Origin of the sequence: Flavobacterium ustbae (genome assembly GCF_003946915.1) — a bacterium.
Taxonomy (GTDB): Bacteria; Bacteroidota; Bacteroidia; order Flavobacteriales; family Flavobacteriaceae; genus Flavobacterium; species Flavobacterium ustbae.
The window spans coordinates 57,672-102,458 of the sequence record NZ_RPOC01000017.1 but is presented as its reverse complement, the minus strand read 5'-3'; the positions used below and the strand labels follow the sequence as shown (position 1 = coordinate 102,458).

Sequence of the window (44,787 nt, the reverse complement as noted above, 5' to 3'; positions counted from 1 at the left end):
TATGTTTCTTTGAACTATTTAGACGCGAATGTACTCTCATCCCTTTTCACTTTAATACTGTAAATTTACAAATTGTAAAAACTTATAAAACAACATTACAAACATAGGAGTACGCTAAGTTATACGCAAAGGTTCGCAAAGCTTAAAATAAAACTTTGCGAACCTTTGCGTTTTTTCTTTGCGCTCTTTGCGATTAAATCTTTTTCACTTCGAAATCAAAAGTCAACAAATAAATAGTTTTTGTTAAAAAAGTATTAAGTGAATATGAAAATATCTTATATATTCGTAAAACTGTATTTTTAGATTTCAATTATTAACAAGATCTCAAAGTTGTTTTATGAGCAAAACTTCTACTAAGGGCATTTGGAAAGTAATTTCTGCCTCTTCTATGGGCACCATGATTGAATGGTACGATTTTTATATCTTCGGCAGTCTGGCTGTTGTTATTTCAACTAAATTTTTCCCTAGCGACAATCCTACCGCCGCATTCCTATCTACACTAGCTACTTTTGCAGCCGGATTTGTTGTTCGTCCTTTTGGTGCTTTATTTTTTGGAAGACTTGGCGATATTATTGGTCGTAAATATACTTTTATGGCTACCTTATTATTAATGGGTGGTTCTACTTTTCTAATTGGCTGTATTCCGAGTTATGAAACTATTGGTTTTTTGGCTCCTTTATTGGTCTTAGTTTTGCGTCTCTTGCAAGGACTTGCTCTTGGAGGCGAATATGGCGGGGCTGCTACGTACGTCGCAGAACATGCACCAGCTGGAGAAAAAGGCTATTGGACTTCTTGGATTCAAACAACTGCTACAGTTGGATTATTTATTTCTCTAATGGTTATTCTAGCAACCAAAAGCGTTCTTTCTCCAGAAGCTTTTGACTTGTGGGGATGGCGTGTTCCGTTTTGGGTTTCTATTGCAATGGTTGGGGTTTCTTATTTGATTAGAAAAAATATGGATGAATCTCCGATTTTCGCGAAAGCTAAAAAAGAGGGAACAACAAGTACGAATCCGTTAAAGGAAAGTTTTGGAAATAGATACAATTTAAAGTTTGTTCTTTTGGCTTTGTTTGGAGCTACAATGGGACAAGGTGTCGTTTGGTATACGGGACAGTTCTACGCGATGAGCTTTATGAAAACGGTAATGAATGTTGATTCTTCGCAAGTAGACGAATTATTAGGAATTGCTCTTTTAATTGGTACTCCATTTTTTATTTTTTTTGGATGGTTGAGCGACAAAATTGGACGCAAATATATTATGATGTTCGGAATGCTTCTGGCTATTTTATCTTACAGACCTATTTATAAAGCGATGTACCAAACTACAGACGTTAGCCTGAAGACAGAAATATTGGAAAAGCCTATTGAAACAACCGAAAAGAAGGCTAACGGAAGTTCTGTTACAACCATTCAAAAAAAATATACTGATGGCACAACCGCAATGGAGAAAAAAACGTACATAGATAAAAAAGATGTACAAACAAGTGTCTCAATTCTAATTAATTCGAACGATAAATGGGCTTTAATTTTTCTGGTTTTTATTCAAGTTTTATTTGTAACAATGGTTTACGGCCCAATTGCTGCATTTTTAGTTGAAATGTTTCCTACCAAAATTAGATATACTTCTATGTCATTGCCTTATCACGTCGGGAATGGAATTTTTGGAGGATTACTTCCAGCTATTTCCACTTATTTTGTATCACACGCCAAAACAGCAGGTAAAACCGATTTTTATTTAGACGGATTATGGTATCCTATTATAATTGCCGGAATCTGCTTTATTATTGGAATGATTTATATTGACAACAAAAACAAAATTACTCACCTTTAAAATTTTACAAAAAAATGAATGCGATTAAACAAGTTTTAGGGGCGTTATGGATTGCTTTGGCTGCAGCTGCGGCTTATTTTTGCGTGTTTGAATTTGGTTTGCCCAAACTTCTTTCAGACCAGCAGGATGATTTGGTATTTGGTGTTATTATCCTATTTATACTAACTCCGCTTATCATTATGGGATTAGGAACATTTGGATATTACTCTTTAATCGGAGAATATAATGAACCTAAGAAAAAACAAATAAAATAATTACAGCTAAGTCATGAACAATGTCTAATTATTTAAATACCTCTAGAAGACATTAGAGTATTAAAATAAGACATTTGAATAAAAGCTGTTTAAATAAAAAAAAGGGCTGTCCATTTCTAGACAGCCCCTTTTCATTACTAACCAAACCTAATTTTTAATAAATTTCACAACACGAACTTTATTATTTTCGTCAAACGTTTTTACGAGATACAATCCATTAGCTAAGCCATTTACTGAGAATTGATAATCTGTATTTCCGTTTGTATTAAACGTCTTTACTAGTTGCCCTGTAATGGAATAGATATCTACTTTTGAAGCTTTAAAACCTAAAGTAAAATAATCGGTAACGGGATTTGGATATAAACTAACTTGGCTTCCTCTTTCAAAATCTTCTATTGCCAGATTTGCTTGTTTATTGCCATAAATTTTAAACTCACCAGGAGCTAAACTTATTGGCGAATTTACATTTGCAACATTCATTGTTGTGTTGTCCATTAAATTATACCATGTTCCTGTATATTGAAATCCTGGAATCATATTTTGCGTGACAGTGTCAAAATTAGCCAAAATCACGACGTCTTTAAGTTGAGCCGAAGTCAGACTGCTGTTTGTAATTTTAATATTTACGGTCAGAGTCGCTGCATTGGCCATTGTTGCTGTTCCTAAAAATACGGGTTCTGTTTTTTTAAGCGTAATCATTTTAGCCCAATCGTTGTAAATCTTATTCCGATTAGAATTGCTAAGCCAATTCTCTGTCCATTGTGGCTGTGGTTTTGTGTCTAATTTACAATCGCCAGGAGTTGTTCCTGTTTCATCGTTTACAGTTCCGTTATTACAGCTAAAAATAGAATCGTCCATTCCTAGCTCTCCAAAATGCCAAATCATTTTTGGCCCTGGAATCAAAAGAGAGACTGCGCCTATTGCAGACATTCTAGACAATCCCGTATTTAATGTTTTTACATTATAATTTCCGTTTGAAGCTCCGTACTGCACATTTTTATACATCAACCGTTCTTCGTCATGGCTTTCTGCATAACCCATCAAACGATTTGCTGCGAATCCGCGGTTGGCACTATTCATTCTAAAAATATTACTTTCAGAAGCATATCCCATTGACAATTGATTGTACTCTTTTGTCATTTTTCCCCACATCATTACACCTTTACTTGGCGTTTCTACTACTTTGTAATTCGCCCATTCCTTTTCTTCAGCATCGCTTCCTAAATGTTCGAAAATAGTATAATGAGTTGGATCTATCGCCCAAGAAAAGTCAGCATATTTTTTTAAAATATCAACACGATCTTGCTTGAAAGAATCTGTACAAGAATTGTCTCCAGCTGTACATAATTGTGTAAATCCTTTTGTTAAATCCCAACGAAAACCATCAATTTTATATTCTTCAATCCATTGTTTAATCACCCTATTAACATAATACTGTGTTTTTAGTGATTGATGATTAAAATCTTCTCCCACACTATAGCTATGTTTTGCTACGGTATTAAAATACGGATTTTCTGCCGTCGGAGCGCCAAAACCATCTCCATCAGGATCATTCATCCACATTCTTACCATTGGATTTCTTCCAAAAGCATGATTTAGGGCAACATCAAGAATAACAGCAATTCCGTTTTGGTGGCACAAATCAATAAATTCTTTTAACTTATCTGAAGTTCCATAAAACTTATCTAAAGCCATATGAAATGAGGTATTATACCCCCAACTTTCATTGCCTTCAAATTCCATTACTGGCATTAATTCGATTGCATTTATTTTTAAATTTTTAAAATAATCTATTTTATCAATTAAGCTTTGATAACTTCTAGATGCATCAAAATCACGAACCAAAACTTCATAAACTACTAATTTTTCTTTTTGAGGTTTTACAAAATTGGTCACCTTCCAATTGTAAGGAGTCTCACCTGTTTTTAAAACAGTAACTTCAAAATTTTGTCCCGCTGGATAAACAGGCATATTAGGGTATTTTGAAGAAGGTATATATTGATCATCAAATGGAGACAAAACTAACGTAGAATATGGATCTGCTGTTTTTACCATTGAAGGTGAATTTGCCAAAGGAGTTGCATCTACAACCCAATATTGATACAAATTATTAACCCCTGAAACTAATCCTGTCAATGCGAGCCAAAATTTGCCTGAAACAGGATCTTTTTTCATAGCATAAGCCGTTGTTGGCTGCCAGTTATTAAAACTTCCGGCTACGTATACAAAATCTTTTAGCGGCGCATCGAGTACCAAAGTCGCTTTTGTAAAATCGATAGGATTATAATTAATTCCGTCTACCAATCCTGCTGGCATTGCCTCAGAAACGGTATTTGGATTTACTATCAAAGCAAATTTCTTCGAAACTGTAGTTGCTCCTTGTCTTACAAGCAATTCATAATTTTGATTTCCAGTAATATTGGCGTGTGTATAAGAATAATTCGAAGTACTTGCATTGGTATTTATTGTAACTCCATTTGCTTTCAAAGTATAACTTGCCGCTCCATTTGTATTTGAGGCCTTAATATTAAAACTTGCACCAGAAGCAATAATCGAAGTGCTGTTTTCTGCTGGTGAATTTAGAGAAACTTGAAAAGAGCCAACTTCAACAGCAATATCCTGTGACTTCTTATCTCCTGTACCGTCTTTTGCTTTTACAAGAAAACCTATTTTCCCTATTCCGTTTCTGGAAAAATATACCGATGGTGTTATGGTTTTGGTATAAGTGTCTGTTCCTGCATTATAAGTAAATTTACTAGCTTCGTTTGATGCTGTCCAAGAACCGTTTGACGGACTATCTGCTTGATTTGTATCATTTACATCATAAGACCAAGACCATAGATAAATAGCACGGGTTGCACTTATCCCCCACGCAGTTTCGTCAACGCTATCTCCGTTAATTGTAATCGTAATTGGCGTTGTATCTTCAAAAGTTGGCGGATTTATAGAATATGTTACTGTTTTTATTTGTGCAGAAAGAGAAAATGCTAACAGTAAAAATATAGATAGTAAAGTTTTTTTCATAATCAGTGTGGTTATTTTGATTAGTTAGTCTGATTAAAAAAGGGCTATCTGGAGATAGCCCTTTTTCAGTTATTAACTGAAGTTTTTATTGATTTGGAATCATCAAATAACTTCCGTCTAAATCATTGAAATAAATTACATATGTAGATTTAGCAACTGGTATATTATCTCCTGTGCCTCCACCTGAAAAAGCAGTATTTCCACCCCATGAAACATCCCATGAATTGTTTGCTCTAAATTTCGCCTCTCCCTCACCTAAAGAAGTTGGTCCTTTTGAATAAACATGCTTATTGAAAGATGACTGATCCAATAAAACTGGTGTACTCCAGGTAGGATCAAAAACGCTTCCGATGATATCAACACTTGTATATGTTTTTGCTATCGCAGCAGCATCTTTAAATTCTTCTAATGTATATTTTAAAGATTTAGTATTAAACTCTAAAGTGTAATATCCATCAGCAGGAATTGTAAATTCTCCTGCATTGTCTTTAATTTCAATTGATGAATCGTCGGCTCTACCCAACTGAGAAGCCCAGCTTCCTTTTTCAGAAATTAATTTAAAGTTACCAGCTTTAAAGTATCCAGTAAATTTATATTTAGTTGCGTCTTTTCCATCTCTGAACATTGGCTGATGTGGAGTATCAACATTATTATCCCATCCGCCAGCGACAGCTGCACCAATTAGATACCAATCTGTAAACTCATAATCAACTCGTCCTAAATAAGGCGTAACACTAATAGTTATTAAGCCTGTAGAAACTTGTTTAAATGACCCCGAAACATTTGATACAATTTTAACATCATATTCCGCCGCTACGTCTGGCACTCCGCCAAGATCAATTGCAACCTGATTTAGATCTCTAACTAATACAGAAACTTCTGTTACGCTTGCAGTAGTTGTTTCAAGTGTTTTTGCAGCAGAAAAATCACCTCCTTTTTTATCAATCAACAAAGTATAATTTACTGCTACTACAGTCGAATATTTTGCAGCAGACCATGTGAATTTAGCAGCTACTTCTGCTCCTTTATCAGCTTCCAAAACATACGTTTGTCCTGTTGCCGGTGCCGTAATTTCAGGCGCTGTAACAACGTCTAGAACTGGTCTTTCATCAACAGCGTCTGCATTACACGACACCGTTAATACGCCAATAAATGCGATTAAAACTTTATATATATTTTTCATTTTACAATTTTATTAGGTATTAATATCCCGGATTTTGTTTCAAAGTAGGATTTGCCTGAATTGTTTTAGCAGGAATTGGCATAAGGTCTCTTGTAGATGCAGTAGAAGTACCTGCTTGAACACCACCTTTCCATTGCCAGATTTTATCTCCTCCTGTAAATTTACCAAAACGAATTAAATCAGTTCTTCTTTTACATTCCCAATATAATTCTCTTCCTCTTTCAGCCAAAATAAAATCAAGTGTTAAATCTGCTGCTGTAATTGTTGGAGCATTTCCTCTTGTTCTAATTTGGTTAATATATTGAACAGCTGTAGCTATATTTCCAGATGATGCACCTCTTACAGTTGCTTCAGCATACATCAAGTAAGCATCTGTAACTCTAAACATAGGAAAATCAGTATCAGGAATATCTGCTCTTTGAGCAGCTGAACCATCAGAATTAACATTTGTAAATTTTGTTAATGCATAACCATCTGTAAATGTTGATGTATTAGCAATATCTAAAGCTTGTCCCGGAGTATAAGCATATAAACGTTTGTCTCTCCAAACTTGCTGTTTACCCAAAGATACCGGAGCATTTGTAAAACCAGTTGGAGCCGCAACCGCAACACCGTTTAAAGTAATTGCACCCGTTACAAGGTTAAACAAATAAGTGTTATTAGCGTTATAACCTGTATCTTTTTCATTTTTATCGCTTGAATCGAAAGCCAATCCATCTTTATTAACTAAGATACCTGTGTTGTTTGCCAAGTTTTTGCTTTTTGTCTGATAGAAGTCAAATGAACCTGTAGGAGTACCAAAACTAGCAATAAACTCTTTGCGTGTTCTGATTCCCTGCCATCCACCATCCATACCTTGCTGAGCAGCATCGATACTTCCTCCAATAGAAGCATGTAAAATAAAACTCATTCCACCACCAGTTGCTCTAATTGCATTTCCGTCACTGATGATTGGGAAAATAAATTCTGACTGAGCACCGTTTCTATCATTATTCGCAGAAAACAAGTGACGGTAAGGAACTTCTGCAAATGTATATCCTGAGCTGATAACTTCGGCACACAATGTTGCAGCCTCGTTATTTCTTTCTGTGCCAGTATAAACTTTTGAATTTAAATAAATTTGAGCTAATAAAAATTTAGCCGCCACTTTATCAATTCTTCCGTATTCATTTGATTTTGCAGTTTTCAAACTATTATCTAAATCTTTTAATTCAGACTCTACAAAAGCAAAAACTTCTGCTCTTGTTTTTTGTTCTGGATAGAAAAATCCTACTGGATCTGCTTCTGTAGTAATTGGCACATTACCAAACAAGTCCATTAAATTCACATAAGAAAAAGCTCTTAAAAAACGTGCTTCTGCTCTAAAAGTTGCAATTTCAGCTTTTAAATTAGCATCAACTCCTCTGCTATCTAATTTATCTTCTGTTGTTTGTCTTAAAAACTCATTTGCCAAACTAATATGGTAAGAAGCTCTAGAATAAGTTCCGTATAAAAACTCATTAACAGGAGACCATGTCTGCGCATTTAATGTTGGCAAAGTACCATCTGCCCAAGCAATAATAGCTTCGTCTGTTGTAAATTCCTGAGTTACGAAAAGTAAACGCAGGTAACTACTAAAATCTCCACTTAGACCCGCAATATCAGCTTGTCCATCACCATCATTACCTCCTACATACAATCCAGCATATAATTTTGCTAATACTTGTTTATAAGATTCAGGATCTTGGAAAAAGGTTTCTGATAAAAACTCATCATCATCCTTAGGGGTCACGTTTAAATCGTCTGTACACGAAGTCAACGTCATACTAATTCCTAAAATGAATAGGAAAAAATAAGATATATATTTAAATGATATTTTCATTTTGTATGTTTTAAAATTGTTTTTCAATGTACTTTTAGAAACTTGCATTTACTCCAAACAAGAATGTTCTTGCTCTAGGGTAAACGTTACCATCAATTCCGTTGAATTTCTCCGGATCCAATCCATCATATTTTGTAAGTACAAAAACGTTTTGAACACCAGCTGAGAATCTTAAAGAAGCCGCTTTTAATAAAGATTTGTCTAATGTATATCCTACAGTTATGTTATCTAATTTAATGAAAGAAGCATCTTTAATGTAGTAATTAGATAAATAACGCTGTGTACCATTATCTTCAAATTTGAAACCTGTGTTTAAATAATCTGAACTAAGGTTTGACAAATCATTATCTCTTCTTAGAGCCTGATCTGAGTATCCTAAGTTAGAATTTACGTTATCAAAAATGTAATTTCCTAAACTAGCTCTCCAGTTCATTGTAAAATCAAACTTTTTGTAGTTTAAAGTTGAGAATAAACCAAACGTATAATCTGCTGTTGGTTTTTTATATCTGTAACGATCAGAAGCATCAATTTTACCATCTCCGTTTCTGTCTACATAAGCACCTGCAATTGGTTTTTTATTAGCATCGTACAATTGCTCATACACAAAGAATGAGTTTGGAGCATATCCAACTGTATTAATTAATATTTTATTTCCATTTCCTCCTTGAATGTTATCTCCTACTTCATATCCTTGGAAACCTTCAACAGTTTGACCTAAACTTTCAATTTTTTGATCTAAATAAGTAGCATTAACAGCAACATTCCAAGTTAAATTATCATTTTTAACAACGTCAGATTGTAAACTGAACTCTAGTCCTTTTGTTCTCAAATTACCAATATTGTTAAATCCTTGGTTTCTTAAGTTTGCTCCATCTGGAACTAATACATCAGCTAATAAATCTGTAGATTTTTTATCGAAATAGTTTACAGATCCTGTAATTCTATCATTTAAGAATCCGAAATCAACACCAACGTTCATCTCTGCTAATTCTTCCCATTTAATGTTTTGGTTGTAACCTTCTGGTCTTGCAGTTCTGTAAACAACACCGTTAAATACGTATTGAGTACTAATTGTCCCTAATGTAACTCTTCTTAAATAATCATACTGAGCAGAAATATCCTGCTGACCAGTAGTACCATAACCAACTCTTAATTTTAAACTAGAAAGCGTTTCGTTATCTTTTAAGAAAGACTCCTCAGCAATATTCCATGCAAAAGCACCTCCCATGAAGTTACCCCATCTGTTTTCTTCAGAAAAACGAGAAGTTCCATCTCTTCTATAATTTAATGTCAGCAAATATCTACTATCCCAACCTAGGTTTAAACGACCAAAGAAAGATTGTAAATTAATATCTGGATCAGTGATAACATCTTCATTTCTAGTTTCAACAGGCTGTGTAAGCGCTCCAGATTGGTATTTTTCTTTTTGAAACAACTGATAGTTATATCCAGCCGTAGCATCCAATTTAAGTTTTCCTAAATTTTTGCTATATACAAAATAAGTATTTAAGTTTTTATTTTGAAGATCATCTGTATAAGTATCATAATTCCCTAAATTCACATAACCAGCAGATGTAAAAGGAACAGGTTGAAATCCTAAAATACTTTCTGTGCTTTGTCTGTTGTATCCGCTACTGTCAAATCTATCGATTCCCGCTTCAGCTACAACTCTTAAATCTTCAAAGAAGTGAAATTTATAATCTAGACTAATGTTACCCCACTTTCTTGTGGATTTAGATCTTTTATCTTCTTGGTTTAACCTCGCTACAGGATTTTTAGCAGGTAATAATGCTATGTTTCCGTTTGGCTCCAACCATTCAAAATATCCTCCATAACGAGAACCTGCTTGATAAGGAGATTGTGTAGGATCAAAACTAATTGCGGATCCAATAACTGCATTCTCATCCTGAAATTGATTTTTACTGAAAGATAAGTTTCCGCTAATATCAATTTTTAAGTGATTGTCAAATAAAACAGGGTTTAACGATATCGATGTCGTTGTTCTTTCAAAAGAAGTATTTCTTAAGATTCCAGGATTATCAACATTTCCAACAGATAAACGAACTGGTAATTTATTGAATAAAGAACCACTTACAGAAATATTATTATTTGTTGTCAATGCAGTATGGAAAATTTCATCTTGCCAGTTTGTACTTGCAGTACCCATTGTTGCTTTTTGAGCATCATTCCCTAACGTATTCACTAAATTACGAAATTGTTCTGTACTTAAAACATCAACAGTATTAGCAACTGTATTAATACCAACTTGAGAGCTGAAATTAACTTTTACGCCTCCTTTAGTTCCTTTTTTGGTAGTAATTACAATTACACCATTTGCTGCACGAGAACCGTAAATAGCCGCCGCAGAAGCATCTTTAAGAACTGTAAAAGACTCAATATCATTTGGGTCAATTGTAGATAATATACTTGTAGCACCACTAGGAACCGCATTGCTCAACGGAAGTCCGTCTAAGATAATCAACGGATCGTTTGAAGCACTTAGTGAAGATCCTCCACGAATTCTAATATCTGCTTTTGCACCTGGAGCACCTCCTCCAACAACATTTACACCGGCAATACGCCCGCCAATTAATGACTCTGGAGTAACGTTGATACCTTTATTAAATTCTTTGGCAGAAATTTGAGATACAGATCCTGTCGCATCTTTTTTCTTAACAGTACCATAACCTACTTGTACTACAACTTCTTGAAGTTGATTTGTATCTTCTTCCAAAGAAACATTTAATGGGTTCTGTCCAGTAAAATCAATCGTTTGCGTTTTATATCCAATAAAAGAAATAACGATTTTACTTCCATTTTTAACATTTGATAGTTGGTAATTACCATCAAATCCAGTTGATGCACCGTTTGGAGCACCTTGTACATTTACATTTACCCCAGGTATTGGCTGACCTGTTGCTTTATCAACAACAGTCCCTTTTAAAGTGTTCTGAGCCAACACTGTAAAAGGCAACAATAGGAATAAAAATAACAACTTTTTGTAAATTGTTTTCATACTTTTTGTTTAAATTAGTTTTTGAGTTTTTGAACGTTAGTTAAGTTTTTAATTTTACTTCGAATCCCAAAATTATCAATTTATTAACATGAACAACCAGACACTTTTTTTATTGCGTTACGAAAACGTGGTAGTGTTGAAAACTTTCTACATTTTGTAATCTTTTCAGTCAAAAATTATCAATTCTAAAAATATTAGATACCTTTATTATTAATTAGATTTTTTTCACATAATAATATGAAACGTAAAATAACTCTAAAACAGATTGCAAAAGAACTTGACGTGTCTATCTCAACTGTCTCAAAATCACTTAGAAACAGTCTTGAAATTGGAGAAGAAACACGGCTAAAAGTTCAGGCTTTTGCGAAGTTTTACAACTACAAGCCCAACAATATTGCCCTAAGTTTAAAAAACCGAAAAACCAAGAGTATTGGTATTATTATTCCAGAAATTGTACATTATTTTTTCTCTACCGTCATCAACGGAGTAGAACAGGTAGCAAACGAATACGGCTACAGCGTAGTAATCTGTGTATCAGACGATTCTTTTGACAAGGAAGTTCTAAATATGGAAATGCTGGCCAATGGAAGTATAGATGGTTTTATCATGTCTCTTTCTAAAGAAACGCAATATAAAGGCGATTTTCATCATATCACCGAAGTAATCAATCAGGGAATGCCGGTGGTTATGTTCGACCGTGTTACCAACGATATTTTATGCGATAAAGTAATTATTGACGATAAATCTGCTGCCTATGAGGCAGTTCAGAGTTTAATTGACAATGGACGCAAGAAGATCGCTCTAGTAACTACAGTCGATTATGTAAGTGTTGGAAAACTTAGAACAGATGGTTACGAAAAAGCTTTACTCGACAATGGATTACCGTTTAATGAAGATTTAATTATCAAAATTGAAGATGTAGAAACTTGCGAAATAACGATCAGTCAGCTTTTACACGAAAGAGCTTTCGACGCTGTTTTTGCTGTAAATGAGCTTTTTGCCGTAACAATTATCAAAACAGCCAACAAAATGGGATTAAAAGTCCCTGAAGATTTGGCCGTAATTGCGTTTACTGACGGAATTATTTCAAAATACTCTACTCCAACTATTACAACTGTTAGCCAAAGTGGTGAAAAAATGGGAAATAAAGCAGCCAAAATGCTGATTGAAAGACTCGAGGCCGAAGAAGATGACGATGAAGAACATACCGAAAATTACACTACAGAAGTTATAGAAACACACCTTATAAAAAGAGAATCTACTGACTAATTTTCTTAAAATCAACCTATTCCAAAGCCATAAAAAACATTTATGGCTTTTTTATTAGCATAAATAAAAAAATAATTTATACTTTTACGCCCGTCAAGGCTTTTACTTTTACTTCGAAAAAACAGTAAGTTTTGATAAGCAAAGCGCTTATCGTATAATTTTTCACAATTACGATAATGGAAAAGCGTAAATTAAGTTTCTGGGAAATTTGGAACATGAGTTTCGGTTTCTTAGGAATACAAATGGGGTTTGCTCTTCAGAATGCAAATGCCAGCAGAATTCTTCAAATTTTTGGTGCCGACGTACATGAACTTTCGTGGTTCTGGATTATTGCTCCCCTAATGGGATTAATAGTGCAGCCTATTATTGGTCATTATAGCGATAAAACCTGGGGAAGATTCGGAAGACGAAAGCCTTTCTTTTTGGTGGGTGCTATTTTGGCTTCGGTAGGATTAATTTTAATGCCACAAGCCAATATTTTCATTTCAATTTTACCTGCTTTATGGGTTGGAGCCGGAATGTTAATGATTATGGATGCCTCTTTTAACATCGCCATGGAACCTTTCCGTGCTTTGGTTGGAGATAATTTAAGAACAGATCAGCGTACTGCGGGTTTTAGTATTCAGACTTCTTTAATCGGTTTTGGAGCCGTAATTGGTTCTGCACTTCCTTACATCTTAACTAAGTATTTTGGAGTATCAAACAGTTCAGTTCCTGGAAGTGTACCTTTAAACTTAACTTTATCTTTCATTATTGGTGCAGCCGTTTTAATCGGTTCAATCTTAGTGACTTTATTTTCAACTAAAGAATATTCTCCACAAGAATTAGCCCAATTTGAAGATCCTCAAAACGAGGAAGAAGTCAAAGAAGAAGAAAAATCAAAACTTACAGACATTTTTACTGATTTTGCAAAAATGCCAACTACAATGCGTCAGCTTAGCTGGGTGCAGTTTTTTTCATGGTTTGGTCTGTTCGGAATGTGGGTTTTTACCACTCCAGCAATTGCACATCACATTTACGGTCTGCCACTAAGCGACACTTCAAGTCAGCAATATCAAGATGCCGGCGACTGGGTCGGAATACTATTTGGTGTTTACAATTTAGTTTCGGCAATTATTGCACTGTTCTTTTTGCCGTATATCGCTAAAAAAATCGGACGAAAATCAACACATTCTCTCTCTTTAGTCATTGGAGGAATCGGATTAATTTCAATTTATTTTATGCCTAATGAAGACTGGGTTGTACTTCCGATGGTTTTAATTGGTGTGGCTTGGGCAAGTATTCTGGCAATGCCATACGCAATTCTTGCAGGATCTATTACGCCTAAAAAAATGGGTGTTTACATGGGAATCTTCAATTTCTTTGTCGTTATTCCGCAAATTGTAAACGCACTTATTGGCGGTCCAATTGTAAAATATCTCTACAATGGCGATGCAATTTATGCTTTAATTACCAGCGGTGTCAGCTTTTTAATTGCTGCTGCTTTGGTTTATAAAGTAAAAGACGTAGACGACATCAATATAAAATCATAAATAAGAACCACACTACTTATAATGAAAAAAGCATTCATATTCGATCTTGACGGTGTAATTGTAGACACCGCCAAATATCACTTTTTAGCCTGGCAAAAAATCGCTCAGGAATTAAATATAAATTTTACGCACGAAGACAACGAACTTCTTAAAGGAGTAAGTCGTGTTCGTTCTCTAGATATCATTTTAGGATTAGGAAATGTTCAGGTTTCGCAGGCCGATAAGGACAGAATGCTAATTGAGAAAAATGAAGAGTACTTATCTTATTTAGTTGACATGGATGAAAGTGAGATTCTTCCAGGGGTTTTAAAAATCCTAAAACTATTAAAAGAGAAAAACCAAGGAATTGCATTGGGTTCTGCCAGTAAAAATGCAAGACCAATTTTAGAAAAAACAGGGATTCTGTCTTACTTCGATGTTATTGTTGACGGAAACGACGTTACCAATGCAAAACCAGATCCGGAAGTTTTCTTAAAAGCGGCTCAATTATTAAACATTGATCCAAAAAATTCAATTGTATTTGAAGATTCTGTTGCCGGAATTCAGGCAGCAAACATCGCAGAAATGGTAAGTGTGGGAATTGGTGAGGAAACAATTTTACATGAAGCTGATCATATTTTTAAAGATTTTACCCAAATCGAAACGAGCTTTATTGAGGAACTAATTGGATAATGTGCCAATTTGATAATTAGATAATTCGCTTTGCAGAAATTATCTAATTATCAAATTTTCTCATTGACTAATTAAAAAATGTAAAACAACAGCAATTCATTAGAAATAAAAAGTCAACGAATAATTATCTAATTATCAATTGGCACATTTTCTAATTAACAAATTATCTAATTAAACAAATGAATCAAGATTATATAAAACCAGACAATTGGTCCGTAATAGAAGAAGGATTTGATGCCGAGAGAGTAAAATCGTCTGAAAGTCTTTTCAGCATCGGGAACGGAGCTATGGGACAACGCGCCAATTTTGAAGAAAACTATTCAGGCGAAACTTTTCAAGGAAGTTACATTGCCGGAATTTATTATCCAGACAAAACAAAAGTGGGTTGGTGGAAAAACGGTTATCCGAAATATTTCGCTAAAGTTCTTAATGCGCCAAACTGGATTGGAATTGACGTAAAAATCAACGAAGAAAATTTAGATTTAAATACCTGTACCGAAGTTAGAAATTTCCGCAGAGAGTTGAATATGAAAGAAGGATGGTACAATCGTTCTTTTGAAGCTGTCTTGAAAAACGGAACTGAAGTTTCGGTAAATATTCGTCGTTTCCTTTCAATGGATTTAGACGAAGCTGGAGTAATCAAATACGATATTACTCCTTTAAACAAAGATGCAAAAATCGTTTACAAACCGTATATTGATGCCGGTGTAACCAACGAAGATGCCAATTGGGAAGAAAAATTCTGGGAACCGCTTGAAGTTAAAAAAGGTACAAACGAAGCTTTTGTAACCGCTCAGACTTTCAAAACGCATTTTAAAGTAACCACTTTTATGCACAATACGATTTTGGCAAATGGTGAGGATATTCATGTTTCACCGTCAACAATCGACTCAACAACAGATAAAGTTCAGTATACTTATCAAACTATTATTGCAAAAGGACAAACCTCAACAATCCAAAAAATTGGAGGTTATACGGTTTCTTTAAACCATGAAAATACTTTGGCTGCAGCCGAAAAAGTAATTAAATCTGCTGTTGCATTAGGTTACGAAACTTTACTTCGAAACCAAATTGACGCTTGGGCAAAAATCTGGGAAATGTCAGACATTACTATTGAAGGCGATGTTAAAGCACAACAGGGAATTCGTTTCAATATTTTCCAATTGAACCAGACTTATTCTGGAAAAGATTCTCGCTTGAACATTGGCCCAAAAGGTTTTACCGGAGAAAAATACGGTGGATCTACTTATTGGGATACTGAGGCTTATTGTATTCCGTTTTACATGGCAACTAAAGATCAACAGGTTGCAAGAAATTTACTGACATATCGTTACAATCAATTGGACAAAGCAATTGAAAATGCTAAAGACAATTTAGGTTTTAAAAACGGTGCGGCTTTATACCCGATGGTGACCATGAATGGTGAAGAATGCCATAACGAATGGGAAATCACACACGAAGAAATTCACAGAAACGGAGCGATTGCTTTTGCAATTTACAACTACAACCGTTACACGGGCGATTACTCTTATATTCCGGAAAAAGGATTAGAAGTTTTAATCGGAATTGCGCGTTTCTGGCATCAGAGAGCTTCTTTTTCTAAAGATAAAAATCAATACGTAATCCTTGGGGTTACAGGTCCAAACGAATACGAAAACAACATCAATAATAATTTCTACACCAATTATATTGCTAAATGGTGTATTGATTTTGCTGCTGAACAAATTGAAAAAGTGGCTTCAGAATATCCTACCGATCACAAAAGAATTTTAGATAAAGTAAGTCTTTCATCTGAAGAAATCAAAGAATGGAAAAAAGTGGCTGACGATATGTATTTTCCTTTTTCAAAAGAATTAGGAATTTATTTGCAGCAGGACGGTTTCTTAGATAAAGATTTAGTTCCGGTAAAAGATTTAGACAAATCACAGCGTCCAATTAACCAAAAATGGTCTTGGGATCGTGTTTTACGTTCGCCATATATTAAACAAGCCGATGTTTTACAAGGTTTCTATTTCTTCGAAGATCATTTTTCTAAAGAAGAATTAAAGCGCAATTTTGAGTTTTACGAATCGTTTACGGTTCATGAAAGTTCGCTTTCGCCTTGCGTACACTCGATTCAGGCTGCAGTATTAGATAAAATGGATATGGCATATACATTTTATTTAAGAACTTCTCGTTTGGATTTAGATGATTATAATAAAGAGGTAGAAGAAGGTTGTCATATCACGTCAATGGCCGGTACATGGATGAGTATCGTGGAAGGCTTTGGAGGAATGCGTGTTAAAAACGATCAGCTTCATTTTTCTCCAAAAATTCCAAAAGAATGGGAAGGCTATTCATTCAAAATCAATTTCAGAAATCAGATTATTAAGGTTTCTGTAAATCATAATGAAACTACTTTTTCAATAGACGGAGATCAGGATTTAACAATTATAGTTAATGAAAAACCAATAACTATAAGTAAATTCGCTCAAATAAATTAAATACAATACTCTAAAAATCTAAAAAACATGAAAAACTTATTTTTCGCAAGTTTAATTTTGTTTGCGGTGAGCAATATTGCAAAAGCGCAGCAATTAAAATCACCCGAAGGAAAGTTCGTAATGGAATTTTCGCTTCAAAGCGATGGAACTCCAACTTACAACTTAAAATACAAAAATAAAGAAGTTGTAAAAACCAGTAAATTGGGTCTTGAACTTAAAGATGATAAAAAATCTTTACTGAACGATTTTACAATTACTGATACAAAAACGGCAACTTTTGACGAAACTTGGAAACCAGTTTGGGGCGAAGTAGATCAGATTAGAAATCATTATAACGAATTGGCGGTTACTTTAAACCAAAAAAGCACAGACAGACAAATCGTAATCCGTTTTCGTTTGTTTGATGATGGTTTAGGTTTCCGTTACGAATTTCCAGCGCAAAAGAATCTTACTTACTTTGTGATCAAAGAAGAAAGATCTCAATTTGCTATGGCTGGAGATCATACAGCTTTTTGGATTCCTGGAGATTATGATACTCAGGAATACGATTACACCAAATCGAAATTATCAGAAATTAGAGGTTTATCTCAAAAAGCATATACAGCAAACGTTTCTCAGAAATCTTTTTCACCAACAGGAGTTCAGACTTCGTTAATGATGAAATCTGCAGACGGAATCTATATCAACCTGCACGAAGCAGCTTTGATTGACTATTCTTGTATGCACTTGAATTTAGATGATAAAAACTTAGTTTTCGAATCTTGGTTAACGCCAGATGCAAAAGGAGATAAAGGTCACATGCAAGCTCCAAATCATTCGCCTTGGAGAACGATTATTGTGAGCGATGATGCTAGAGAAATCTTAGCTTCAAAAATGACCTACAACTTAAATGATCCTTCAAAAATCGAAAACACTTCTTGGATCAAACCAGTAAAATATATTGGCGTTTGGTGGGAAATGATTACAGGAAAAAGCTCTTGGGCTTATACAAATGACTATCCAACTGTTCAATTGGGAGTTACAGATTTCTCTAAAGCTAAACCAAACGGAACACACGGAGCAAATAATGCTAACGTAAAAAAATATATTGACTTCGCTGCACAGCATGGTTTCGACGCTGTTTTAGTTGAAGGATGGAATGAAGGCTGGGAAGATTGGTTTGGACATTCTAAAGATTATGTTTTTGATTTCTTAACGCCTTACCCAGATTTTGATGTAAAAGGTCTTCATGAATATGCAAAATCTAAAGGGGTGAAAATTATCATGCACCACGAAACTTCAGGATCTGTTCGTAACTACGAGCGTCACATGGATGCAGCTTACAAATTCATGAATGATAACGGATACAATGCTGTAAAAAGCGGTTACGTAGGTGATATTTTGCCAAGAGGCGAAAACCACTACAGCCAATGGATTGTAAACCATTATCAATACGCAATCGAAAAAGCGGCTGATTACAAAATTATGGTAAACGCTCACGAAGCAGTTCGTCCAACAGGAATCGCGAGAACTTATCCTAACTTAATTGGAAATGAAGCGGCAAGAGGAACAGAATATCAAGCTTTTGGTGGTTCTAAACCAAATCACGTTACGGTTATCCCATTTACAAGATTAATCGGTGGTCCAATGGATTACACGCCTGGAATCTTCGAAATGGATATCAGCAAAATGAATCCTGATAACAAATCGCATGTAAATAGTACAATTGCAAACCAATTGGCTTTATACGTTACCATGTACAGCCCATTACAAATGGCTGCAGATACGCCGGAAAACTACAACCGTTTTCCAGATGCATTCCAATTCATTAAAGATGTAGCAGTTGACTGGTCAGAAAGTAAATATATCGAAGCTGAACCGGGAGATTTCATCACAGTGGCTCGTAAAGCAAAAGGAACAAACAACTGGTTCGTAGGAAACGTAAACGGAGAAACTGCACGTACGTCAAACATCGATTTCAGTTTCCTTGAAAAAGGCAAAAAATACACAGCAACAATTTATGCTGATGCAAAAGATGCGCATTACAAAACAAATCCGCAGGCTTATACTATCAAGAAAATTGCTGTTACAAGCAAATCAAAATTATCACAGCTTTCTGCTCCAGGCGGAGGTTATGCGATAAGTATTATTGAAAATAAATAATTTTAATTAACCATATAAGAAATGTAAGTCCATTTAAATAGAAATCTCCCCAGTTTTGTCTTAAATGTTCTTACATTTCTTATATGGTTTAAATTCTAACCTGCAAGGTTTCTAAAACCTTGTAGGTTTAAAATAGTTTCCAAGATTCCATCAAAAATACCTACAAGGTTTTGGAAACCTTGCAGGAAACTAAAAACTACAAACTATGAGAATTCTAAAAACAAACCATTTCTTATTCAAAATAGCTCTTTTTATTTTACTGTTTTCCGCTTCCGCGAAAGCGCAAATCCAAAAAGTAGAGCCGCCATTCTGGTACGCCGGAATGAAAAATCCAGAACTTCAGATCATGTTCTACGGAAAAAACATTGCACAATACGAAGCTTCGGTTTCTAACAATATTGCGATTAAAAATGTAGAAAAAACAGAAAACCCTAACTACGTTTTCATTACCATCGACACACAAAATCTCAAAGCATCAGAACTTACTTTTTCATTTAAATTGAAAAACAAAGTCGCTTTTACACAAAAATATTCCCTTAAAGAAAGAAGAGCCAATTCTGCTGACAGAAAAAGTTACGACGCATCAGACGTGATGTACTTAATTATGCCAGATCGTTTTGCTAACGGAAATCCGAAAAACGACAGTGACGCTAACTTAACTGAAAAAGGAAACCGCGCAGAACCAGGCGGACGCCACGGCGGAGATATTGAAGGAATCATCAAAAATTTAGATTATATTTCGTCTCTTGGTGCAACGACAATCTGGAGTACGCCGTTATGCGAAGACAACGACAAACAGCATTCGTACCACACTTACGGACAATCGGACGTTTACAAAATTGATCCACGTTACGGAACGAATGAAGATTATGCACGTCTTTCTGCAGAAATGCACAAAAAGAACATGAAATTGGTTATGGATTACGTAACCAATCACTGGGGAATTACGCATTGGATGATGAAAGATATGCCAACCAAAACGTGGTTCAACCAATTCGAAACTTTTACGCAGACGCATCACAGACGTGAAGTAATTACAGATATACATGCGTCAAAAATAGATCAGGAAGTTTGTGTTGACGGCTGGTTTGTGCCTTCAATGCCGGATTTGAATTTAAGAAATCCACTTGTTGCAAAATACTTAACTCAAAATGCTATTTGGTGGATTGAATTTGCAAACTTAGACGGTTTCCGTGTAGACACTTATAATTACTCTGATAAAACGGCAATGGCCAATTGGGCAAAAGCTATTACTACAGAATATCCGAACTTTAATATTGTGGGTGAAATCTGGATGCACAATCAGGCAAATTTAGCTTTTTGGCAGAAAGACAGTAAAATTGGGGCAATTGAAAACTACAATTCAAACCTTCCGTCTGTAATGGATTTTACGCTTCAAAGTCAGGTAACTTCTGCTTTCAACGAAGACGAACCAAACTGGGACAGCGGATTGATCAAATTTTACAACAATTTTGCAATGGATTTTCTATATCCAAACACGAATAATATTTTGGTCTTCGCCGAAAATCACGATACCGATCGTATGAACGATAAGTTTAAATACGATCTTCCGAAATACAAACTGGCGATGACTTTATTGGCTACCGTTCGCGGAATTCCACAGATTTACTACGGTTCAGAAATCGGAATGGGCGGCGATAAAAGCAAAGGCGATGCCGATATTCGTCAGGATTTCCCAGGCGGATGGGCTGGCGATAAAAACAATGCTTTTACCAAAGAAGGCAGAACAGCTCAGCAAGCAGCGTACTTTGATTTCACTGCAAAATTATTCAACTGGAGAAAAACAAACGAAGCGGTTCATTTCGGAAAAATGACGCATTATATTCCTGAAAACAATACTTATGTATATTTCAGATATACAGACGCTAAAACGGTTATGGTAGTTTTTAATAATAATGCAAAACCGCAAACCGTAAAAACAAATCGTTTTAAAGAAAACATCAAAAACTACAAATCAGGAAAAGATGTTATTTCAGGAAAAACATTCGATTTAAGTTCTGAAATTTCGTTAGAACCAAAATCGGCATTAGTTTTAGAATTGGAATAAAGGCTTTACCGCAAAGAGCGCAAAGTTTACGCAAAGATTCGCAAAGTTTTTTAGCCACAGATTAAAAAGATTAACACAGATTTTATTCGCCACAAATTGCACAAATTTTCACAAATTTAAAATGATAAATTAATTCGTGGAGATTAGTGAAATTCGTGGCAAAAGAAAAATCATTTTAAATCCATTAATCTGTGGCCATTCTTTTTATTAATACTTCGTTAAATCTAAAATAAATGAAAAAATACATTTTCCTTTCGTTATCTTTAGTAATCATAATTACGGGTTGTTCTGGCTCAAAATCAGTTTCAATGAATACAGATACTTCAAAGACACCTTTCGTTTGGGAAGGCGCAAATGTTTATTTTTTGCTTACCGATCGTTTCTACAACGGAGACAAATCCAACGACATCAATTTTAACCGAACCAAAACGCCCGGAAAACTCCGCGGATTTGAAGGCGGTGACATCATAGGAATTACTAAAAAAATCGAAGAAGGTTACTTCGACAAACTGGGAATCAATGCCATTTGGCTTACGCCAATTGTAGAGCAAATTCACGACGGCGTTGACGAAGGAACTGGATTAAGCTATGGTTTTCACGGATATTGGGCAAAAGACTGGACGGCACTTGATCCTAATTTCGGAACAAAAGAAGATCTGGCAAATTTGGTAAAAAAAGCCCACGAACACGGAATCAGAATCGTTTTGGATGGCGTTATCAATCACACTGGACCAGTAACTCCAGAAGATCCTGTTTGGCCTTCTGACTGGGTTAGAACCGGCGTTGTCTGCGATTATAAATCATTTGAAAACACAACCATGTGTACTTTGGTAGAAAACCTTCCAGACGTTAGAACCGAAAGTACTCAAAATGTGGAACTTCCTCCTCTTTTAATTGAAAAATGGAAAAAAGAAGGCCGTTACGAAAAAGAAATCGCTTCGCTTGATGAATTCTTCAAAAGAACGGGTTATCCACGAAGTCCAAAATATTACATCATAAAATGGCTTACCGATTATATTACCGAATTCGGAATTGACGGTTACCGCGCCGACACTGTAAAACATACTGAAGAAGGTGTTTGGGCAGATTTCAAAAAAGAATGTGATTTTGCTTTCGCGAATTGGAAACAGAATCATCCGCTTCAGGTTTTAGACCAAAATCCGTTTTATACGATTGCCGAAGTTTATGGTTACGGAATCAGTGGCGGACAGGATTATGATTTTGGAGACCGAAAAGTAAATTATTTCCAAAATGGTTTCAATAGCATGATCAATTTTGAATTTAAATGGAATGCCGGTCAATGTGATTATGAGACCTTATTTTCTAAATATTCGAATGCATTAAATAATGAATTAAAAGGCTATTCTGTTCTTAATTACGTTTCTTCTCACGACGACGGACAGCCTTTTGACGCCAATCGTGTAAAAGGTTTTGAAGCAGGAACGAAGCTTTTGCTTTCACCGGGAATGTCGCAGGTTTATTATGGAGACGAATCAAACCGCTCTTTGGTTATTGAAGGAACAAATGGCGATGCAACTTTGCGTTCGAACATGAATTGGGACGATATTCAGAGCAATCCCGAAACGCAGAGAATGCTTTGGCACTGGCAAAAACTAGGACAATTTAGGCGAAATCACCCTGCTGTTGGCGCCGGAATTCATTCTAAAATTGAAAGCGAACATTATGTATTTTCTAGAACTTATTCTAATGGTACTTTTACAGATAAAGTAATTATCGGTTTAGATTTACCAGAAGGAAAAAAGGAACTTCCTGTAAACTCTATTTTTGAAAACGGAACAAAATTAAGAGATGCTTTTTCAGATCAAAAAATGGAAGTTATTGATGGAAAAGTAACTATTGAAAGTGAATATGGAATAGTATTATTAGAAAAGATTTAAAGTTTTTCTCCCGCAGATTTGGCAGATTGAGCAGATAAAAAAATAAAAAAATCTACCGAATCTGCAAGATCTGCGGGAAGCTTTTTTTTTGCCACGACTCGAGCGATAGCGAATAGGCGAAGCAATTCCCGAATTTTTATTCTCATAGATTGTTAAAAATAATTCGTGAATTCGTGGCTATTATTTTTCCTCTGCAACTTTGTACCTTTGTATCTCTGAACCTTATTCAAAAAAAATGCTAAAAATAGCACATCGTGGAGCGAAAGCATACGAACCCGAAAATACACTTCAGGCTTTCCAAAAAGCTTTAGACCTAAATGCAGACGGAATCGAACTCGACGTTCACCTAAGCATCGACGGACATATAATCGTCATGCACGACGAAACCATCGATAAAATGACCAAAGGAAAAGGCGAAATAAACACCTTTACTTTAGCCGAATTAAAGTCATTTCGAATCGCTGAAACACTTCAAATTCCAACTTTAAACGAAGTTTTTGATTTAGTCAACAAAAAATGTTTTATCAATGTGGAGCTAAAAAACGCTGACACTTCAAAACAAGTTGTTTCTTTAATCGAAGAATACATTTCTCAAAAAGACTGGAATTACGAGCATTTTATTGTCTCAAGTTTTGACTGGAATGCTCTAAAAGAAGTTCAAAACCTAAACCCAAACATTCCGATTGGTGTTTTAACAGAAGAAAATATCGATACCGCTTTGGCTTTCGCCGAAAGTGTAAAAGCATACGCCATTCACCCTGATTTTCAGTTATTGAATAAAGAAAACACAAAAAGCATTCAGGAAAAAGGCTTTAAAGTTTTCCCTTGGACAGTAAACTCCAAAGAAGACATCAAAAAAGTAAAAAGTTACAACGTAAACGGAATTATCTCTGATAATCCAGATAAAATATAAAGTTTAAGAATAGCCACGACCCAAGCGATAGCGAACAGGCGCAGCAATTCACGAATTTTTATTCTCAAAGATTATCAAAAAATAATTCGTGAATTCGTGGCGACCAAAAGACTAAGCAAAATAAAAAAATCATTTTTAATCTGTGAAATCTGTGGCAGAAAAAAATTAGTGCCAATTCTTGAAATTCGAGGCAACTCAAAAAATTATGATTAAAAATTTCGACATAATAATCGTTGGCGGAGGCGCAGCAGGTTTTTTTACCGCAATTAATATTGCAGAGAAAAACCCAAAACTTAAAATAGCCATTTTAGAAAGAGGAAAAGAAGTCCTCTCTAAAGTCCGCGTTTCTGGAGGCGGGCGTTGCAATGTTACGCACGCTTGTTTTGAACCCAACGAATTGGTAAAATTTTATCCTCGTGGAGAAAAAGAACTTCGCGGACCATTTCATCAATTTTGTTCAGGCGATACAATTGAATGGTTTGAAAAACACGGCGTCGAATTAAAAATCGAAGAAGACGGCAGAATGTTTCCTGTTTCGAATTCTTCGCAAACTATTATCGATTGTTTCTTAAAAGCAACCGAAAAATTAGGTATAAAAGTATTGACAGGACAAAGTGTTCAGTCTATTTTCAAAAAAGAAACCCATTGGAAAATTGACACGCAAAGCGACAATTTTGCTTGCGAAAAATTAGTAATGGCAACCGGAAGCAACCCAAAAATCTGGGAAATGCTTCAAGAACACGGCCACGCGATTGTAAGCCCTGTCCCTTCCCTATTTACTTTCAATATCAAAGATCCTAGAATTAAGGAATTACCCGGAGTTGCAGCGCAGGTTACGGTAAATGTAAAAGACACAAAACTAGAATCAACTGGCCCTTTACTAATCACACATTGGGGAATGAGCGGACCAGCGATCTTAAAACTTTCGGCTTGGGGCGCACGCATTTTACACGATAAAAATTATCAGTTTACTATTTCCGTAAATTGGTTAAACGATGTTGATACCGAAGATGCTGAGAAAATTCTAAAAGATTTAAAACAGGAACATGCTAAAAAAGCTGTTTCTAAAAAATCTCCTTTCGACTTTCCGAATCGTTTATGGGAGAGTTTGGTTTTTGCTTCAGAAATAAAAGAAGAAACCAAATGGGCAGATTTATCTAAAAATCAGTTGCAGAATTTAGCTTCTCAACTTACTAAAGCCAAATTTCAGGTAAACGGAAAAAGTACTTTTAAGGAAGAATTTGTAACCGCGGGCGGAATTGATTTAAAAGAAATCAATTTCAAAACTATGGAAAGCAAAATTCACGAAAACCTTTATTTTGCTGGCGAAATTGTCAATATCGATGCTATTACAGGAGGATTTAATTTTCAGAATGCCTGGACAAGCGGGTTTATTCTGGCTCAAAATATTTAATTAGAATGAAATTTAAAGGAATCATTTTTGATTTGGACGGAACGTTGGTTAATTCATTACACGACATTTCAGATGCAATGAATATTGTTTTGACAGGTTTAAATCATCCCACTCACACTTACGAAACCTATCAATATTTTATCGGAAGTGGCTTGCGAAATTTGGTCAGCAAAGCTTTGCCCGTAACTCATAATAATGACGAACAAATCGAAATTTGTTTTGATTGTATGATAAGCGAATATCGTAAAATCTGCACTTTAAAAACAAAACCTTACGACGGCATTTTGGATTTATTGAAGAATCCTGCTTTAGGAAATATCAAAATGGCTGTTTTTTCTAATAAAGCAGATGAACTGACCAAGAAAATAGTTTCAGAGATTTTTCCTGAACAATTTGATGCTGCAGTTGGTTTAAGTACAGAAGAACTCAAAAAACCTAATCCATTTGAAGCTCTAGAAATTAGCAAAAAATGGAATTTAAGTCCCGAAGAGATACTTTTTGTCGGCGATTCTGATATTGATATGTTAACTGCAACAAATGCCAATATGTTTCCTGTTGGGGTTACTTGGGGCTATAGAACCGAAGAAGAATTGAAAAACAGCGGTGCCAAAAAAGTAATTCATAATGCAAAAGAATTGCTAAATCTTATTTAACAAGAATTTACAGAATCTGTAAGTTTTCGTTAAGAGTATTCTAATAATTTTACTCTCAGCAAATTAATCGTTTATGAGAGTAAAATTACTTACCACAATTTCTTTTTTTACTTACCAAATTAGCATTTCCCAGACAGAAAAACTGCTCAGCGGAAAAGTGATCGATCAAAATTTTACACTTAAAGGTGTAGAAGTAATTAATAAAACTACACAAACCAGTACGCGAACTAACGAATCTGGAGAATTTTCGATTTTGGTAAACCCGAAAGACAGTTTGCTTTTCTTTCATAAAGATTATTTTTTCAGCCGTTTAAAAGTTACTTCAGAAAATATTCAAAACAACAATCTCGTTGTAAAAATGATTTTAAGACCCGAAGAACTAGAAGAAGTTGTATTGACTACAATTAAATTTCCTAAAATAAAATATGATGCTGAGGCCATCAGTAAAATTAAAATGGAGAAAGCCAATAACGATCTAACACGCTTTATTCCTGGCTTCAATAATACACTTTCTAACGGATTGAATATTGGAGTGATTGGCAGTGGACTTTTCGGCTTATTCAAAAGAGAAAGAGAAGAGCCGAAAAAGGAAATTCCTAAAATCGATTTTAGAAAATTAATTGCTACAACTTGCTCTGAGGATTTTTTTAGTAAAGATTTAAAATTAAAATCAGAAGAGAAAGAACTTTTTCTTCAATTCTGTGATGCCGATCCCAACTCCAAAACACTTCTGGAACATCCAAATATTCTAGCTACAATGGATTTTCTCCAAACTAAAAATGAAGAATTTAAGAAATTAGAAACGGATTTAAAAAACTAATCATTATTTAATGAAAGTAAAACTACTAACAACCATTTCATTTTTAACCTATCAATTAAGTATTTCTCAAACTGAAAAACTACTTCGGGGGAAAGTGGTGAATCAAAACATTCCTTTGCAAAAAATTGAAGTCATAAATAAGACCGCTAAAACTAGTACGACTACAAATGATTTAGGTGAATTTTCAATTCTGGCAAAAGCAAAAGACAGTTTGATTTTCTTTTCCAAAGATTATTTATTTACAAGATTACAGCTGAAAAACACAGATTTAGAAAGTGGTTTTATTCTTGTAAATATGAATCCAAAAGCAGAAGAGTTGGAGAATGTTGTGGTTTCTAGCTCTGTTTTTAATAAATCTGAAATTAAAAATATCGCCAATGATAAAGAAGAAATAAATAAGATTATAATTCGGAAACAATTTGACGAAGTAACTTCAAAAGTAATGGTTTACGATGGTCAAATTAAGCATGGACTAAATTTCAGTTACCCTATTTTTGATAAACCGAAGAAAAAAATTGAGTCTCAAGATGATCGTTTTAAGAAACTTGTCATCGCTTCTTGTCCGCCAGATTTTTTTATCAAAAATTTAAAAATCAAACCAGAAGAAAAAGAAATTTTCTTACACTTTTGTAATGCTGATGCAAAATCTAAAATCCTTTTAGAAAAATCAAATGTTTTAGAATTAATGGACTTTTTATATGCTAAAAATGAAGAATTTAAGAGTTTGAAATAGAATTCTAAACTTGAAGCAAAATAAACCTGAAACTTGAAACTCTTATTTGTTCAGCCACCAAATACTAGCATTCAAAACCGTTGCAAATCCTACCCAGGCTAAATAAGGAATTAATAAATAACCTGAAACTTTATTGATTTTGATAAATTTCAGATATGTTTCGTAAATCATCAGCCATAAAAGGACAATTTCTATTAAAGCTAACATCGGGTTTTTCAAACCAAAAAATAAATACGACCAAATTGAATTTAAAATCAATTGAATGATGAAGAAAAGTAGTGCTTTCTTAACTTCTTCTGTCTCTACTTTTATTTTGTCCCAAACCAAAGCTGCTGCAACAGCCATAAAAATGTAAAGCATAGTCCAAACTGGCATAAAAATCCAGTTTGGCGGATTAAAAACAGGCTTTTCTAACGTTACATACCAAGTCTCAATACTTGGTCGGGTTACCAAACTTGCAGAATATCCAACTGCTAAACAAATAATTAAGGCTATAACAATTTTTATGTACTTATTCATGGTATCAAATTTTGAATTCAAAAATAATCAAAAGAAAATTTTTAAACCATATAAGTCATATAAGTTCATATAATAAAGTTGCTTACAATTTCTTACATAACTTATATGATGAAAAATTTAAACGAAATAAAACCACAAAAGAGACATAGTTCATTGAATAAAGTTGCTTACAATTTCTTACATGACTTATATGGTAAAAAAATTTAAAACAAAATAAAACTATATAATTTCATTTATAAGTTGCTTTTATATTTTCTTATATAACTTATATGGTGAAAAAAATTTAAAACGAAATAAAACCATAAAATTTCATTTATTAAGTTGCTTTTATATTTTCTTATATAACTTATATGGTGAAAAAATTTAAAAGTTATCTTTGCCAAAATTTATAATTCATGTTAACAGCAGCCGATTTTATTCCAGCTCAATATACTTCAACAATCGAAAACGGAAACTTTGAATGGAGCGCTCCAAGTAATATTGCATTAGTTAAATATTGGGGAAAGAAAGACAATCAGATTCCGGCAAATCCATCGGTAAGTTTTACTTTGAATAACTGTAAAACCATTACAAAATTGGCTTTTTCCAAGAACGAAAATCAGGGAAAATTTTCTTTTGATTTACTTTTTGAAGGAAAACCAAAAGAAGACTTTAAACCAAAAATTCAGAAGTTTTTAGAAAGAGTTGAAGTTTATCTGCCGTTTTTGAAGGATTATCATTTTACAATTGATACTCAAAATACTTTTCCGCATAGTTCAGGAATTGCTTCTTCTGCTTCTGGAATGGCCGCTTTGGCAATGAATTTTATGAGTTTAGAAAGAAAACTAAACCCAGAAATGACCGATGAATATTTTTATCAAAAAGCCTCATTCCTAGCACGTTTAGGTTCTGGAAGTGCATGTCGAAGCATAAAAGGAAATGTAGTTGTTTGGGGAAATCAGAATAATATTGAAGGAAGCACTGATTTATTTGGTGTTGAATTTCCGTATGCTATTCACGAAAATTTTAAGAATTATCAAGATACCATTTTATTGGTTGATAAAGGCGAAAAACAAGTTTCGAGTACAGTTGGGCATGATTTAATGCACAATCATCCGTATGCTGAAAGACGTTTTGCTCAGGCACATGAAAATCTGGATAAATTAATCGCCATTTTTGAAAACGGAAATATCGAAGAATTTATCAAAGTGGTAGAAAGTGAAGCTTTGACTCTGCACGCAATGATGATGACTTCTATGCCGTATTATATTTTGATGAAGCCAAATACGTTGCAAATAATCAATGCGATCTGGAAATTTAGAGCTGAAACTCAGATTCCAGTGTGTTTTACGCTTGATGCTGGCGCTAATGTGCATGTGCTTTATCCTGAAAATGTTGCAGCGAAAGTATTGCAATTTATTCAAACCGAATTAGTTGCTTTCTGTCAGAATAGTCAGTACATTTGCGACGAAATTGGAAACGGTGCAATTGCATTGTAATTTTGCGTATCTTTAGGTAAATTTTTAGGTTATGGACATTATTCAATTAGACAGAGAAGAGGCAATGAAAATGCTGCAGGAAACGGATGATCATTCATTGATAGTGAAAATTAAAAAAATGCTTGCGAAAAAGAAGAAAGATTGGTGGGATGATTTGACTGAAGAGCAAAAAGAAGAACTTGAACTTGGCTTGAAGGAATTTGAAAGAGGGGAAGTTGTGAGTTATGAATCTATTTTACAAAGACACGGTTTGCGTTGAGAAAAATTGAATTTACTCTAAAAGCCGAAAAGTCTTTTGAAAATATTTTAAGTCACTTAGAGGGAAAATGGTCGTTAAAAAGAAAAATTGATTTTTTGAAAAAATTTAATAAATCAATTTTGGCAATTCAATTGTATCCAGAAAGTTTTCCTATTAGTGAAAAATTTAAAACTGTTAGAAAATGTGTTTTAACAAAACAAACAACCTTCTATTATGTTTTTAATTCAAAAGTAATAACTATCATCTCCGTTTTCGACACCAGACAAGACCCAAATAAAATAAAAAAAGACATTAAATAAATCATGAAAGGACCATTATTTTACTCAAAAATATTACTCTTTGGAGAATACGGAATCATCCGTGACTCTAAAGGACTTTCTATTCCTTATAATTTTTATAACGGCGCTTTGAAAAAAAGCGAAGAGCCTTCGGCAGAAGCTATTGCATCAAACAAAAGTTTAAGAAGTTTTGCATCTTATCTTGAAGTTTTGCATACGCAGCAGCCAGAGTTGGTTACTTTCGATTTAGAAACTTTAAAAAATGATGTCGAGAGCGGCATGTATTTCGATTCTAGTATTCCGCAAGGATACGGTGTTGGAAGCAGCGGTGCGCTTGTTGCTGCTATTTATGACAAATATGCTACTAATAAAATCACGGTTTTAGAGAATCTTACTCGTGAAAAACTATTACAATTAAAAAATATATTTTCGCAAATGGAGAGCTTTTTTCACGGAAAAAGTTCTGGCTTAGATCCTTTAAACAGCTATTTGAGCATTCCGATTTTAATTAATTCTAAAGATAATATTGAAGCTACCGGAATTCCGACTCAGAGTTTTGACGGAAAAGGCGCTGTCTTTTTATTAGATTCTGGAATTGTTGGCGAAACCGCTCCAATGGTTAACATTTTTATGGAAAACCTAAAAGACAAAGGTTTCCGTGCGATGCTTAAAAATCATTTCGTAAAATATACCGACGCTTGCGTAGAAAACTTCTTGCAAGGAGACATGAAATCTTTGTTTACCAATACCAAGAAACTTTCTAAAGTAGTTTTGAATCATTTTAAACCAATGATTCCAGAACAGTTTCATGGAATCTGGCAGCACGGAATTGATACCAACGATTATTATCTCAAACTTTGTGGCTCTGGCGGCGGTGGTTACATTCTTGGTTTTACTGAAGATCTAGAACGTGCTAAAGCTTCGCTGAAAGACTACAAATTAGAAGTCGTTTATCAATTCTAACTTTTTGCTTTAAGACATAGCTCATAGCTGCTAAATACTCTTCTTTACATTAATCTTTAAAAGATATATAATTATGAAAAGTATTTTAAAAATTATCAAAGCGACATTTTTGGGAGGAATTTTATTTCTGGCTCCTTTAATTCTGTTGCTTGTACTTTTAGAAAAAGGCTATTCTATAACACAAAAAGTTACCAATCCGATTGTAAATAATCTGCCCAGAGTCAAAATCTTGGGATTGGCTTTACAAGAAATTGTAGCCATTGCGATTATCATAATTATCTGTTTGGTCGCGGGACTTATTTCGAGAACTATTTTTGCTAAAAAGCTTATTTTGAAACTTGAAGAAACCGTTTTAAGTTTTGTTCCAGGTTATTCGTTTATGAAAAATATGAACGAAAGCATTATGGGAATTGAATCTAACGAGAATTTAAAAGTTATTCTAGTTCCGACCGATGCAGGATTGCAGTTTGCTTTTATGATTGAAGAAATTAACGATAATAAATTTGCCGTTTTTATTCCAGACGCACCAAATCCTTGGAGTGGTTCTGTGGTTTTTGTGGATAAAAAAGATATTACAGAAGTCGATATTTCGCAAAAAGAAGCTTTGGCCTGCATTAGAAAATTGGGATTTGGTTCTAAAAATTTATTAAAAAACAAGCTACAATCATTCTAAAAAAATTATTTACCTTAAATTACACTCTAAAACTATAATCTATAAGAAATGCTGAGCAGACAAAATAAACTTTTAATAATGAAAATTGCTAGTCTGTTCTCTGTAGTTCGTGGTTATAATATTCCGATTATTGTTTTGGCGCAATATTTATCGGCTATTTTCATTTTGGCTCCAGAAATTAGAGCGCTTGATATTTTACTTGATTTTCATTTATTTTTAATTGTATTTGCTTCGGCTATTACCATTGCTTCAGGCTATATAATCAATAATTTTTACGACAGTCAAAAAGATTTAATCAATCGGCCGAATAAATCTATGTTGGACCGTTTAGTAAGCCAGAAGACTAAATTATCGGTTTATTTTTCTTTAAATTTCCTTGCTGTTTTAATGGCATTTATTGTTTCTTGGAGAGCATTTTTATTCTTTTCGGCTTATATATTCTTGATCTGGTTTTATTCGCACAAAATTAAAAAATATCCAATTATCGGAAATTTAATGTCGGCATTGCTGGCAGTAACGCCTTTTTTTGCTATCCTTCTTTATTTCTACAACAAAATTTCGTTTGAAGATATTGAGAATCATATGAGCCATTTTGTAGTGATTTCGGCGCATGCGGTTTTCTTATTTTTACTTTTGCTGATTCGTGAAATGATTAAAGATTTGGAAAACCTTAAAGGCGATTTAGTGACCGACTATAGAACAATTCCTGTTTTATATGGAGAAAAAATTTCTAAACAAATCATTACAGCGCTGACAATTTTGACCATTGTACCTGTATATGTTTTAGTTAACATACACGACGTTGGTTATATGGACATCTATTTTTATGTCTGTTTTGGCGTTTTACTTTTTTTCCTGATTTACTTATGGAAATCAGACTCTAAAGAACAGTATTTACGACTTCATAATGTACTCAAGTTTTTGATTGTGTCTGGAGTTTGCTGTATTGTTTTAATCAATCCGAGCGTTTTATGGCACGGAAGAGAATTGATTTCTAATTACTAAGCTTGTTATTTCGGAGAGTATCCGCAAAGATTCACAGAGTTTTTACACAAAGATTCGCTAAGATTTTTTAAAGCTTTCTTTAAAATTAACTTCTTTTGTCTTTATCCTTTTAGAATAATTTTAAATTCTTTGCGCATCTCGGCGAAATCTTTGTGTATCTCTGCGACACAACAACACTCAGTATTAAAAAAAGCCAATTGTGATGCTTCTAAACCATCTAAAAATCAGCGCTATTAATCTAAGAACAATGAACTTAAGATTTATTAGCAGGAAAAAACTATCTTTGCACAAATTAATGATTGTATGAACAACAAGGAAGGCAATAATAAGAGAGGCGGATCGAGACCAAATAGCTCTAGATCAAACTCTAACAAGCCAAAACCTGCTTTACCAAAACGCGCGCAGGGACCAAAAAAAGTAAAACCTGAAGTTAAAGCAGCACAGGAAGCAGCAGCCGAAAAAATTAGAAAACAAAATCAGCCTGCAAAGAGACAAAAGGCTTCAGATGAAATTCGTCTGAACAAATATATCTCGAATTCTGGTGTTTGTTCTCGCCGTGATGCGGATATTTATATTCAGTCTGGAAACGTAAAAGTTAACGGTAATGTAGTTACTGAGATGGGATATTTGGTAAAATTAAATGATGTTGTAAACTTTGATGGGGTTACGCTAACTCCTGAAAAGAAAGAATATATTTTATTGAATAAACCTAAAAACTTTACCACTGCTTTTGATGAAGGCCAAGAATACCGTAACGTTCTAGAACTTGTGCGTGGGGCTACAAATGCAAAAATTGCAGCTGTTGGTAGAATGGACAAGAATACAACTGGTTTGCTGTTGTTTACAAACGATACTGATATGATTCGTAAATTTACGCTTCCGAATCAGAAATCGCCTAAAATTTATCAGGTTTCTTTGGACAAAAACTTAAAGTTTGAAGATTTAGAAAAAATCAGTAAAGGTTTAGTTCTTGACGGACACCGCGTTTCTGTTGAAGAAGTAAGTTATATTGATAATGAACCAAAAAGCGAAGTTGGCCTTAAGCTGCGTACCTCTAACGTAAAAGTGGTTCGTGCTATTTTTGAATCTTTCGAATATAATGTATTACGAATTGACCGCGTTTCGTTTGCTGGATTGACCAAAAAGAATCTTCCTCGCGGAAACTGGCGCTTTTTGACTGATCAAGAAGTTATCAATTTGAAAAACATGTAATTAGTCTTCAAAGTATGATTATAAATGAATCCTGTTTTCTTCTGAAAATGGGATTTTTTATTTTTAAAAACTAAAGAAATTATGTCCGAAAAGGGTAAAAATAGATCTTCCGATAGATTGGTTTTTGTCTTCTACTGTTTCGTAAGATGAAAAACCTAGGATGATTTTGATTCCGGGAGGAATGCTGTTTAAAATTTCTCTTTTTTGATCTTCTAAAAGGAGTTTTAAACTTTCTATTAATTGAAGATTGTATCTTAAGTAAGACATTACAAGTAATGCTGAAAAGTTAAGTATTTCTCTAGCTGTTTCGCTTTTTATACCAACTTCATTGGAAACCATTTCTGAAATTCTGCCTTTTTTATTTGCAAATAATTCCTTCAACAGTATGTTTCCTTCTAATCGGTAACAGTCGTCGACTGATAAAATTCTGCCTGCATTAAAATCTATTTCTTGGTAAAAAGTAGAATCTTCTTGGATTAACGAAACGATTTCGGAATAAAAATCAGATTCTTCGGCTTTGTTGTAGAGTCCCATTAAAATTGTACCAATCGAGACGTCTATTCCCTTTATTAAAAGTGCATCATTCTCAAAATAAAACTTGTTTAACTTGGAGACAACATTAGAAGAAATAAAGCGTCTAAGTTCGATTTGTAGGTTTGGGGTCATACTCATAACTTAAAAATGATTATTTATATTTGTTTAAAATAATCGATAAAATGAGGCTTTTTATCGTTTATTGTGATAAAAATATAAAATATTTTAACATTTCCAAAAATTAAGTTAAAAATTTACCTTCTTAATAACTACTTCTTAACAATAAAATCCCCGTAAGGCTAGTAAATTCAAGCGTTTCGCATACAATTACAAAACAAAGCAACATAAGAAAAAACTTTCTTTTATTTTATTTTCAAAGCTAAAGCACTGAAAATGTTATAGAATTAAAACAAAATGTTTCGATATTCCCACACGACGCTTAAAAAAACACCAAAATAAACCACTGCAAAGAGAAAGTTAACAAAACTCGAAGCGAGAAATCCCAGTAGGGATCCAGTGGCTGCTTTTATGGCTCGTTTATGATTTTGTGAATCATATAGTAGTTCGCCAATTAATGCACCGACAAACGGCCCTATTATAATGCCAAACGGAATTGGAGCCAAAATTCCGACAATCAAACCAATGTTAGTTCCCCAAACTCCATAGGAGCTCCCGCCAAACTTTTTGGTTCCTTTTGATGGAATTATGTAATCTAATATCGTTATAATGACCATTAGGACAAATGTAATCCCTAAGATCCAATAATTATTTTCGACTGCTTTGGTAAGGTACAATAACAGCAATCCTACCCAAGAAGAAGATAATCCTGGAAGAACAGGAATAAAACTCCCAAAAACACCTATAATCATACATAGAAAGCCTAATAATACTAATATTAAATCCATATTTTTTTGTAAATTTGAACCTACAAATTACATTAAAATTTATTAGATGCGTTATATAATTCAAATAATACTATATACATTTCTAATTTTCACTATTAGTCTGAATATGAATGCTCAGACAAAAAAACTATCTGCAGAAGATCAAATACTGCAAGACAGTCTTTATCAAAGCAATAGGAAAAAGGTTTTAAATTTTTCAATGAAAGAATTTGATACGCTTTTCTTTGAATTTTTTACCAAGAAAAACAATCCAGATATTTTGCTCACTAAAACCGAATATTATAACTATACGGTTCAAATTGCCGCTTTCTCTGATCGTCTTGCACGCTTGTATCCTGATCAAAAAGAAGTAGCCTCTCAAAACAAAGAACAATGGCTCTCAGAAAGCTATGAAGATTATTTGGAATACAAAGCTTCTCAAAAAAAATAATCGTATTTTTATACCACAATTTTTTTCTATTCAATTCAACTTTAAAATCTTGAAGCAGTTTTTCTTATTTTTCATTTGTCTCCTTTTTAATTCTTGTCAATATTTTGAGAAGCAGGTTCCGTCTGAAAAAGAGTTACTGCAAAAAGAATTAAAATCAATCAATTGGAAAGAAGTTGATGAATATCCGTCTGTTCCAAATTGCGATAAAATTGCCGATAAAAAACTTCGCCAACAATGCTTTTTTGAAGTAATGTCGAGTCTTATTCAAGAAAAATTAAATATCGATACTTTGTCTATTTTATATCCAGAATTGGACACTATCGAAGTAAAAGTAACTGTTTTTCCTAATTCTACTATGAAATTTGAACCTCAGTTTCCTAAAGATTCTGTGGTTTATGACACTATTAAAATCGACAGCATTCTGCATGCACGCCTAGTCGATTTCCCAAAAGTAAATCCTGCCATAAAACGAGGTATTCCAGTAAAAACGCAATTTATTTTGCCGGTTATTATAAAAGCAAAAGAAGAGAAATAAATTTACCCCTAAAAGGTCATATAAGCTTTTTGAATTTACTTTTTGAATTTTCTGTCTTTCCACTCGTAAGCCCCAAATAAGCTATACAAAGCTACAGTTGAACTAAAAAACGGATAAAGCAAACTGCTCAATAAAAGACTTTTAATTCTTGTTTTCGTTAAAAATTTATTGGTGATAAAAAGCAAAACAAAATCAATTGCAATCTTAGAAAAAGCAAAGATTACAAAAATTGGATAAGACCAGATTCCGAAAATCAGAAGAAAAAAACTAATAACAAAATTCAGATTTCCAAAGAAAACACTCAATCCTAGAAATTTCCCAAAAGTGCTTTTGTAAGAACTAGTTTTGGCCGCCCAACGCACTCTTTGATGAAAAAGAGATTTCCAATTTTCTGTTGGTTTTGTCACCACAATTGCTTCATCTGCTTTTAAATAATGAACTTCTTTCGGAAACTTTTCTATAGCTTTTTGGAGTAAAAAAACATCATCGCCACTGGCAATTTTATCATTTCCTTCAAAACCTTCCAAGTTGTCAAACAATGATTTTTTGTATGCAAAGTTGGCTCCGTTGCACATAAAACCTTTGTTTAAACCAAAACTTCCGATTGTTGCGCCTTGCAGACTCGTTAAATCTAATTGCTGAAAATCATCGAGAAAAGAATTTTTACATTTGTATGTTACTGCTCCGGCAAGCATTGAAACATTAGTTTCCTGAATATAATGATCAAATGTTAAGAGCCAGTTTTCAGGAACGATACAATCGGCATCGGTTGTAATAACCCAATCGGTTTTTACATGTAGCAATGCAGTTGTAATGGCATCTTTTTTAGGCGATTTGGAAACCCTAAAATTATCAATAACAGAAACTTGGAATTTGGTCCCGAAGCCTCGGGATAAAACTTGAAACTTTTCATCTGAACTATCATCTACTAAAATGACTTTAAACAAATCTTTTGGATAATTTAAATTTGAAAAACTCTCTAAAAGTATCGGAAGATTTTCTTTTTCATTACGAAAAGGAACTATAATCGTAAAACTTGTTTTTGACTTTAAATTGGTGTTTTTATACCTTTTGACTTTGTTAAAGCCAAAAATAAGCAAGCAAATGCTGGATAAATAAAGAGCTAAAATTAAATTAAGAATAATGGTAATCATAATTGTACCTAATAATCATTTTCTTGAGCAAATATAGTCCCTACGGGACATTTCTAGGGGCGGTATCTTATTTATTTTTCTACCGATATTTAATTCCTACGGAATAATGTTCGCAATTATATGGTGTAATTATATCTTTATTTTTTTCAACCATATATCTCGGAGAGATTAAATATCGGTAGCTAAAAAAAAGCGTTCAAAATAATTGTCCCTTAGGGACTACATCGTCTCCTATTTATTTTTCTATCGACTTTTAATTCCTAACAAATAATGTTCGCAATTATATGGCGTTATATCTTTATTTTTCAACCATATATCTCGGAGAGATTAAATATCGGTAGCTAAAAAAAGCGTTCAGAATAATTGCCCCGTAGGGACTACATCGTCTCCTATTTATTTTTCTATCGACTTTTAATTCCTAACAAATAATGTTCGCAATTATATGGCGTAATTATATCTTTATTTTTTCAACCATATATCTCGGAGAGATTAAATATCGGTAGCTAAAAAAAGCGTTCAGAATAATTGCCCCGTAGGGACTACATCGTCTTTTAATTCCTACAGAATAATCTTCACAATTATATGGTGTAATTATATCTTTATTTATTTCAACCATATATCTCGGAGAGATTAACTATCGGTAGCTAAAAAAAAGCGTTCAAAATAATTGTCCCTTAGAGACTACATCGTTTCTTCTAATTTAGTTTTCGAATTGGTTTTAAAATTCAACACAAAATAACTTCCTAAAATGACTGGCAAAACAACGTTTAGAAACCACATTAAAGTAGAGATAAAAATAACAATCCATTCATTTACGCCCAGAATTCCGAAGAAATAAATAGCCACACTTCCTTTTACGGCAAAATCTAAAAACTGAAAAGTTGGCAATGAAGAAGCTAAAAAATAAACAGATGTAATAGCTGCCATTAAAGTTAAATAAGGTAAATAGACATCAAAACCCAAAAACAAAAAGTAATATTGATGCGAAAAAACCAAATAGCGACAGATTCCTAAAAAGATATTTTTCTGATGAACCGATTTTGGAATTTCATTAATTTTATGAATCAGTTTTTCGATAGAATAGCCTTTAATTTTTATTTTTTTTATGGAAAACAGAAGAACTAAAAGCAATACAAATCCGCCAAAAAGAATCAGAACCGTTTTGGTTGTAATGACATTAAACTGCGCATTGAAATAAAGCAGTCCGAAAATCCCAAAAATAATCGTTAAAATCATCTGGATTCCGTTGCAGATTAAGTTTAGAAATACAACTCTTTTGGCCTCCGATTTTGGATAATACAACGCTTTTCCGGCGTACTCTCCTACTCCATTTGGCGTAAAAATTCCAGCTGTTAACGCGGCTAAAACCTGTTTTGTAGCTTCATAAACCGATATTTTATGAATAACTTGAGCCAGATTCTGCCATTTCAAAATCTCAAAATAGCGGTTCAGAACACTCAAAAGTAAAATAAAGGAAATCCCTAAAACCGATTGATTTTTTCGGAATAAAACAATGAATTTCTGCCAATCTAATTGGTCGTTATGAGCCAACTGATTGTAGATAAAATAAAATGCACCGCCAACAATTAAAAGTTTGGCTAGAAGAACTAGGAATTGCTTAGCTTTGTGAGGAATTGAAATCATGCCGCAAAAGTAAAGCTATTTCGCAAAGATTCACGAAGAAATCACAAAGATACACGGAGAAAATAAAAACTTTGTGAATCTCTGTAACAGCTTATTGAAACTTTGTGTAACCAACTAAGAATGACACAAGAACGCATCATATTAGGTATTGACCCGGGAACCACAATCATGGGTTTTGGATTAATAAAAGTAACCAATAAAAAAATGGAATTTTTGCAATTGAACGAACTGCAGCTTTCCAAATACGACAATCATTATCAGAAACTAAGAATCATTTTCGAAAGAACCATCGAATTAATCGAAACGCATTGCCCAGACGAAATAGCGATTGAAGCACCTTTCTTTGGTAAAAACGTTCAGTCAATGCTGAAATTAGGACGTGCGCAAGGTGTTGCAATGGCAGCGGGACTTTCGCGTGGAATTCCCATTACGGAATACGAACCTAAAAAGATAAAAATGGCAATTACCGGAAACGGAAATGCCAGCAAAGAACAAGTTGCTAAAATGCTTCAGCAACTTTTAGGTTTAAAAGAATTACCAAAAAATCTGGATTCTACAGATGGTTTAGCGGCGGCGGTTTGTCATCATTTTAATTCTGGAAAAGTGGTTGCAGGAAAGAGTTATTCGGGCTGGGATGCTTTTGTAAAACAAAATGAGGATAGAGTTAAGAAGTAGTGGTCAGGTTTTTAGTGGTCAGTAATTTTAGTAATCAAATAATATTTTTTGAAAGATTTTTCATTCAATAATATTGAAAATTTTACCTTTGATTTAAAAACTAAAATGAGATTTCAAGATTTATTAGCTTATAAAAAGTCATTTTCTCTAGCAATGAAAATATTTAATATTACAAAACAGTTTCCAAAAGAAGAAACTTATTCACTGACAGACCAAATTAGACGTTCATCAAGAAGTGTTCCTGTAACCATCGCAGAAGCGTATAGAAAAAGAATATATCCAAAACATTTTTATAGTAAATTAACTGATTCCGATGGAGAAAACTCAGAGACACAAGTGTGGCTAGAATTTGCTCTTTCTTGTAAATACATTTCAATTGAATTATATCAAGAACTTTTAAATGAAAGTTTTGAAATTGGAAAACTAATAAATTATATGCTTTTAAACCTAGGGAAATTTGGAGTAAAAGTTAGTGATCAGTAATCAGTTTTTTTAGTGTTCAGTTACAACTATACTGATTACTAAAATCTGATCACAAAAATCCTGATTACTGTACACTAATTAAACTGAACACTGAACACTAAAAAACCTGTACACTGAACACTAAAAAAATGAGCGGCATTTACATTCACATCCCTTTTTGCAAGCAGGCTTGTCATTACTGCGATTTTCATTTTTCGACTTCGATGAAGAAAAAAGATGAGATGGTTTTGGCTTTGGCTAAAGAAATTGCGATGCGTAAAACCTTCTCCCGAAGTTTCGAGACCGCTCAGGATGAGACTATCATTGAAACTATTTATTTTGGCGGTGGTACTCCTTCGGTTTTAACTTCTTTTGAAATCAATTTTCTGATTGAAGAGATTTATAAAAACTATAAAGTTGCCGAAAATCCAGAAATTACACTCGAAGCCAATCCAGATGATTTATCGATAGAACGAATTTTAGAATTATCAAAAAGTCCGATAAATCGTTTAAGCATTGGAATTCAGTCTTTTTATGAAGACGATTTAAAGATGATGAATCGCGCTCATAATTCAGCTGAAGCTAAAAAATGTCTGGAAGAAGCCACAAAATATTTTGATAATATTTCGTTGGATTTAATTTACGGAATTCCGGGCTTAAGTGACGAAATGTGGAGGCAAAATATTCAAACGGCTTTGGATTTTGGAATTCCACATATTTCGAGTTATGCTTTGACGGTTGAACCGAAAACGGCTTTAAGCAAATTAATTCAAACTGGAAAAATTGCTGAACCTCAAGACGAAGTAGCTTCTAATCATTTCTCGATTTTAGTTGAAATGCTTCAGCAAAACGGTTTTATTCATTACGAATTATCGAATTTTGGGAAAGAAAATTACTTCTCTAAAAACAATTCGGCTTACTGGCTGGGCAAAAAATATATCGGAATCGGTCCGTCTGCACATAGTTATGATGGTGAAAAAAGAGGCTGGAATATTGCTAATAATTCGCTTTATCTAAAAGCAATTCAAAACGATGAACTTCCACTTGAAACGGAAACTTTAACCATTTCAGATCGTTATAACGAATATATTATGACGGGATTACGAACGATTTGGGGTGTTTCTTTAGAAAGAATTGAAAACGAGTTCGGAATTGAATATTTGAATTATTTAAAAAAACAAAGTCAAAAATTCTTAAACGACGATCTGCTTTCGATCGAGAACAATATCTTGAAACCCACTTTGAAAGGAAAATTTCTAACGGATGGAATTGCCAGCGATTTGTTTTTCTTAAATTTGGAAGAGTAAAGAATTAGCCACGAAGGCACAAAGGCACAAATTAATTTAAACTTTGCGACTTAGCGTCTTTGCGGCATAAAACCCAAATTTGTGTTAGCAACAATCAACAACTTCGAAATAGACTTATCAAAACCTATTGATATCTCGATTCCATTAACCAATACAGACGAAAATCCGATTGCGTGGTATATCGAAAAACCAGTAATCGAACCCGTAGTTTTTGGTAATTGGATTGGCAAAGTTTCGGAAGGAAAATCATCAACTAATTTCAATAATATTTTCTTCAATCCGCATGGGCATGGAACGCATACGGAATGTCTAGGACATATTACGAATGATTTTTACAGTATTAATCAATCCTTGAAACAGTTTTTCTTTTTTGCCGAATTGATTACGGTTGAACCTGAAAAACAAGGGGAAGATTTTGTGATTACAAAAGATCAAATACAAAATTTAATTACCCAAAAAATTGAATCTCTAATTATTCGAACAATTCCAAATTCAAAAGACAAAAAGTCAAGAAAATATTCAAATACCAATCCGCCTTATCTTTCAGAAGAGGTTGCGATTTTCATCCGCGAAAGCGAAATTCAACATTTACTGATTGATTTGCCAAGCGTTGACAAAGAACATGATGAAGGAAAATTATTAGCTCATAAAGCTTTTTGGAATGTAAAAGATACTGTAAATCTAAATCCTGATGCGAGATTAAATGCCACAATTACAGAAATGATTTATGTTTCAGACGAAATTGAAGACGGAAATTATATTTTAAATTTACAAATTGCTTCGTTTGAAAACGATGCAAGTCCGAGTAAACCTATATTATACAAGATTTAAAAGTTAACCACAAATTACACAAATTTTCGCAAATTTCCTTTTTTATTTAGCCACAGATTAAAGGATTAAAATGATTAAAAATCTGTGAGGAATCTTTTTAATCTGTGGCAAAAAATAATTTGTGAAAATTTGTGTAATTTGTGGTTAAAAAAAACTCTAATGATCACAGTTTCGACAGATAAAACAAAACTTGATATTCCGTTTATACAGAATTTTTTAAAAGACATTTATTGGGTGGCGGGGCGAACGATGGAAGAAGTGCAACGTACAATTGATGCGTCATTTTGTTTTGGAATTTATTTAGATGATAAACAGATTGGTTTCGCACGCGTGATTACCGATTATGTTGTTTTTGCTTATTTAATGGATGTTTTTATTGATGAAGAACATCGCGGAAAAGGATATTCGTCAATTTTGATCGATGCCATGATGAAAGAACCTCAATTGCAAGAAGTTAAGATATGGCGTTTGGCAACAACTGACGCTCACTTTTTATACGAGAAATTCGGATTTACAAAATTAGCGCATCCTGAAAAAATGATGGAAAAAGTAATCAAATGAAAACAGTTTTAAAACTCGAAGAAACGGCTTTATTTATTCTCGGAATCTTTTTATTCAATCGCTTAAATTATGAATGGTGGTGGTTTCTGGCTTTAATTTTAGCTCCAGATTTATCTATGATTGGTTATACTTTTGGCAACAAAATTGGAGCATTTTTATATAATCTCTTTCATCATAGAGGAATTGCTCTTTTAATTTATGCAATTGGATGTTATTTGAGTATTGAAACGGTTCAGTTAGCCGGAATTATTTTATTTTCACATTCGGCTATGGATCGTATTTTTGGTTACGGACTTAAATATGAAAAAGGATTTAAATACACGCATTTGGGCGAAATCGGTAAATAAAAACAATTATGAATTTAGAAACGTTTTACGAATATTGTCTTTCTAAAAAAGGTGTAAGCGAACATTTTCCTTTTGATGAAGATACGCTGGTGTTTAAAGTTGGCGGAAAAATGTTTGCTTTGTCTTCGCTTTCTCAATGGGAAAAAAACGAGCAGTCGGTCAATTTAAAATGTGATCCCGAGCACGCGCAGGAACTCAGAGCCGAATATGACGAAATAAAACCAGGTTTTCATATGAGTAAAGTGCACTGGAATACAGTGGCTTTAAACGGAAATCTTCCTGATAAATTTGTTAAGGAACTCATCGATCATTCGTATGAATTGGTTTTCAAAAGTTTGACAAAGAAAATTCAAAATGAAATAACTGAATTAGAAAATTAGGCATTACATTTGTAGCGTCAGTAAAAAAAACTTAGCCACTCAGTCCCGATCCCGAAACTTCGGGAGGGATAGAAACTTAGAACCTTATAAGAAATGAAAGAACAATTTAAAAAGTTTTTAAACGAAGAACAAGATCCGAAAGCGATTGAAAAAATCACTTCGAAACTTACAGATTTATTAATGAAAGGCGAAGAAGTTGGATACATCGCAGTGCAAAAAAAGCCTGCAATTACTGTTTTCCCAGATAGTATTGTATTGACAAACAAACGTATCATTATCTGCAAGCCTAAAAATTTAGGTCTTTCTATGGATTTTACAGATTATACTTGGGATGATATTGCGAGTACTTTTGTAAAAGAAAACATATTAGGTTCTGAATTTTCTTTTGGCACTAAAACAGATTTGGCGGTTTCTATTGATTACATTCCGAAAATTCAGGCTAGAAAAATTTATACTTACGCCAAAGAACAATTGGATATATTGAAAAATCCCGTTCAGACTGCAACTCCAATTCAGGAAACGGTTGTTGAAGAAATTGAACCAGAAGTTGAAGATGAAATCGAAGAAATAGAAGCAGAAGAAGTAACGAGTTTTGCTGAAATTTTGCCTGCCGCTCCAGTTTATGAAACTTACGAACAAATTCAGCCTCAAGCGCCTACTCCAACAGGAGATCGTAAATTAAGTGATTTATCTAAAGAAGAACTTTTTGATAAATTGCAGAATTACAAAAAACTTCTTGATAACGGTTTGATTATGCAAGGAGAATATGATGCTTATAAAAAAGAGATTTTAAGCTACATGTAAAATTATAACCGCAAGGTTCGCAAGGATTTACGCAAGGTCCGCAAAAATAAATAGCCACAGATTAA

General features: G+C 33.8%; 40 protein-coding genes. 31 read left to right on the top strand and 9 right to left on the bottom strand.

Features of this window, described 5'->3' with window-relative positions; all coding sequences use genetic code 11:
- The first annotated feature begins 337 nt into the window (after positions 1–337).
- Entirely contained in the window at positions 338–1,831 is a 1,494-nt protein-coding gene (locus tag EG814_RS17615; protein WP_125723206.1) for an MFS transporter, read from the top strand.
- 14 nt (positions 1,832–1,845) lie between these two features.
- Positions 1,846–2,085: a DUF6814 family protein gene (locus tag EG814_RS17610; RefSeq protein ID WP_125723205.1), complete on the top strand. Its 240-nt coding sequence runs from the start codon at positions 1,846–1,848 to the stop codon at positions 2,083–2,085.
- A 147-nt stretch (positions 2,086–2,232) separates the two neighbouring features.
- On the opposite strand, the gene EG814_RS17605 is transcribed toward EG814_RS17610, so the two are convergent.
- The 4 genes from EG814_RS17605 to EG814_RS17590 all read right to left on the bottom strand — a co-directional run bounded on the left by EG814_RS17605 (position 2,233) and on the right by EG814_RS17590 (position 11,169).
- On the bottom strand, positions 2,233–5,109 hold the full coding sequence (locus EG814_RS17605; protein ID WP_125723204.1) for an alpha-amylase family glycosyl hydrolase: 2,877 nt from the start codon (positions 5,107–5,109) through the stop codon (positions 2,233–2,235).
- 85 nt (positions 5,110–5,194) lie between these two features.
- The gene (locus EG814_RS17600) at positions 5,195–6,292 is read right to left on the bottom strand and encodes a SusE domain-containing protein (RefSeq protein ID WP_125723203.1); all 1,098 of its coding nucleotides are present in this window, start codon (positions 6,290–6,292) and stop codon (positions 5,195–5,197) included.
- A gap of 19 nt (positions 6,293–6,311) precedes the next feature.
- Positions 6,312–8,153: a RagB/SusD family nutrient uptake outer membrane protein gene (locus EG814_RS17595; RefSeq protein ID WP_125723202.1), complete on the bottom strand. Its 1,842-nt coding sequence runs from the start codon at positions 8,151–8,153 to the stop codon at positions 6,312–6,314.
- A gap of 34 nt (positions 8,154–8,187) precedes the next feature.
- Positions 8,188–11,169 (bottom strand): SusC/RagA family TonB-linked outer membrane protein, encoded by a 2,982-nt coding sequence (locus tag EG814_RS17590; RefSeq protein WP_125723201.1) that lies wholly within the window; start codon positions 11,167–11,169, stop codon positions 8,188–8,190.
- A 237-nt stretch (positions 11,170–11,406) separates the two neighbouring features.
- Here EG814_RS17590 and EG814_RS17585 point away from each other — a divergent pair, with 237 nt between their 5' ends.
- The 12 genes from EG814_RS17585 to EG814_RS17530 all read left to right on the top strand — a co-directional run bounded on the left by EG814_RS17585 (position 11,407) and on the right by EG814_RS17530 (position 27,766).
- Entirely contained in the window at positions 11,407–12,438 is a 1,032-nt protein-coding gene (locus EG814_RS17585) for a LacI family DNA-binding transcriptional regulator (RefSeq protein ID WP_125723200.1), read from the top strand.
- A 176-nt stretch (positions 12,439–12,614) separates the two neighbouring features.
- Positions 12,615–13,970, top strand: coding sequence for an MFS transporter (locus tag EG814_RS17580; RefSeq protein WP_125723199.1), 1,356 nt, complete (start codon positions 12,615–12,617; stop codon positions 13,968–13,970).
- Between the two features lie 18 nt (positions 13,971–13,988).
- Positions 13,989–14,642, top strand: coding sequence for a beta-phosphoglucomutase (gene pgmB / locus EG814_RS17575; RefSeq protein WP_125723198.1), 654 nt, complete (start codon positions 13,989–13,991; stop codon positions 14,640–14,642).
- Positions 14,643–14,821: 179 nt separating this feature from the next.
- On the top strand, positions 14,822–17,125 hold the full coding sequence (locus tag EG814_RS17570) for a glycoside hydrolase family 65 protein (RefSeq protein WP_125723197.1): 2,304 nt from the start codon (positions 14,822–14,824) through the stop codon (positions 17,123–17,125).
- Between the two features lie 27 nt (positions 17,126–17,152).
- Positions 17,153–19,267 (top strand): glycoside hydrolase family 97 protein, encoded by a 2,115-nt coding sequence (locus EG814_RS17565; RefSeq protein ID WP_125723196.1) that lies wholly within the window; start codon positions 17,153–17,155, stop codon positions 19,265–19,267.
- 205 nt (positions 19,268–19,472) lie between these two features.
- Entirely contained in the window at positions 19,473–21,335 is a 1,863-nt protein-coding gene (locus EG814_RS17560) for a glycoside hydrolase family 13 protein (protein ID WP_125723195.1), read from the top strand.
- A 233-nt stretch (positions 21,336–21,568) separates the two neighbouring features.
- On the top strand, positions 21,569–23,233 hold the full coding sequence (locus EG814_RS17555) for an alpha-amylase family glycosyl hydrolase (RefSeq protein WP_125723194.1): 1,665 nt from the start codon (positions 21,569–21,571) through the stop codon (positions 23,231–23,233).
- Positions 23,234–23,468: 235 nt separating this feature from the next.
- A complete protein-coding gene (locus EG814_RS17550) occupies positions 23,469–24,146 on the top strand; it encodes a glycerophosphodiester phosphodiesterase (protein ID WP_125723193.1) in 678 nt (225 codons plus the stop codon).
- Positions 24,147–24,351: 205 nt separating this feature from the next.
- On the top strand, positions 24,352–25,560 hold the full coding sequence (locus tag EG814_RS17545; RefSeq protein WP_125723192.1) for a BaiN/RdsA family NAD(P)/FAD-dependent oxidoreductase: 1,209 nt from the start codon (positions 24,352–24,354) through the stop codon (positions 25,558–25,560).
- Between the two features lie 5 nt (positions 25,561–25,565).
- Positions 25,566–26,213, top strand: coding sequence for an HAD family hydrolase (locus tag EG814_RS17540; RefSeq protein ID WP_125723191.1), 648 nt, complete (start codon positions 25,566–25,568; stop codon positions 26,211–26,213).
- A 73-nt stretch (positions 26,214–26,286) separates the two neighbouring features.
- Positions 26,287–27,033, top strand: a complete 747-nt coding sequence (locus tag EG814_RS17535) for a carboxypeptidase-like regulatory domain-containing protein (protein ID WP_125723190.1) — start codon at positions 26,287–26,289, stop codon at positions 27,031–27,033.
- A 10-nt stretch (positions 27,034–27,043) separates the two neighbouring features.
- Positions 27,044–27,766, top strand: coding sequence for a hypothetical protein (locus tag EG814_RS17530; protein WP_125723189.1), 723 nt, complete (start codon positions 27,044–27,046; stop codon positions 27,764–27,766).
- 42 nt (positions 27,767–27,808) lie between these two features.
- Here the strand turns inward: EG814_RS17530 and EG814_RS17525 are convergent, their stop codons facing one another.
- Positions 27,809–28,285 (bottom strand): TspO/MBR family protein, encoded by a 477-nt coding sequence (locus tag EG814_RS17525; protein WP_125723188.1) that lies wholly within the window; start codon positions 28,283–28,285, stop codon positions 27,809–27,811.
- A 395-nt stretch (positions 28,286–28,680) separates the two neighbouring features.
- Between EG814_RS17525 and EG814_RS17520 the strand changes: the two genes are divergently transcribed.
- The 7 genes from EG814_RS17520 to EG814_RS17490 all read left to right on the top strand — a co-directional run bounded on the left by EG814_RS17520 (position 28,681) and on the right by EG814_RS17490 (position 34,153).
- Positions 28,681–29,763: a diphosphomevalonate/mevalonate 3,5-bisphosphate decarboxylase family protein gene (locus EG814_RS17520; protein ID WP_125723187.1), complete on the top strand. Its 1,083-nt coding sequence runs from the start codon at positions 28,681–28,683 to the stop codon at positions 29,761–29,763.
- 31 nt (positions 29,764–29,794) lie between these two features.
- Positions 29,795–30,022 (top strand): hypothetical protein, encoded by a 228-nt coding sequence (locus EG814_RS17515; protein WP_125723186.1) that lies wholly within the window; start codon positions 29,795–29,797, stop codon positions 30,020–30,022.
- The gene (locus EG814_RS17510; RefSeq protein ID WP_125723185.1) at positions 30,019–30,321 is read left to right on the top strand and encodes a type II toxin-antitoxin system RelE/ParE family toxin; all 303 of its coding nucleotides are present in this window, start codon (positions 30,019–30,021) and stop codon (positions 30,319–30,321) included. The genes EG814_RS17515 and EG814_RS17510 overlap by 4 nt, the downstream gene beginning before the upstream one ends.
- Before the next feature lie 3 nt (positions 30,322–30,324).
- Positions 30,325–31,263: a mevalonate kinase family protein gene (locus EG814_RS17505; RefSeq protein ID WP_125723184.1), complete on the top strand. Its 939-nt coding sequence runs from the start codon at positions 30,325–30,327 to the stop codon at positions 31,261–31,263.
- 73 nt (positions 31,264–31,336) lie between these two features.
- Positions 31,337–31,936: a DUF502 domain-containing protein gene (locus EG814_RS17500; protein WP_125723183.1), complete on the top strand. Its 600-nt coding sequence runs from the start codon at positions 31,337–31,339 to the stop codon at positions 31,934–31,936.
- 48 nt (positions 31,937–31,984) lie between these two features.
- Positions 31,985–32,941 carry a geranylgeranylglycerol-phosphate geranylgeranyltransferase gene (locus tag EG814_RS17495; RefSeq protein ID WP_125723182.1) on the top strand — a complete coding sequence of 319 codons (957 nt, stop codon included), beginning with the start codon at positions 31,985–31,987 and terminating at the stop codon, positions 32,939–32,941.
- A 303-nt stretch (positions 32,942–33,244) separates the two neighbouring features.
- Entirely contained in the window at positions 33,245–34,153 is a 909-nt protein-coding gene (locus EG814_RS17490; protein ID WP_125723181.1) for a pseudouridine synthase, read from the top strand.
- 63 nt (positions 34,154–34,216) lie between these two features.
- Here the strand turns inward: EG814_RS17490 and EG814_RS17485 are convergent, their stop codons facing one another.
- Positions 34,217–34,819, bottom strand: a complete 603-nt coding sequence (locus EG814_RS17485) for a DUF937 domain-containing protein (RefSeq protein WP_125723180.1) — start codon at positions 34,817–34,819, stop codon at positions 34,217–34,219.
- 272 nt (positions 34,820–35,091) lie between these two features.
- Positions 35,092–35,592, bottom strand: coding sequence for a DUF456 domain-containing protein (locus EG814_RS17480; RefSeq protein WP_125723179.1), 501 nt, complete (start codon positions 35,590–35,592; stop codon positions 35,092–35,094).
- Between the two features lie 199 nt (positions 35,593–35,791).
- Between EG814_RS17480 and EG814_RS17475 the strand changes: the two genes are divergently transcribed.
- Both EG814_RS17475 and EG814_RS17470 read left to right on the top strand, forming a co-directional pair.
- Positions 35,792–36,022, top strand: a complete 231-nt coding sequence (locus EG814_RS17475; RefSeq protein ID WP_125723178.1) for a hypothetical protein — start codon at positions 35,792–35,794, stop codon at positions 36,020–36,022.
- Positions 36,023–36,071: 49 nt separating this feature from the next.
- Complete coding sequence (locus EG814_RS17470; protein WP_125723177.1) at positions 36,072–36,557, top strand: hypothetical protein; 486 nt, start codon at positions 36,072–36,074, stop codon at positions 36,555–36,557.
- Positions 36,558–36,592: 35 nt separating this feature from the next.
- Here the strand turns inward: EG814_RS17470 and EG814_RS17465 are convergent, their stop codons facing one another.
- Together EG814_RS17465 and EG814_RS17460 are read right to left on the bottom strand one after the other, a co-directional pair.
- Positions 36,593–37,711 carry a glycosyltransferase family 2 protein gene (locus EG814_RS17465; RefSeq protein WP_394343512.1) on the bottom strand — a complete coding sequence of 373 codons (1,119 nt, stop codon included), beginning with the start codon at positions 37,709–37,711 and terminating at the stop codon, positions 36,593–36,595.
- 681 nt (positions 37,712–38,392) lie between these two features.
- Entirely contained in the window at positions 38,393–39,355 is a 963-nt protein-coding gene (locus EG814_RS17460; protein WP_125723176.1) for a lysylphosphatidylglycerol synthase domain-containing protein, read from the bottom strand.
- A 120-nt stretch (positions 39,356–39,475) separates the two neighbouring features.
- Between EG814_RS17460 and ruvC the strand changes: the two genes are divergently transcribed.
- From ruvC to EG814_RS17420, 8 genes are all read left to right on the top strand, one after another.
- Positions 39,476–40,030 (top strand): crossover junction endodeoxyribonuclease RuvC, encoded by a 555-nt coding sequence (gene ruvC / locus EG814_RS17455; protein WP_125723175.1) that lies wholly within the window; start codon positions 39,476–39,478, stop codon positions 40,028–40,030.
- 105 nt (positions 40,031–40,135) lie between these two features.
- Positions 40,136–40,513, top strand: coding sequence for a four helix bundle protein (locus EG814_RS17450; RefSeq protein ID WP_125723209.1), 378 nt, complete (start codon positions 40,136–40,138; stop codon positions 40,511–40,513).
- A 128-nt stretch (positions 40,514–40,641) separates the two neighbouring features.
- Positions 40,642–41,799: a radical SAM family heme chaperone HemW gene (gene hemW / locus EG814_RS17445; RefSeq protein ID WP_125723174.1), complete on the top strand. Its 1,158-nt coding sequence runs from the start codon at positions 40,642–40,644 to the stop codon at positions 41,797–41,799.
- Positions 41,800–41,880: 81 nt separating this feature from the next.
- A complete protein-coding gene (locus EG814_RS17440; protein ID WP_125723173.1) occupies positions 41,881–42,630 on the top strand; it encodes a cyclase family protein in 750 nt (249 codons plus the stop codon).
- Positions 42,631–42,789: 159 nt separating this feature from the next.
- Positions 42,790–43,191 carry a GNAT family N-acetyltransferase gene (locus EG814_RS17435; protein ID WP_125723172.1) on the top strand — a complete coding sequence of 134 codons (402 nt, stop codon included), beginning with the start codon at positions 42,790–42,792 and terminating at the stop codon, positions 43,189–43,191.
- Positions 43,188–43,538, top strand: a complete 351-nt coding sequence (locus tag EG814_RS17430; protein WP_125723171.1) for a DUF4260 domain-containing protein — start codon at positions 43,188–43,190, stop codon at positions 43,536–43,538. The genes EG814_RS17435 and EG814_RS17430 overlap by 4 nt, the downstream gene beginning before the upstream one ends.
- Positions 43,539–43,546: 8 nt before the next feature.
- On the top strand, positions 43,547–43,918 hold the full coding sequence (locus EG814_RS17425; protein ID WP_125723170.1) for an MmcQ/YjbR family DNA-binding protein: 372 nt from the start codon (positions 43,547–43,549) through the stop codon (positions 43,916–43,918).
- A gap of 93 nt (positions 43,919–44,011) precedes the next feature.
- A complete protein-coding gene (locus EG814_RS17420) occupies positions 44,012–44,722 on the top strand; it encodes a PH domain-containing protein (protein WP_125723169.1) in 711 nt (236 codons plus the stop codon).
- The last annotated feature ends 65 nt before the right edge of the window (positions 44,723–44,787 follow it).

What these genes read in the sequence shown, in the direction of transcription:
- EG814_RS17560 (WP_125723195.1), top strand. Translation starts at nt 19,473, where the DNA reads ATGAGAATTCTAAAAACAAACCATTTCTTATTCAAAATAGCTCTTTTT.
- EG814_RS17425 (WP_125723170.1), top strand. Translation starts at nt 43,547, where the DNA reads ATGAATTTAGAAACGTTTTACGAATATTGTCTTTCTAAAAAAGGTGTA.
- EG814_RS17460 (WP_125723176.1), bottom strand. Translation starts at nt 39,355, where the DNA reads ATGATTTCAATTCCTCACAAAGCTAAGCAATTCCTAGTTCTTCTAGCC.
- EG814_RS17545 (WP_125723192.1), top strand. Translation starts at nt 24,352, where the DNA reads ATGATTAAAAATTTCGACATAATAATCGTTGGCGGAGGCGCAGCAGGT.
- EG814_RS17605 (WP_125723204.1), bottom strand. Translation starts at nt 5,109, where the DNA reads ATGAAAAAAACTTTACTATCTATATTTTTACTGTTAGCATTTTCTCTT.
- EG814_RS17435 (WP_125723172.1), top strand. Translation starts at nt 42,790, where the DNA reads ATGATCACAGTTTCGACAGATAAAACAAAACTTGATATTCCGTTTATA.
- EG814_RS17585 (WP_125723200.1), top strand. Translation starts at nt 11,407, where the DNA reads ATGAAACGTAAAATAACTCTAAAACAGATTGCAAAAGAACTTGACGTG.
- hemW (WP_125723174.1), top strand. Translation starts at nt 40,642, where the DNA reads ATGAGCGGCATTTACATTCACATCCCTTTTTGCAAGCAGGCTTGTCAT.
- EG814_RS17540 (WP_125723191.1), top strand. Translation starts at nt 25,566, where the DNA reads ATGAAATTTAAAGGAATCATTTTTGATTTGGACGGAACGTTGGTTAAT.
- EG814_RS17550 (WP_125723193.1), top strand. Translation starts at nt 23,469, where the DNA reads ATGCTAAAAATAGCACATCGTGGAGCGAAAGCATACGAACCCGAAAAT.
- EG814_RS17490 (WP_125723181.1), top strand. Translation starts at nt 33,245, where the DNA reads ATGAACAACAAGGAAGGCAATAATAAGAGAGGCGGATCGAGACCAAAT.
- EG814_RS17480 (WP_125723179.1), bottom strand. Translation starts at nt 35,592, where the DNA reads ATGGATTTAATATTAGTATTATTAGGCTTTCTATGTATGATTATAGGT.
- EG814_RS17450 (WP_125723209.1), top strand. Translation starts at nt 40,136, where the DNA reads ATGAGATTTCAAGATTTATTAGCTTATAAAAAGTCATTTTCTCTAGCA.
- EG814_RS17485 (WP_125723180.1), bottom strand. Translation starts at nt 34,819, where the DNA reads ATGACCCCAAACCTACAAATCGAACTTAGACGCTTTATTTCTTCTAAT.
- EG814_RS17495 (WP_125723182.1), top strand. Translation starts at nt 31,985, where the DNA reads ATGCTGAGCAGACAAAATAAACTTTTAATAATGAAAATTGCTAGTCTG.
- EG814_RS17565 (WP_125723196.1), top strand. Translation starts at nt 17,153, where the DNA reads ATGAAAAACTTATTTTTCGCAAGTTTAATTTTGTTTGCGGTGAGCAAT.
- EG814_RS17420 (WP_125723169.1), top strand. Translation starts at nt 44,012, where the DNA reads ATGAAAGAACAATTTAAAAAGTTTTTAAACGAAGAACAAGATCCGAAA.
- EG814_RS17465 (WP_394343512.1), bottom strand. Translation starts at nt 37,711, where the DNA reads ATGATTACCATTATTCTTAATTTAATTTTAGCTCTTTATTTATCCAGC.
- EG814_RS17520 (WP_125723187.1), top strand. Translation starts at nt 28,681, where the DNA reads ATGTTAACAGCAGCCGATTTTATTCCAGCTCAATATACTTCAACAATC.
- EG814_RS17475 (WP_125723178.1), top strand. Translation starts at nt 35,792, where the DNA reads ATGAAAGAATTTGATACGCTTTTCTTTGAATTTTTTACCAAGAAAAAC.
- EG814_RS17600 (WP_125723203.1), bottom strand. Translation starts at nt 6,292, where the DNA reads ATGAAAAATATATATAAAGTTTTAATCGCATTTATTGGCGTATTAACG.
- EG814_RS17515 (WP_125723186.1), top strand. Translation starts at nt 29,795, where the DNA reads ATGGACATTATTCAATTAGACAGAGAAGAGGCAATGAAAATGCTGCAG.
- EG814_RS17500 (WP_125723183.1), top strand. Translation starts at nt 31,337, where the DNA reads ATGAAAAGTATTTTAAAAATTATCAAAGCGACATTTTTGGGAGGAATT.
- EG814_RS17570 (WP_125723197.1), top strand. Translation starts at nt 14,822, where the DNA reads ATGAATCAAGATTATATAAAACCAGACAATTGGTCCGTAATAGAAGAA.
- EG814_RS17525 (WP_125723188.1), bottom strand. Translation starts at nt 28,285, where the DNA reads ATGAATAAGTACATAAAAATTGTTATAGCCTTAATTATTTGTTTAGCA.
- EG814_RS17610 (WP_125723205.1), top strand. Translation starts at nt 1,846, where the DNA reads ATGAATGCGATTAAACAAGTTTTAGGGGCGTTATGGATTGCTTTGGCT.
- EG814_RS17595 (WP_125723202.1), bottom strand. Translation starts at nt 8,153, where the DNA reads ATGAAAATATCATTTAAATATATATCTTATTTTTTCCTATTCATTTTA.
- EG814_RS17430 (WP_125723171.1), top strand. Translation starts at nt 43,188, where the DNA reads ATGAAAACAGTTTTAAAACTCGAAGAAACGGCTTTATTTATTCTCGGA.
- EG814_RS17555 (WP_125723194.1), top strand. Translation starts at nt 21,569, where the DNA reads ATGAAAAAATACATTTTCCTTTCGTTATCTTTAGTAATCATAATTACG.
- EG814_RS17615 (WP_125723206.1), top strand. Translation starts at nt 338, where the DNA reads ATGAGCAAAACTTCTACTAAGGGCATTTGGAAAGTAATTTCTGCCTCT.
- EG814_RS17590 (WP_125723201.1), bottom strand. Translation starts at nt 11,169, where the DNA reads ATGAAAACAATTTACAAAAAGTTGTTATTTTTATTCCTATTGTTGCCT.
- EG814_RS17580 (WP_125723199.1), top strand. Translation starts at nt 12,615, where the DNA reads ATGGAAAAGCGTAAATTAAGTTTCTGGGAAATTTGGAACATGAGTTTC.
- ruvC (WP_125723175.1), top strand. Translation starts at nt 39,476, where the DNA reads ATGACACAAGAACGCATCATATTAGGTATTGACCCGGGAACCACAATC.
- EG814_RS17530 (WP_125723189.1), top strand. Translation starts at nt 27,044, where the DNA reads ATGAAAGTAAAACTACTAACAACCATTTCATTTTTAACCTATCAATTA.
- EG814_RS17535 (WP_125723190.1), top strand. Translation starts at nt 26,287, where the DNA reads ATGAGAGTAAAATTACTTACCACAATTTCTTTTTTTACTTACCAAATT.
- EG814_RS17505 (WP_125723184.1), top strand. Translation starts at nt 30,325, where the DNA reads ATGAAAGGACCATTATTTTACTCAAAAATATTACTCTTTGGAGAATAC.